General features: G+C 69.6%; 56 protein-coding genes, 1 tRNA gene and 1 pseudogene (2 of these 58 running past the window's edge). 13 read left to right on the top strand and 45 right to left on the bottom strand.

What is annotated here, in order from left to right:
* From rpmD to rpoB, 32 genes are all read right to left on the bottom strand, one after another.
* A protein-coding gene (rpmD, locus tag H629_RS0108155) for a 50S ribosomal protein L30 (protein WP_024356787.1) crosses the window boundary here: on the bottom strand, positions 1–18 show its 5' portion. Its footprint begins 171 nt before the window's first position; only the first 18 of its 189 coding nucleotides appear in the window; it begins with the start codon at positions 16–18; its stop codon lies beyond the left edge, outside the window.
* Positions 18–686 carry a 30S ribosomal protein S5 gene (gene rpsE, locus H629_RS0108150; protein ID WP_228407258.1) on the bottom strand — a complete coding sequence of 223 codons (669 nt, stop codon included), beginning with the start codon at positions 684–686 and terminating at the stop codon, positions 18–20. The genes rpmD and rpsE overlap by 1 nt, the downstream gene beginning before the upstream one ends.
* 23 nt (positions 687–709) lie before the next feature.
* Positions 710–1,084 (bottom strand): 50S ribosomal protein L18, encoded by a 375-nt coding sequence (gene rplR, locus H629_RS0108145; protein WP_024356786.1) that lies wholly within the window; start codon positions 1,082–1,084, stop codon positions 710–712.
* A gap of 3 nt (positions 1,085–1,087) precedes the next feature.
* Positions 1,088–1,624: a 50S ribosomal protein L6 gene (rplF, locus tag H629_RS0108140; protein ID WP_024356785.1), complete on the bottom strand. Its 537-nt coding sequence runs from the start codon at positions 1,622–1,624 to the stop codon at positions 1,088–1,090.
* Positions 1,625–1,630: 6 nt separating this feature from the next.
* Complete coding sequence (rpsH, locus tag H629_RS0108135) at positions 1,631–2,029, bottom strand: 30S ribosomal protein S8 (protein WP_024356784.1); 399 nt, start codon at positions 2,027–2,029, stop codon at positions 1,631–1,633.
* 117 nt (positions 2,030–2,146) lie between these two features.
* Entirely contained in the window at positions 2,147–2,707 is a 561-nt protein-coding gene (gene rplE, locus H629_RS0108130) for a 50S ribosomal protein L5 (RefSeq protein WP_024356783.1), read from the bottom strand.
* A complete protein-coding gene (gene rplX / locus H629_RS0108125; RefSeq protein WP_024356782.1) occupies positions 2,708–3,070 on the bottom strand; it encodes a 50S ribosomal protein L24 in 363 nt (120 codons plus the stop codon).
* A gap of 4 nt (positions 3,071–3,074) precedes the next feature.
* The gene (gene rplN, locus H629_RS0108120; protein WP_017885317.1) at positions 3,075–3,443 is read right to left on the bottom strand and encodes a 50S ribosomal protein L14; all 369 of its coding nucleotides are present in this window, start codon (positions 3,441–3,443) and stop codon (positions 3,075–3,077) included.
* 31 nt (positions 3,444–3,474) lie between these two features.
* A complete protein-coding gene (rpsQ, locus tag H629_RS0108115) occupies positions 3,475–3,750 on the bottom strand; it encodes a 30S ribosomal protein S17 (RefSeq protein WP_024356781.1) in 276 nt (91 codons plus the stop codon).
* A gap of 2 nt (positions 3,751–3,752) precedes the next feature.
* Positions 3,753–4,079: a 50S ribosomal protein L29 gene (gene rpmC, locus H629_RS0108110; RefSeq protein ID WP_024356780.1), complete on the bottom strand. Its 327-nt coding sequence runs from the start codon at positions 4,077–4,079 to the stop codon at positions 3,753–3,755.
* Positions 4,079–4,498 carry a 50S ribosomal protein L16 gene (rplP, locus tag H629_RS0108105; protein ID WP_017885320.1) on the bottom strand — a complete coding sequence of 140 codons (420 nt, stop codon included), beginning with the start codon at positions 4,496–4,498 and terminating at the stop codon, positions 4,079–4,081. The genes rpmC and rplP overlap by 1 nt, the downstream gene beginning before the upstream one ends.
* Positions 4,499–4,500: 2 nt before the next feature.
* Positions 4,501–5,259 (bottom strand): 30S ribosomal protein S3, encoded by a 759-nt coding sequence (gene rpsC / locus H629_RS0108100; protein ID WP_024356779.1) that lies wholly within the window; start codon positions 5,257–5,259, stop codon positions 4,501–4,503.
* Between the two features lie 4 nt (positions 5,260–5,263).
* Entirely contained in the window at positions 5,264–5,644 is a 381-nt protein-coding gene (rplV, locus tag H629_RS0108095; RefSeq protein WP_024356778.1) for a 50S ribosomal protein L22, read from the bottom strand.
* A 25-nt stretch (positions 5,645–5,669) separates the two neighbouring features.
* Positions 5,670–5,951: a 30S ribosomal protein S19 gene (rpsS, locus tag H629_RS0108090; RefSeq protein ID WP_017885323.1), complete on the bottom strand. Its 282-nt coding sequence runs from the start codon at positions 5,949–5,951 to the stop codon at positions 5,670–5,672.
* Between the two features lie 24 nt (positions 5,952–5,975).
* Complete coding sequence (gene rplB / locus H629_RS0108085; RefSeq protein ID WP_024356777.1) at positions 5,976–6,812, bottom strand: 50S ribosomal protein L2; 837 nt, start codon at positions 6,810–6,812, stop codon at positions 5,976–5,978.
* Between the two features lie 22 nt (positions 6,813–6,834).
* Positions 6,835–7,134, bottom strand: coding sequence for a 50S ribosomal protein L23 (gene rplW, locus H629_RS0108080; protein WP_024356776.1), 300 nt, complete (start codon positions 7,132–7,134; stop codon positions 6,835–6,837).
* Positions 7,131–7,784: a 50S ribosomal protein L4 gene (gene rplD, locus H629_RS0108075; RefSeq protein WP_024356775.1), complete on the bottom strand. Its 654-nt coding sequence runs from the start codon at positions 7,782–7,784 to the stop codon at positions 7,131–7,133. Before rplD ends, rplW begins: the two co-directional genes overlap by 4 nt.
* 3 nt (positions 7,785–7,787) lie before the next feature.
* Entirely contained in the window at positions 7,788–8,441 is a 654-nt protein-coding gene (gene rplC, locus H629_RS0108070) for a 50S ribosomal protein L3 (RefSeq protein ID WP_024356774.1), read from the bottom strand.
* Between the two features lie 14 nt (positions 8,442–8,455).
* The gene (gene rpsJ / locus H629_RS0108065; RefSeq protein ID WP_010156393.1) at positions 8,456–8,764 is read right to left on the bottom strand and encodes a 30S ribosomal protein S10; all 309 of its coding nucleotides are present in this window, start codon (positions 8,762–8,764) and stop codon (positions 8,456–8,458) included.
* Between the two features lie 442 nt (positions 8,765–9,206).
* Positions 9,207–10,307, bottom strand: coding sequence for an MraY family glycosyltransferase (locus tag H629_RS0108060; RefSeq protein ID WP_024356773.1), 1,101 nt, complete (start codon positions 10,305–10,307; stop codon positions 9,207–9,209).
* A complete protein-coding gene (locus H629_RS0108055) occupies positions 10,304–12,103 on the bottom strand; it encodes a polysaccharide biosynthesis protein (protein ID WP_024356772.1) in 1,800 nt (599 codons plus the stop codon). The genes H629_RS0108060 and H629_RS0108055 overlap by 4 nt, the downstream gene beginning before the upstream one ends.
* Positions 12,104–12,349: 246 nt before the next feature.
* Positions 12,350–15,424: a hypothetical protein gene (locus tag H629_RS0108050; RefSeq protein WP_024356771.1), complete on the bottom strand. Its 3,075-nt coding sequence runs from the start codon at positions 15,422–15,424 to the stop codon at positions 12,350–12,352.
* Positions 15,421–16,026: an LPXTG cell wall anchor domain-containing protein gene (locus H629_RS0108045; protein ID WP_161608006.1), complete on the bottom strand. Its 606-nt coding sequence runs from the start codon at positions 16,024–16,026 to the stop codon at positions 15,421–15,423. Before H629_RS0108045 ends, H629_RS0108050 begins: the two co-directional genes overlap by 4 nt.
* A 196-nt stretch (positions 16,027–16,222) precedes the next feature.
* Positions 16,223–17,416, bottom strand: a complete 1,194-nt coding sequence (tuf, locus tag H629_RS0108040; RefSeq protein ID WP_024356769.1) for an elongation factor Tu — start codon at positions 17,414–17,416, stop codon at positions 16,223–16,225.
* 220 nt (positions 17,417–17,636) lie between these two features.
* Complete coding sequence (gene fusA / locus H629_RS0108035; protein WP_024356768.1) at positions 17,637–19,757, bottom strand: elongation factor G; 2,121 nt, start codon at positions 19,755–19,757, stop codon at positions 17,637–17,639.
* Between the two features lie 116 nt (positions 19,758–19,873).
* On the bottom strand, positions 19,874–20,344 hold the full coding sequence (gene rpsG, locus H629_RS0108030) for a 30S ribosomal protein S7 (RefSeq protein ID WP_024356767.1): 471 nt from the start codon (positions 20,342–20,344) through the stop codon (positions 19,874–19,876).
* The gene (gene rpsL, locus H629_RS0108025) at positions 20,344–20,715 is read right to left on the bottom strand and encodes a 30S ribosomal protein S12 (RefSeq protein ID WP_017885335.1); all 372 of its coding nucleotides are present in this window, start codon (positions 20,713–20,715) and stop codon (positions 20,344–20,346) included. The genes rpsG and rpsL overlap by 1 nt, the downstream gene beginning before the upstream one ends.
* 277 nt (positions 20,716–20,992) lie before the next feature.
* Positions 20,993–21,628, bottom strand: coding sequence for a hypothetical protein (locus H629_RS0108020; RefSeq protein WP_024356766.1), 636 nt, complete (start codon positions 21,626–21,628; stop codon positions 20,993–20,995).
* A 2-nt stretch (positions 21,629–21,630) separates the two neighbouring features.
* Positions 21,631–22,113 (bottom strand): hypothetical protein, encoded by a 483-nt coding sequence (locus H629_RS0108015; protein WP_024356765.1) that lies wholly within the window; start codon positions 22,111–22,113, stop codon positions 21,631–21,633.
* The gene (locus H629_RS0108010; protein ID WP_024356764.1) at positions 22,110–23,177 is read right to left on the bottom strand and encodes a hypothetical protein; all 1,068 of its coding nucleotides are present in this window, start codon (positions 23,175–23,177) and stop codon (positions 22,110–22,112) included. Before H629_RS0108010 ends, H629_RS0108015 begins: the two co-directional genes overlap by 4 nt.
* Positions 23,178–23,366: 189 nt before the next feature.
* The gene (locus H629_RS0108005; protein WP_024356763.1) at positions 23,367–27,260 is read right to left on the bottom strand and encodes a DNA-directed RNA polymerase subunit beta'; all 3,894 of its coding nucleotides are present in this window, start codon (positions 27,258–27,260) and stop codon (positions 23,367–23,369) included.
* Positions 27,261–27,374: 114 nt separating this feature from the next.
* Positions 27,375–30,872, bottom strand: coding sequence for a DNA-directed RNA polymerase subunit beta (rpoB, locus tag H629_RS0108000; protein WP_024356762.1), 3,498 nt, complete (start codon positions 30,870–30,872; stop codon positions 27,375–27,377).
* A gap of 311 nt (positions 30,873–31,183) precedes the next feature.
* Here rpoB and H629_RS0107995 point away from each other — a divergent pair, with 311 nt between their 5' ends.
* Genes H629_RS0107995 through H629_RS0107980 form a run of 4 tightly spaced genes read left to right on the top strand, consistent with a single transcriptional unit; the run spans position 31,184 to position 33,532 of the window.
* Complete coding sequence (locus H629_RS0107995) at positions 31,184–31,861, top strand: phosphatase PAP2 family protein (RefSeq protein WP_024356761.1); 678 nt, start codon at positions 31,184–31,186, stop codon at positions 31,859–31,861.
* Positions 31,858–32,169: a glutaredoxin domain-containing protein gene (locus H629_RS0107990; RefSeq protein WP_024356760.1), complete on the top strand. Its 312-nt coding sequence runs from the start codon at positions 31,858–31,860 to the stop codon at positions 32,167–32,169. The genes H629_RS0107995 and H629_RS0107990 overlap by 4 nt, the downstream gene beginning before the upstream one ends.
* Positions 32,166–33,053, top strand: a complete 888-nt coding sequence (locus H629_RS0107985; protein ID WP_024356759.1) for a spermidine synthase — start codon at positions 32,166–32,168, stop codon at positions 33,051–33,053. The genes H629_RS0107990 and H629_RS0107985 overlap by 4 nt, the downstream gene beginning before the upstream one ends.
* 14 nt (positions 33,054–33,067) lie before the next feature.
* Positions 33,068–33,532 (top strand): SprT-like domain-containing protein, encoded by a 465-nt coding sequence (locus tag H629_RS0107980; protein WP_024356758.1) that lies wholly within the window; start codon positions 33,068–33,070, stop codon positions 33,530–33,532.
* Between the two features lie 22 nt (positions 33,533–33,554).
* Here the strand turns inward: H629_RS0107980 and H629_RS0107975 are convergent, their stop codons facing one another.
* The gene (locus H629_RS0107975; RefSeq protein WP_024356757.1) at positions 33,555–34,130 is read right to left on the bottom strand and encodes a DUF4916 domain-containing protein; all 576 of its coding nucleotides are present in this window, start codon (positions 34,128–34,130) and stop codon (positions 33,555–33,557) included.
* Between the two features lie 148 nt (positions 34,131–34,278).
* Here H629_RS0107975 and H629_RS0107970 point away from each other — a divergent pair, with 148 nt between their 5' ends.
* Together H629_RS0107970 and H629_RS0107965 are read left to right on the top strand one after the other, a co-directional pair.
* Positions 34,279–35,163, top strand: coding sequence for a nitrilase-related carbon-nitrogen hydrolase (locus H629_RS0107970; RefSeq protein ID WP_024356756.1), 885 nt, complete (start codon positions 34,279–34,281; stop codon positions 35,161–35,163).
* A gap of 42 nt (positions 35,164–35,205) precedes the next feature.
* Positions 35,206–35,625, top strand: coding sequence for an NUDIX hydrolase (locus H629_RS0107965; protein WP_024356755.1), 420 nt, complete (start codon positions 35,206–35,208; stop codon positions 35,623–35,625).
* Between the two features lie 9 nt (positions 35,626–35,634).
* Here the strand turns inward: H629_RS0107965 and H629_RS0107960 are convergent, their stop codons facing one another.
* From H629_RS0107960 to H629_RS0107940, 5 genes are read right to left on the bottom strand one after another with little or no spacing between them, the layout of a single operon-like run.
* Positions 35,635–37,116, bottom strand: a complete 1,482-nt coding sequence (locus H629_RS0107960; protein WP_024356754.1) for a mycothione reductase — start codon at positions 37,114–37,116, stop codon at positions 35,635–35,637.
* A 40-nt stretch (positions 37,117–37,156) separates the two neighbouring features.
* Positions 37,157–38,104, bottom strand: coding sequence for an ABC transporter substrate-binding protein (locus H629_RS0107955; RefSeq protein WP_024356753.1), 948 nt, complete (start codon positions 38,102–38,104; stop codon positions 37,157–37,159).
* Positions 38,101–38,913 (bottom strand): ABC transporter permease, encoded by an 813-nt coding sequence (locus H629_RS14125; RefSeq protein ID WP_024356752.1) that lies wholly within the window; start codon positions 38,911–38,913, stop codon positions 38,101–38,103. The genes H629_RS0107955 and H629_RS14125 overlap by 4 nt, the downstream gene beginning before the upstream one ends.
* On the bottom strand, positions 38,910–39,551 hold the full coding sequence (locus tag H629_RS0107945) for an ABC transporter permease (protein WP_024356751.1): 642 nt from the start codon (positions 39,549–39,551) through the stop codon (positions 38,910–38,912). The genes H629_RS14125 and H629_RS0107945 overlap by 4 nt, the downstream gene beginning before the upstream one ends.
* The gene (locus tag H629_RS0107940; RefSeq protein WP_024356750.1) at positions 39,548–40,360 is read right to left on the bottom strand and encodes an ABC transporter ATP-binding protein; all 813 of its coding nucleotides are present in this window, start codon (positions 40,358–40,360) and stop codon (positions 39,548–39,550) included. Before H629_RS0107940 ends, H629_RS0107945 begins: the two co-directional genes overlap by 4 nt.
* Before the next feature lie 164 nt (positions 40,361–40,524).
* Between H629_RS0107940 and H629_RS0107935 the strand changes: the two genes are divergently transcribed.
* On the top strand, positions 40,525–41,208 hold the full coding sequence (locus H629_RS0107935; RefSeq protein ID WP_024356749.1) for a lysophospholipid acyltransferase family protein: 684 nt from the start codon (positions 40,525–40,527) through the stop codon (positions 41,206–41,208).
* A gap of 60 nt (positions 41,209–41,268) precedes the next feature.
* A pseudogene (locus H629_RS14120) lies at positions 41,269–42,947 on the top strand (FAD-binding dehydrogenase).
* A gap of 25 nt (positions 42,948–42,972) precedes the next feature.
* Here the strand turns inward: H629_RS14120 and H629_RS0107925 are convergent.
* Entirely contained in the window at positions 42,973–43,935 is a 963-nt protein-coding gene (locus tag H629_RS0107925) for an Lrp/AsnC family transcriptional regulator (RefSeq protein WP_076623969.1), read from the bottom strand.
* Between the two features lie 196 nt (positions 43,936–44,131).
* Between H629_RS0107925 and H629_RS0107920 the strand changes: the two genes are divergently transcribed.
* The 4 genes from H629_RS0107920 to H629_RS0107900 all read left to right on the top strand — a co-directional run bounded on the left by H629_RS0107920 (position 44,132) and on the right by H629_RS0107900 (position 49,981).
* On the top strand, positions 44,132–45,802 hold the full coding sequence (locus H629_RS0107920; RefSeq protein ID WP_024356747.1) for an amidohydrolase: 1,671 nt from the start codon (positions 44,132–44,134) through the stop codon (positions 45,800–45,802).
* A 69-nt stretch (positions 45,803–45,871) separates the two neighbouring features.
* Positions 45,872–47,233 (top strand): MFS transporter, encoded by a 1,362-nt coding sequence (locus H629_RS0107915; protein WP_024356746.1) that lies wholly within the window; start codon positions 45,872–45,874, stop codon positions 47,231–47,233.
* Positions 47,234–47,348: 115 nt separating this feature from the next.
* Positions 47,349–48,992 carry a thiamine pyrophosphate-dependent enzyme gene (locus H629_RS0107905; protein ID WP_024356745.1) on the top strand — a complete coding sequence of 548 codons (1,644 nt, stop codon included), beginning with the start codon at positions 47,349–47,351 and terminating at the stop codon, positions 48,990–48,992.
* A complete protein-coding gene (locus H629_RS0107900; protein ID WP_024356744.1) occupies positions 48,989–49,981 on the top strand; it encodes a C-terminal binding protein in 993 nt (330 codons plus the stop codon). Before H629_RS0107905 ends, H629_RS0107900 begins: the two co-directional genes overlap by 4 nt.
* Positions 49,982–50,016: 35 nt before the next feature.
* Here H629_RS0107900 and H629_RS0107895 read toward each other — a convergent pair whose 3' ends face one another.
* Both H629_RS0107895 and H629_RS0107890 read right to left on the bottom strand, forming a co-directional pair.
* Positions 50,017–50,814, bottom strand: a complete 798-nt coding sequence (locus tag H629_RS0107895; RefSeq protein ID WP_024356743.1) for an HNH endonuclease family protein — start codon at positions 50,812–50,814, stop codon at positions 50,017–50,019.
* A 44-nt stretch (positions 50,815–50,858) separates the two neighbouring features.
* The gene (locus H629_RS0107890) at positions 50,859–52,394 is read right to left on the bottom strand and encodes a SulP family inorganic anion transporter (RefSeq protein ID WP_024356742.1); all 1,536 of its coding nucleotides are present in this window, start codon (positions 52,392–52,394) and stop codon (positions 50,859–50,861) included.
* Between the two features lie 191 nt (positions 52,395–52,585).
* On the opposite strand from H629_RS0107890, the gene H629_RS0107880 reads away from it, so the two are divergent.
* Positions 52,586–53,776: a MarP family serine protease gene (locus H629_RS0107880; RefSeq protein WP_024356741.1), complete on the top strand. Its 1,191-nt coding sequence runs from the start codon at positions 52,586–52,588 to the stop codon at positions 53,774–53,776.
* Positions 53,777–53,921: 145 nt separating this feature from the next.
* Here the strand turns inward: H629_RS0107880 and H629_RS0107875 are convergent.
* From H629_RS0107875 to galU, 4 genes are all read right to left on the bottom strand, one after another.
* A tRNA-Ala gene (locus H629_RS0107875) sits at positions 53,922–53,997 on the bottom strand.
* A gap of 324 nt (positions 53,998–54,321) precedes the next feature.
* Positions 54,322–55,449 (bottom strand): hypothetical protein, encoded by a 1,128-nt coding sequence (locus H629_RS14540; RefSeq protein ID WP_152485682.1) that lies wholly within the window; start codon positions 55,447–55,449, stop codon positions 54,322–54,324.
* 63 nt (positions 55,450–55,512) lie between these two features.
* Positions 55,513–56,115 (bottom strand): GNAT family N-acetyltransferase, encoded by a 603-nt coding sequence (locus tag H629_RS0107865; protein ID WP_029746732.1) that lies wholly within the window; start codon positions 56,113–56,115, stop codon positions 55,513–55,515.
* Between the two features lie 3 nt (positions 56,116–56,118).
* Positions 56,119–56,674, bottom strand: the 3' portion of a protein-coding gene (gene galU, locus H629_RS0107860; protein WP_024356740.1) for a UTP--glucose-1-phosphate uridylyltransferase GalU. Its footprint extends 371 nt past the window's final position; only the last 556 of its 927 coding nucleotides appear in the window; its start codon lies off the right edge, out of view; its stop codon occupies positions 56,119–56,121.

Genomic DNA, 56,674 nt, shown 5'->3' with positions numbered 1-56,674 from the left:
CTTCAGGCTCTTCGCCATTACGCACCTGCCTTTGCCTTCGCGGCAGCGTCGGCCGCGGCCTTCGCCTCGGCGCGCACGATGCGGGCCGGGGCGACGCGGTCGAAGTCGAGACCGCGGCGAGCTGCGACGGAGCGGGGCTCCTCGAGCTGCTGCAGCGCCTCGACGGTCGCGTGCACGATGTTCAGGGTGTTCGACGAACCGAGCGACTTGCTCAGCACGTCGTGGATGCCGGCGCACTCGAGCACGGCGCGGACCGGACCACCGGCGATAACACCGGTACCGGCAGCGGCCGGACGCAGCAGCACGACACCGGCAGCGGCCTCGCCCTGCACCGGGTGCGGGATGGTGCTGCCGACGCGGGGTACGCGGAAGAAGTTCTTCTTGGCCTCCTCGACACCCTTGGAGATGGCGAGAGGCACCTCCTTCGCCTTGCCGTAGCCGACACCGACGGTGCCGTTGCCATCGCCCACCACGACGAGCGCGGTGAAGCTGAAGCGACGGCCGCCCTTGACGACCTTCGAGACGCGGTTGATGGTGACGACGCGCTCGAGGAACTGGCTCTCGTTGCGGTCGCGTCCGCCGCGCTCGCCACGGGTCCCGCGGTCACGGCTGCCACGACGCTGCTCGCGCGGCTCGTTGCGGTGATCCTGAGCCGGGGCCTCGGCGGCCTGAGTCTCAGCAGACACTTCCTGCTCCTTCGTTTCGTTGCTCACAGCGCCAGCCCCCCTTCGCGAGCGCCATCGGCGATCGCGGCGACGCGGCCTGCGTACTTGCTGCCGCCGCGGTCGAAGACGACAGCCTCGACACCGGCGTTCTTGGCACGCTCGGCGACGAGCTCGCCGACCTTGCGGGCCTTGGCGGTCTTGTCACCCTCGAACGAGCGCAGATCGGCTTCCATCGTCGAAGCCGAAGCAACGGTGATGCCCTTCGAATCGTCGACGATCTGGACGAAGACGTGGCGCGCAGAGCGGTTGACGACGAGACGAGGACGAGCCTCGGTGCCGACGATCTTCTTGCGCAGGCGGGTGTGGCGGCGGATACGAGCAGCCGTACGACCCTTAGCCCGAGATACTGAAGCGGCCATGGGTTACTTACCAGCCTTTCCTGCCTTGCGGCGGACGTTCTCGCCCGCGTAGCGAATGCCCTTGCCCTTGTAGGGCTCCGGCTTCTTCAGCTTGCGGATGTTGGCGGCGGCTTCGCCGACCGCCTGCTTCGAGATGCCGCTCACGGTGATCTTCGTGTTGCCCTCGACGGCAAGCGTGATGCCCTCGGGAGCGTCGACGTTGACCGGGTGCGAGAAGCCGAGGGCGAGCTCGAGGCCGGCGCCCTTCTGCTGCACGCGGTAGCCCGTGCCCACGACCTCGAGCTGCTTGGAGTAGCCCTCGGTGACACCGATGATGTTGTTGTTGATGAGCGTGCGGGTGAGACCGTGCAGCGCTCGGGACTCGCGCTCGTCGTCGGGACGGGTGACCAGCACCTGACCGTCCTCGAGAGCAACGCGGATCGGCTCGGCGACGACGAGCGCGAGCTCGCCCTTCGAACCCTTGACCGTGACCTTCTGGCCATCGATCTTGACGTCTACACCACCGGGAACGGTGATGGGAAGCTTACCAATACGTGACATGACGGCTTACCACACGTAAGCGAGGACTTCCCCGCCAACGCCCTTCTGCTCAGCCTCGCGGTCGGTGAGGAGCCCCGAGGAGGTGGACAGGATCGCGATGCCAAGACCGCCGAGCACGCTCGGGATCTCGGTCGAGCCCGCGTACACCCGGAGGCCGGGCTTCGACACGCGCTTGATGCCTTCGATCGAGCGCTCGCGGTTGGGGCCGTACTTCAGCGACATGGTGAGGGTGGTGCCGACGCGAGCCGCCTCCACCTTCCAGTCCTTGATGTAGCCTTCGCGCTTGAGGATCTCAGCGATCCGCTCCTTCAGCTTCGAGCCGGGGAGCGAAACGTCGTCATGATGCGCAGAGTTGGCGTTGCGCAGCCGGGTCAGCATGTCTGCTACCGGATCAGTCATCGTCATGAGTGACTCTTCTTTCTCGCCTGGTATCACACACCGTTACACGGAGTGCGACCTGGGTGACACACGGATCGGGTGCCCGGGAAACTCCCGGACACCCTCTCCGCTTGGACTATTCAGTTATTCCGACTTGAAGGGGAAGCCGAGCGCCTTGAGCAGCGCGCGACCCTCGTCGTCGGACTTCGCGGTGGTGACGACAGTGATGTCGAAACCACGCACCCGATCAATCTTATCCTGATCGATCTCGTGGAACACACTCTGCTCGGTCAATCCGAAGGTGTAGTTGCCGTTTCCGTCGAACTGCTTGGCCGAAAGGCCGCGGAAATCGCGGATTCGGGGCAGCGCGAGGCTGATCAGGCGATCGAGGAACTCCCACGCGCGGTCACCGCGGAGGGTGACGTGCGCGCCGATGGCCTGGCCTTCGCGCAGCTTGAACTGCGCGATCGACTTGCGGGCCTTGGTCACCATCGGCTTCTGGCCGGTGATCTTGGTGAGGTCCGCGATAGCGCCCTCGATCACCTTGCTGTCGCGAGCCGCCTCGCCGACACCCGTGTTCACGACCACCTTGACGATGCCCGGAACCTGCATGATGTTGGCGTAGTCGAACTCCTCGCGCAGCTGCGGAACGATGTCGCTCCGGTACTTCTGCTTGAGACGGGGCTGAACCTTGGTCTCAGTCATTTAGAGGTCCTTCCCAGACGACTTGGCGTAGCGCACGCGAACGGTCTTCTTCTTGCCGTCCTTCTCGACCTCCTCGACGCGGAACCCGACGCGAGTCGGCTTCTTCGTCTCGGGATCGACGATGGCGACGTTGGAGACGTGAATCGGGGCCTCGACGGTCTCGATGCCACCCTCGCGGGTGCCACGGTCCGACTGGCCGACGCGCACGTGCTTCTTGACGTAGTTCACGCCCTCGACGACCACACGGTCGCTCTCAGCGAGCACGTCGATGACGCGTCCCTGCTTGCCCTTGTAGCCGCCGCGCTCCTGCGACGGGCCCGAGATGACCTCGACGAGGTCACCCTTCTTGATCTTTGCGCCCATAGGACTAGATCACCTCCGGTGCGAGCGAGACGATCTTCATGAACCGCTTGTCGCGCAGCTCACGGCCGACCGGCCCGAAGATACGGGTGCCGCGGGGCTCCCCGTCGGCCTTGAGGATGACGGCTGCGTTCTCGTCGAAGCTGATGTACGAGCCATCGGCACGACGGGTCGACTTGCGCGCACGGACGACGACGGCCTTGACCACGTCGCCCTTCTTCACGTTGCCGCCGGGGATCGCGTCCTTGACGGTCGCGACGATCGTGTCGCCGAGACCGGCGTAACGACGCTTCGAGCCCCCGAGCACACGGATGGTGAGCAACTCCTTGGCACCGGTGTTATCGGCGACCTTGAGTCGGGATTCCTGCTGAATCACTTGTTACTCCTTCACTCAGTAAGCGCGAGGCTTACTTCGCCTTCTCGAGGATCTCGACCAGACGCCAGCGCTTGGTGGCGCTCAGCGGGCGGGTCTCATGGATGAGCACGAGATCGCCGATACCGGCGGTGTTCTGCTCGTCGTGGGCCTTGACCTTCGACGAACGGCGCATGACCTTGCCGTATAGCGGGTGCTTCACACGGTCCTCGACCTCGACGACGATGGTCTTGTCCATCTTGTCGCTGACGACGTAACCGCGGCGGGCCTTGCGGTAGCCGCGCTGTTCGTTCTCGACCTCAGCAGCCATTCTTACGCCTCCTTCGTTTCGGTGCTAGCCGAATCACCGGCGGCGTCCGCCTGCTCGGTCTTCTTGCTGCTCTTCTTCGCCTTCGCGGGAGCAGGGGCGGCCGCGGGGGTGACCCGCAGACCGAGCTCGCGCTCGCGCAGCACGGTGTAGATGCGAGCGATGTCGCGCTTCACCTGGCGCACGCGGCCGTGGCTCTCCAGCTGGCCGGTGGCCGACTGGAAACGAAGGTTGAAGAGCTCGGCCTTGGCCTTCTTGAGCTCCTCGGCCAGACGCTCGTCCTCGAAGCTATCGAGTTCGGTGATGGCCAGTTCTTTGGTACCGATCGCCATTACGCGTCGCCCTCCTCGCGCTTGATAATACGGGCCTTGAGCGGCAGCTTGTGGATCGCGCGGGTCAGCGCTTCACGAGCGAGCTGCTCGTCGACGCCGGCGACCTCGAAGAGGACGCGGCCCGGCTTGACGTTGGCCACCCACCACTCGGGCGAGCCCTTACCCGAGCCCATGCGGGTTTCCGCGGGCTTCTTGGTGAGGGGACGGTCGGGGTAGATGTTGATCCACACCTTGCCGCCGCGCTTGATGTGACGGGTCATCGCGATACGAGCGGACTCGATCTGACGGTTCGTCACGTACGCGGGCGTGAGGGCCTGGATACCGAACTCGCCGAAAGCGACGGTGTTGCCGCCCTTCGACTGACCGCTGCGGCTGGGGTGGTGCTGCTTGCGGTACTTGACTCGACGGGGAATCAGCATGCTTACTTCTCCGCTCCTGCTGCAGCGGGTGCAGCCTCAGCCTGAGCGCCACGGGGCGCACGGCGACGATCGCCGCGGTCGCGCGACGGCTTCTGGGCCGCCTGCTCGCGAGCGAGTTCCTTGTTGGTGAGGTCGCCCTTGTAGATCCAGACCTTCACGCCGATGCGGCCGAAGGTGGTCTTCGCCTCGTAGAAGCCGTAGTCGATGTTCGCGCGCAGCGTGTGCAGCGGCACACGACCCTCGCGGTAGAACTCCGAACGGCTCATCTCGGCGCCGCCGAGACGGCCGGAGACCTGGATACGGATGCCCTTGGCACCCGCGCGCTGGGCGCCCTGCAGACCCTTGCGCATCGCGCGGCGGAAGGCCACACGAGCAGCGAGCTGCTCGGCGATGCCCTGCGCGACGAGCTGAGCGTCGGCCTCGGGGTTCTTCACCTCGAGGATGTTGAGCTGGATCTGCTTGCCGGTGAGCTTCTCGAGGTCGGCGCGGATGCGCTCGGCCTCGGCGCCGCGGCGGCCGATGACGATACCGGGACGCGCCGAGTGGATGTCCACGCGGACGCGATCGCGGGTGCGCTCGATCTCGACGCGCGAGACGCCGGCGCGATCGAGCTGCTTCGTCAGGTGCTGGCGGATCTTGATGTCCTCGGCCAGGTAGTCAGCGTAACGCTGACCCTTCTTGGTCGAGTCCGAGAACCAGCGCGACACGTGGTCGGTGGTGATCCCGAGGCGGAAGCCGTAGGGATGAATCTTCTGGCCCATACCGTTAGGCTCCCTTCTTCGCAGCGGCGAGCTCGTCAGCGGTCTGCAGAACGACCGTGATGTGGCTCGTGCGCTTGTTGATACGGAATGCGCGACCCTGAGCGCGAGGGCGGAAACGCTTGAGCGTCGCGCCCTCGTCGACGAAGGCACGAGCCACGACGAGCTCGTCCTCGTTGAAACGCAGGTTCTCGTTATCGGCCTTGACGCGCGCGTTCGCGATCGCCGAGGCGACGAGCTTGAACACCGGCTCTGCAGCGGCCTGCGGGGCGAACTTCAGGATGGCCAGGGCCTCCTGAGCGTTCTTGCCACGGACCAGGTCAACAACGCGACGGGCCTTCTGGGGGGTGATGCGGATATGACGCACGCGTGCGATCGACTCCACCATTTCTCTTCCTCCTTCACGTCACCGCTTAGCGGCGACGGCCCTTCTTGTCGTCCTTCACGTGACCACGGAAGGTGCGCGTGGGCGCGAACTCGCCCAGCTTGTGGCCCACCATGGTTTCGGTGACGAACACCGGGATGTGCTTGCGACCGTCGTGCACCGCGATGGTGTGACCCAGCATGGCCGGGATGATCATCGAACGGCGCGACCAGGTCTTGATCACGTTCTTGGTGCCGGCTTCGTTCTGGGCAACCACCTTGTGCAGCAGGTGGTTGTCGACGAAGGGGCCCTTCTTGAGACTACGAGGCATCTTCTACTCTCTCCTACCTGCCGCTTAGCGCTTCTTGCCGGTCGGGCGGCGACGCACGATGAGCTTGTCGCTTTCCTTGTTCGGGTGGCGCGTACGGCCTTCCTTCTGACCCCAGGGGCTGACCGGGTGACGACCGCCCGAGGTGCGGCCTTCGCCACCGCCGTGGGGGTGATCCACCGGGTTCATGACGACACCGCGCACGGTCGGGCGGACGCCCTTCCAGCGCATACGGCCGGCCTTGCCCCAGTTGATGTTCGACTGCTCGGCGTTGCCCACCTCGCCGACCGTTGCGCGGCAGCGCACGTCGACGTTGCGGATCTCGCCCGAGGGCAGACGCAGCTGGGCGTAGGGGCCGTCCTTCGCCACGAGGCGAACCGAGGCACCGGCCGAACGAGCCATCTTCGCACCGCCGCCGGGCTTCAGCTCGATGGCGTGAATCACGGTACCGGTGGGGATGTTCTTCAGCGGCAGGTTGTTACCGGGCTTGATATCAGCACCGGCACCCGACTCGACGATGTCGCCCTGCTTCAGCTTGTTCGGGGCGATGATGTAGCGCTTCGTGCCGTCCTCGAAGTGCAGCAGCGCGATGCGCGCGGTGCGGTTCGGATCGTACTCGATGTGCGCGACCTTGGCGTTCACGCCGTCCTTGTCATTGCGACGGAAGTCGATGACGCGGTACTGGCGCTTGTGGCCACCGCCGATGTGGCGGGTGGTGATGCGACCCTGGTTGTTGCGGCCGCCCGTCTTGGGGAGCGGGCGGAGCAGCGACTTCTCAGGGGTCGAACGCGTGATCTCTGCGAAATCAGCGACGCTCGAGCCGCGACGACCCGGGGTCGTCGGCTTGTACTTGCGAATAGCCATGTTGTGTTCCTCTTCGCCCCTTCTACAGCGCAGCCGTGAAGATGTCGATGGAGCCCGACTTCAGCGTGACAATGGCGCGCTTGGTGTCCTTGCGCTTGCCCATGCCGAACTTCGTGCGGCGGGTCTTGCCCTTGCGGTTGAGGGTGCGGACCTTCTCGACCTTCACGCCGAAGACGTTCTCGATGGCGAGCTTGATCTCAGTCTTGTTCGCGGTCGGCTGCACCTCGAAGGTGTACTGGCCGTTCGCGTCGATGAGGTTGTAGCTCTTCTCCGAGACGATGGGGCGGATGATGACGTCGTGTGCGGACTTGTTCAGGCTCACTTCGTGTCCTCCTTGGCGGCGCGGCCGGCGACGAATGCGTCGAAGGCAGCCTTGGTGAAGACGAGATCGTCGCTGACGACCACGTCGTAGGCGTTGAGCTGATCCTGGTACAGCACGTGCACGTGCTGCAGGTTGCGGACGCTGAGCACGGTCACCTCATCCTCGCGGGTGACGACGACGAGCACGCGCTTGCCCGGCGCGACCGACACGAGGAACTCGCGGGCCGACTTGGTGCTGGGCTTCTCACCGATGCCGAACGACTCGACGACGTGCAGACGGTTCGCGCGAGCGCGATCCGAGAGCAGGCCGGTGAGCGCCGCGGCGATCATCTTCTTGGGGGTGCGCTGCGAGTAGTCGCGCGGCACGGGGCCGTGCACGATACCGCCGCCGCGGTGCTGCGGCATGCGGACCGAACCCTGACGGGCGCGGCCGGTGCCCTTCTGCTTGAACGGCTTGACACCCGAACCGGAGCGCTCGCCACGGTTCTTGGTCTTGTGCGTACCCTGGCGCGCAGCGGCGAGCTGAGCGGTGACCACCTGGTGGATCAGCGGGACGTTGGTCTCGGTGCCGAAGATGGCCTCGGGAAGATCGACCGAACCGGCCTTCTTACCCTTGGCGTCGAGCACCTCGAGCTTGGTAGCGGTAGCCATGAACTACGCCCCCTTCACTGCGTTGCGAACGAAAACGAGACGACCGCGAGCGCCGGGAACCGCACCCTTGACCAGGATGAGACCCTTCTCGGCGTCGATCGCCTGCACGGTGAGGTTCTGCACGGTGACACGATCGCCGCCCATGCGGCCTGCCATGCGCTGACCCTTGAAGACGCGACCCGGGGTGGCGGCGCCACCGATCGAGCCTGGCTTGCGGTGGTTGCGGTGCGCACCGTGCGAAGCCGAAACGCCCTTGAAGTTGTGGCGCTTCATGGTGCCGGCGAAGCCCTTGCCCTTCGAGGTACCCACGACGTCGATCTTCTGACCGGCCTCGAAGGTGGCGTCGACGGTGAGCTCCTGACCGAGCGAGTACTCGGCGGCGTCGGACGTGCGCACCTCGGTGAGGTGACGACGCGGGGTGACGCCCGCCTTCTCGAAGTGACCGGCCGAAGGCTGGTTCACCTTGCGGGGATCGATCTGACCCGCCGCGATCTGCACGGCGCTGTAGCCGTCGACCTCGGGGGTGCGGATCTGGGTGACCACGTTGGGGGCCACCTCGATCACGGTCACGGGAACGACGTTGCCGTTCTCATCCCAGACCTGCGTCATACCGAGCTTGGTGCCCAGAAGACCCTTCACGTTACGTGCTACTGACATGTTCGGATCCCCCCTTAGAGCTTGATCTCGATGTTGACGTCGGCAGGCAGATCGAGACGCATGAGCGAATCGACGGCCTTCGGGGTGGGATCGACGATGTCGATCAGGCGCTTGTGCGTGCGCTTCTCGAAGTGCTCGCGGCTGTCCTTGTACTTGTGGGGCGAACGGATCACAGCGATCACGTTCTTCTCCGTGGGGAGCGGCACGGGGCCGATCACGGTCGCACCCGCGCGGGTCACCGTGTCGACGATCTTGCGTGCGGAGCTGTCGATGACCTCGTGGTCATACGACTTCAGTCGGATGCGGATCTTCTGTCCCGCCATGTGACTCTCTACTTTCTACTTGCGTCGTACCGCATGCCCTCGGAACGTGTCGAAGGGCCGGCGGCATTGGACGTCTTGCGTACCAGCGCCCTGGCACATGCACTCTGACGAGCGCGCCGTGCTGGGTCTCTGTTCACCTGTCAAAAACCGCGCCTGCGACGTACGCAGGGGCGGCCCCGCACACATGAAGCGACCGGGCTTTCGCCGAGCCGCTTCGATGCACGGGTGGTGTTCGCTACCCGCGGCCTCACCCGAACCGCTGCGCAACCCGGGCTGGCCGAGACGCGAAGCGGTGGTAATGCACTGCCTGGCAGTGATCCGCACCAAGGCGCGGAGTACTGAACCTGTCTATTCTCGCACGGAGAAGTTGAATGATGCAACCCGGGCGTGTCGCGGTTCGCGATCGCGCGCTCGCTAGGCGGGGACCCCGGCCGATGAACCGTTAGGGACGCGTGCGTGCGGGAAGGAGGGTCGGGAGGAGGGAGTAGAAGACGACCACGGCGAGACCGGCGACGAGCAGGGCGAGCGTGCCCCAGAGACCGGTGAAGATAGAGGCGATCCCGAGCAGCGACGCGAGCGCCGTGCAGCCGGCCGTAATCGCCGAGGCCTGCACGTGGGTGTAGCCGAGCTGCTGGATGCGCTGGTAGGCGTGCTCCTTGTGCGGCTCATCCCAGCGCTTCCCGGCGCGCACCCGCTTCACGAGGGTGACCCCGACGTCGCCGAAGTAGATCACCATCGGTCCGATCGTCGCGAGGAACGGCACCCCCGCGACGAGCGCGGCGAAGCTCGTCACCGCCACCGCTCCCCCGAGCAGGTAGCTGCCGACGTCGCCGAGGAAGGCACCCGGCTTCGTGAGGTTCCAGGGGAGGAACCCGGCGAAGCCCGCGGCGAGCACCAGACCGACCAGCAGCAGCCAGCCGTGCCCCGTGAGGGAGCCGGCCGCGGCGAACGCGAGCCCCGCGATGACGCCGTGGAAACCGCTGATGCCGTTGAGGCCGTCCATGAAGTTCGCCACGTTGATGTAGCTGGAGATGAAGAGCACCGCGTAGACCGCGAGCAGCAGCAGCGCCCATACCGGTGGCTCCACCAGGATCCACCCGCTCACCCACTGCAGGATGACCGGGCTGACGAGCCCCGACGATCCGCCGAAGAGTTGGGCCTGCCACAGCAGCGAGACCGCGACACCCGAGGCGATGAGCAGCAGGCAGAGGCTGCGCACCTTGACGCTCAGCCCGCGCAGATCCTCGGAGAGCCCCAGCAGGCCCGCCGCGATCGACCCGGCGACCACCGTGATCGTGTTGGTCGAGACGTACGGGTATCCGAGCAGCGGGGGCAGCAGAACCGCGAGCACCCCGCCGGCCGCCATCGCGATGAGCACCGCGAGCCCCAGCCCGCGCAGCACCGGGCGCTCGTGCGAGGAGCGCTCGTTGGGCACGTCCATGATCCCGAGCTTCATGAGCAGCGGTTTCACCGCGAACGGCAGCAGCAGGCTGAGCAGGAACGTGACCGCGCCGATCGCGAGCACGCCGAAGAGTTCTGTCACTGCACCCGCTCCTCAGCCGCCTCGGTGAGGTCGAGGCGCGCGACCCAGCCCTCGTGGTCGAGCACATCGGGCGAGATCGTGTCGACGTGGGCGTGCGAGATCTTGGGGTGGAAGGGCCGCTCGCGGCCTTCGCCGTCGCCCACCAGTTCCTCGTGCAGCTTCTCGCCGTGGCGCAGTCCGGTGAACACGATCTCGATGTCCTTGCCCGACTGGGCGATCATGCGGCGCGCCACGTCGATGATGCGCACCGGCTCCCCCATGTCGAGGATCAGCACCTCGCCGGGGCGCCCGATGCCGCCCGCCTGCACCACCAGCTGGCACGCCTCGGGGATCGTCATGAAGAAGCGGGTGACCTCGGGGTGCGTGACCGTGAGGGGGCCGCCGGCCTCGATGAGCTTGCGGAACGTCGGCAGCATCGATCCGCGGCTGCCGATCACATTCCCGAAGCGCACGGAGAGGTAGCGCTGCCCGGTCTGCTCGGCCATCCAAGCGGTGAGCTTCTCGGCCACGCGCTTCGAGTGGCCCAGCACGCTGGTCGGGTTCGCGGCCTTGTCGGTGGAGATGTTGACGAACGCCCCCACCCCGGCGCTGCGAGCGGCGCGCAGCACGTTGAGCGTGCCGACCACGTTCGTCTTCCAGGCTTCGTCCGGGTACTGCTCGAGCATCGGCAGGTGCTTGAGGGCGGCCGCGTGGAACACCACCTCGGGGCGTCGCTCCAGGAAGATGCGCTGCAGTGTGGCCTCATCACGGATGTCGGCAAGCACCACGTCGTTCGTGTCGAGCAGGCCGTGCCCGCTGATCGAGAGCTGCGTCTCCTGCAGCGCCGTCTCGTCGCGGTCGAGCATGATGAGCTCGCTCGGCGCGAAGCGCGCCAGCTGACGGCACAGCTCGGAGCCGATCGATCCGCCCGCGCCCGTCACCAGCACCCGCCGGTCCTGCAGGTACTCGGCGATCGACTCGGTCTCGAGGCGCACCGGGTGACGGCCGATGAGATCCTCGATCGAGAGCTCCCGCACATCGGAGATCACCGAGGCGTTCTGCAGGATCTGCTCGAGCGGCGGCAGCACCATCGCGGTCACACCCGCACGATCCGCCGCCTGATCGACGCGGCGCATCATCGCGGCGTCGGCGTCGCCGATGCACACGATGAGGCGCGTGGCACGGGTCTGGCGCACGGCGTCGGTGAGATCGTCGAAGCCGCCGAGCACGCGGACGCCGCGCACCTCCTGGTTCCGCTTCGACGGATCGTCGTCGATGAAGCCGACCGGCAGCACGGCGCCCTTGGCGTCGGTGAGCAGCCGCTTCGCAGTCTGGACGCCCAGGTAGCCCGCTCCGTAGAGCAGCGTGCGCTCCGCCTCTGCGCCGGGCTTGAGCTGCCGCTCGTTGTAGAGCCGCAGCACGTACCGCGAGACTCCCATGAGGCTGAAGGTGATGGGCGCGGCGATGATCATCGCACTGCGCGGGATGCCGTTGCCATAGCCCACGAGGAACGCGAAGATCCAGCCCACGACCATGACCGCGGTGATGTCGAGCACGACCGCCCGCACCTCGTCGAAGCTGCCGATCTCGTAGCGGTTGCGGTACAGCCAGAACACCCAGCCGCCGATCAGTTGCAGCAGCACCGTGACGCCGATCACGGCGAGCGTCCAGCCCCAGTGGATGCGGTTCAGGTTGAAGTCGAAGCGCAGCACCAGTGCCGCGAGGATCCCCACCGCCCAGGAGACGGCGTCGAGCAGGAACAGCAGCCCGTACTGCCTGGTGAAGTGGGCGACGCGCTCACCGGGGGTCTGCGGCACTCGAACTCCATTCGCTCTGCTGAAACGGCCCGAGACCGAGTCTCAGGAACACCTTCGAGGATACCGCCCGCGCCGCCGCTCCCCTCCGAGCGAGCCTGGTGCGCCGCAGAACCTGCGACAGCCGGACGCGTCAGAGCCCGGGCTCCGCGCCCCAGTGGGGTGCGAAGCCCGGGCTCTGCTCGGGGGCCGGGCTCGGGGTGGGTGCCCGGCCCCCGGCCCGAGGGGCACCCCGGGGTTCTGAACCGGTCAGACCGGGAGCAAGGGCGGCGGGGCCGCGATCCTGCCGCCCGGTGGTCCGAGCGAGGCGACCGTGCTCGATCCGCCGTACGTCCACTCGTCCGACCAGAAGGTGTACCTGAACTTCTGCTCGGCGAGGGTGCGGTCCCACTCCTTGGTGAAGAGCTTGAACTTCACCTTCACCTCGTAGCCCAGCTCGGCGAAGACGGAGGCGGCGAGCACCCATTTGCCCTTCGCCACGCTGTACTTGATCTCGCCGTCGAGGCCGGCGCGGATCGAGATGTCGAGCTGCGGGCCCGCGAGGCCGTAGAGCGCCGTGTTCGGAGCGAAGACGGGGCCGACCGCCACCTCGCCTTCGAAGACGGCGTTGAGATCCGCGATGGGGTCGAAGCCGAGCGGCAGGCTCGACGACTTCGTGGGCTGGTTGAGCGACTCCCATCCGTTCTTGTCGGTGTACTGCGTGCCGACCACATCGGTACGGGTGAATCCGATCTTCGCCGTGGCCGTGGCCTTCAACGAGAGAGTGGCCTTGATCTCGAGGTTGATCGTGTTCTGCAGCACGATCGGCACGGGCCCCGCCATGATCGTGGTGACCGGCATGTTGATCGACATCACCCGCTGCGACAGCGTCACGGCACCCTCGAACTTCACGAAGAGCGACACCGCGGCCTGCGCCTTCAGCGTGTTCGACATCTCGATCGAGAACTTGGTGACGGTGATGCCCGTGGGGATCACACGCCACTTCCAAGTGATGTCGGTGTCGAGCGTGAACTTGAGCGACGGCAGCGCCTGCGCGGCGAGCGAGATGCCGACTCCGCCCTTGACGGATCCCTCCTTCGCCCAGCGCTTGACCTCGTTCGCCACTTCGGCCTCGGGATCGGCGGACGACGACCCGACGTCGGTGACGCCCCAGCTCTTCTCCTTCTTGACCAGCTTCGTGTTGACCTTGAAGCCGAAGGCGGCCGAGATCTCGGCTCCGGCTGCGGGTCGGATGCCGCCCGGCGCCGACTGCTTCATCAGCGCCGAGCTGATGCCGCCCTGTGCGGCGGTCGTGCCGACCGTATCGACCATCGGCACCGGCGGGCACTGCCCGTCGCCCTGATCGGCCGCATCGGGATCGCATTCGTAGGGGAGGGGATCGAGGTCGACCTCGTCGCCGGTCACGATCTCGGCGGTCTCGTAGCCGGTGTCACCGGGCACGCGCTCCGCCTCGACGGCCTCGGGCACGCCGTCGACCTCGACGGTGGCGCCGAAGCCCGATTCGTCGAGTCCGCTCTCCTCGAGGTTCTCGTACTGCTCGTGCTCGTCGATGTCGACCTGCAGGAAGACGTCTTCGATCTTCGCCGACTTGGTGCGCACGCGCCACTGCTCGCCCACGAGATCGCGCGACTCGACCTCGGCGAAGAGACCGTTCGGCGTCGTCTCGGTGACGCCCGAGACGAGCGCGTCGCCCGGCTTCACGTTCCACTTGGCGGCGACGTAGACCACGTCGGGCTCCTCGGGCACCACCGTGGCATCGACGATGCCGGCGGTCTCGTTGAGCACGTGGATCTCGGGAGCGATGACCGTGTCGTCCTCGGTGAAGCGCTGCACGTTCAGGCCGATCTCGGCGCGCTTCGAGTTGTCGCCGCGGTCGAAGGCCTCGACCGCGTAGCCGAATGTGCCGCTCTGCGGCGCCGAGAGATCCGCCTCCCAGCGCAGCACGCCCTGCTCTTCCCACACATCGGCGTAGCCGAGGATCCCATCGACGCCGCCGACCGAGATCTCGATCCGGTCGAGGCTCGGGGTGCCCGTTTCGCTCGTGACCGTGCCGCCCAGGGTGAAGTAGCCGTCCTCGGAGAGGTCGACCTGCTCGCCCTGCTGGTGCGTGTCGATCGTGATCTCGAAGTTCTTCGTGGCCTGCTTCCGCTCTTCGCCGAGGATGTCGCCCACGGGCAACCACGACAGCTGGGCTTCACCGCGGCGCAGCGTGTAGCCGTCGCCGTCGCCGTCGGTCGAGGCCGGCACGATGACCAGCTGCGGCGCAGCGCCGCGTGCAGGATCGACCACGGCGCCCCGTGCGCGCCCGTCGTAGGCGGGGCCGAACTCGAAGAAGCTGCGCTCGGTCTTGGCGGTCGGCGCGAGCGTCACGAGCCCGATCGAGTAGGCCGCGTCGGAGTTGCGGGTGAGGGTCGCGAAGTCGTCGCGCCGTTCAGTGGCCTTGTCGGTGTAGCTCTCGTCGAGGCTGGCGGTGGCGACGAAGCTGCCGGGCAGGCTCAGCTGCGTGCCTTGGTCAGGGGCGTCCGGCATCCAGCCGACGATGTGCAGGGCGAGCTGGCCGGTCGCGCCGGCGACCCGCACCGGCACGCCCCCGTTCTCGTCCGGCGACAGCACTGTGGTGAAGGTGCTCACGCCGGCCGGCAGCGGCATGCGCTGCGTGCCGAGGTCGAGGGTGCCGGCTCGGTCGAGCTCGACGGTGGCCGTGACATAGGCGGCGCGCACCCGCTCGCTGGGCACCCCGCCCTGGCCGGTCAGCCCCACGTACACCGGGTCGTTTCCGAGGCCCGTGCCGGCGAGGCCGTTGCGCGTGTCGGCGCGCAGCACCGGCTCGGCGAGCACGAGCGTCGAGCCGGGCTGCGCCTGCGAGCCGTTGAACGCGGCGAGCACTTCGACGCGCACCTGCACGGGCGCGCTGGCCCAGAGCTGCGCCCGGCCCTCGGGGTCGACGGGCACCAGCATGGTGGTCGACGCCGACACGCCCGCCGTGGTCTGCAGCGACGGCACGCCCCCGGCGCGATACACCGCGGTGTCCTGCGCGGGTGAGAAGACCGTCACCCGCACCAGGGCGGAGCTGTAGTTGACGGCGCCCGCTCCGAGCGCGACGAGCGTTCCCGGGTCGGTGCCGAGCACGGCGCCGATGCCGACCTCGGAGTCGACCTCGGGCAGTCGCTCGCGATCGTTCACGCGGTAGCCGATCTCGCCGGTGACGGGGACCGGATCGTAGTCGTCGGGGTTCACGGGATCGGCATGCGCCGATGCCGTCGAGCCGAGCACGAGCATGAACGCCGTCACGGAGGCGATGGCGAAACGGGTCAGATGCTTCATCGTGCGACCTCCTCGCGCGACGCGCGCACGCGGCGCACGCCCCAGACCGTGCCGCCCGCGATCACGAGCAGCGCACCGGCCAGCGCGAGCCAGACCGGCTCCTCGCCGCCGGTGCGGGCCATCTTGCCCTTCGCACCGCGCCCCTGCGAGTCATCGTCGGTGTCGGGGACTGCGGGCTCCGGCTCCTCACCGGGCTTCGCGGGACCGGCCGGGATCGCGAGGCGCAGATTCGCACTCTGCAGCACCTGCCCCTGGGCGTCGAGCACGGTGACCGCGAGATCGGGGCGCGTCGCCGGTGCTCCCGGCTTCGGCAGGATCGTCAGCTTCAGCGAGCCGGGCACCGCCGCGAACTCACCGTGCAGGCCGAAGGTGGTCGGCGTCATCACGACATCGACCGTCGAACCCGCGTTCTCGGCTCCCACCGAGACCGCGTCGCCGGTCAGCCCGCTCTGCTCGAGCTCGACCCACACGCGCGCCGCGCCGGCCGGCAGCGTGAGCTGGTTGAGCGGATCGGGCCCAGCGGCGTGAGCCGCCGAACCCGCCCCGAACAGCACCGACAGGAGCACGCTCCCGATCACGCCGAGGCGAAGCCTGTTTCGCATCCCCATCTGCTACTCCCCATGTTCCGGGGCCCACGAGCACGGGCACCGCATGGATACACCCTATGGAGGAGCGGGTTCTGAACGAAACGGAGTGGGCGAAAACGCCCAACGCCGGGGCCGATTCCCCGCGCAGCCCGGAAACGAGAAGAACCCCCGGGATCGCTCCCGGGGGTTCTTCTCAGCTCGCTAGCGAGACTTACTCGACAACCTTGGTCACCGTGCCGGCGCCGACGGTGCGGCCACCCTCACGGATCGCGAAGCCGAGGCCCTCCTCCATGGCGATCGGCTGGATCAGCTCGACCGACATGTCGGTGGTGTCGCCGGGCATAACCATCGGCTTGTCCTCGGGCAGGGTGATGACACCGGTCACGTCAGTCGTACGGAAGTAGAACTGCGGACGGTAGTTCGTCTCGAACGGGTTGTGGCGGCCGCCCTCTTCCTTCTTCAGGATGTAGGCGGTGCCCTCGAACTTGGTGTGCGGGGTGATCGAACCGGGCTGAACGACGACCTGGCCGCGCTCCACGTCCTCGCGCTTGGTGCCGCGGAGGAGGAGGCCACAGTTCTCGCCGGCCCACGCCTCGTCGAGCTGCTTGTGGAACATCTCGATGCCGGTGACGGTGGTCTTCTGCGTCGGGCGCAGGCCCACGATCTCGACCTCGGAGTTGATCTTCAGCGTACCGCGCTCGGCGCGGCCGGTGACGACGGTGCCGCGGCCGGTGATGGTGAAGACGTCCTCGACGGGCATGAGGAACGGCTTGTCCTTGTCACGCACGGGATCGGGGATGCTGTTGTCGACAGCCTCCATGAGCTCGAGGATCGAGTTGACCCACTTCTCTTCGCCCTGCAGCGCCTGGTAGCCCGAGACGCGCACGACGGGAGCGTTGTCGCCGTCGAAGCCGTTCTTGGTGAGCTCCTCGCGGACCTCCATCTCGACGAGCTCGAGGATCTCCTCGTCGTCGACCTGGTCGCACTTGTTCAGGGCGACGAGGAGGTAGGGAACGCCGACCTGCTTGGCGAGAAGGATGTGCTCCTTCGACTGAGCCATGAGGCCATCGGTCGCGGCGACCACGAGGATCGCGCCGTCCATCTGGGCGGCACCGGTGATCATGTTCTTGATGTAGTCGGCGTGACCCGGAGCATCGACGTGAGCGTAGTGGCGCTTGTCGGTCTCGTACTCGACGTGCGAGATGTTGATGGTGATGCCGCGCTGGCGCTCCTCGGGAGCCGAGTCGATCGTGTCGAAGTCGCGCTGCACGTTGACGTCAGACGGGAACTTGTCGGCGAGGGTCTTCGAGATCGCCGCGGTAAGGGTGGTCTTACCGTGGTCGACGTGACCGATCGTTCCGATGTTTACGTGCGGCTTGGTCCGCTCGAACTTGGCCTTCGCCACTATGGTCCTCCTCAGGACATCGTTGCGCCCGCTTCTCCTCGACGGTTTCGAGGGCGCGCGAGCACGGGGTGTGTGTACCTATGTTACAAGCTCTGGCCTGCAATCGCGACCTGAGCAATGATTTGGGCTGCTGCCCGCCGGAGCGGAATCGCGGCCGGATCCGGGGCCGAGTGGGCCCCGATCCCGGATCCGACCGCGATCCGCCCGGTCAGTCGAGCAGTTACTCGCCCTTAGCCTTCTGAACGATCTCATCGGCCACGGCCTTCGGCACCTCGGAGTAGGAGTCGAAGGTCATCGAGAACACCGCGCGACCGCTGGTCTTCGACCGCAGATCGCCGATGTACCCGAACATCTCGGAAAGCGGCACGAGTGCGCGCACGACCTTCACGCCGCTCGCGTCCTCCATGGCCTGGATCTGGCCACGACGCGAGTTGAGGTCGCCGATGACGTCGCCCATGTACTCCTCGGGAGTACGCACCTCGACCGCCATGAGCGGCTCGAGGATGACGGGCTGCGCGAGGCGCGCGGCCTCCTTGAAGGCCATCGAACCGGCGATCTTGAACGCCATCTCCGAGGAGTCGACGTCGTGGTACTGGCCGTCGAGCAGGGTCGCCTTGACGTTGACCACGGGGAAGCCGGCGAGGATGCCGTACTGCATCGCGTCGCGGATGCCCGCGTCGACCGACGGGATGTACTCGCGCGGCACGCGGCCACCGGTCACCTTGTCCTCGAACTCGTAGGTCTTGTCGCTGCCCTCTTCGACCTCGAGCGGCGCGAGCGCGATCTGCACCTTCGCGAACTGACCGGAACCACCGGTCTGCTTCTTGTGGGTGTAGTCGTACTTGTCGACCGCGCGGCGGATCGTCTCGCGGTAGGCCACCTGGGGCTTGCCCACGTTCGCCTCGACCTTGAACTCGCGCTTCATGCGGTCCACGAGAATGTCGAGGTGCAGCTCGCCCATGCCGGCGATGACGGTCTGACCGGTCTCGGCGTTGAGGCTCACGCGGAACGTGGGATCCTCTTCGGCGAGCTTCTGGATCGCGACGCCGAGCTTCTCCTGGTCGCCCTTGGTCTTGGGCTCGATGGCCACCTCGATCACGGGCTCGGGGAAGGTCATCGACTCGAGCACGACCTGGTTCGCCGGATCGCTCAGGGTGTCACCGGTGGTGGTGTCCTTGAGGCCGATCACGGCGTAGATGTTGCCCGCGGTGAGCTCGTCGACCGGGTTCTCCTTGTTGGCGTGCATCTGGAAGATCTTGCCGATGCGCTCCTTCTTGCCCTTGGTCGAGTTCACGACCTGAGCGCCGGAGTCGGCCTTGCCCGAGTAGACGCGCACGTAGGTGAGACGACCGAAGAACGGGTGCACGGCGATCTTGAACGCGAGAGCCGAGAACGGCTGGTCGGCCGCGGGCTTGCGCTCGATGACGATCGACTCGTCGCGGGGATCGTGCGCCTCGATGGCGCCCACGTCGAGCGGGTTCGGCAGGAAGTCGACCACCGCGTCGAGCATCGGCTGGATGCCGCGGTTCTTGAACGCCGAGCCGCAGTAGACGGGGTAGATCTCGTTGTTGACGACGAGCTTGCGGATACCCGCCTTGAGCTCGTCGATGCTGATCTCCTCGCCGCCGAAGAACTTCTCGAGCAGCTCGTCGTCGGTCTCGGCGACGGTCTCGACGAGCTTCGCGCGGTACTCCTCGGCCTTGGCCTGGAGGTCCGCGGGGATCTCGCGGGTCTCGTAGTTCGCGCCCATGGTGACGTCGCCCTTGGCGTCGCCCTCCCACACGAACGCCTGCATCGAGAGCAGGTCGACGACGCCGGTGAAGTCCGACTCCGAGCCGATGGGGAGCTGCATCACGAGCGGCTTCGCACCGAGGCGGTTGACGATGGTGTCGACCGTGAAGTAGAAGTCGGCGCCCATCTTGTCCATCTTGTTGACGAAGCAGATGCGGGGCACGCCGTACTTGTCGGCCTGACGCCACACGGTCTCCGACTGGGGCTCGACGCCCTCCTTGCCGTCGAAGACGGCAACGGCGCCGTCGAGCACGCGGAGCGAGCGCTCCACCTCGACGGTGAAGTCGACGTGACCCGGGGTGTCGATGATGTTGATCTGGTTCTTGTTCCAGAAGCAGGTCACCGCGGCACTGGTGATGGTGATGCCGCGCTCCTTCTCCTGCTCCATCCAGTCAGTCGTCGCGCCGCCGTCGTGGGTCTCGCCCAGCTTGTGGTTGACACCCGTGTAGAACAGGATGCGCTCGGTCGTGGTGGTCTTGCCGGCATCGATGTGGGCCATGATGCCGATGTTGCGGACCTTGCTCAGGTCGGTGAGCACGTCTTGTGCCACAGGGGTCTCCTCCGAATAGGGGGTGAAAAATGTGTGCGGACCGGGGGTGCCGATCGATCATCGAGCTTGTCGAGATGACGGGATCCGCCATCTCGACAAGCTCGATGCGCGGATGACTACCAGCGGTAGTGAGCGAACGCGCGGTTCGACTCGGCCATCTTGTGCGTGTCCTCACGGCGCTTCACCGCGGCGCCGAGGCCGTTGGAAGCGTCGAGGATCTCGTTGGTGAGGCGATCCGTCATCGTGTTCTCACGACGGGCCTTCGCGTAGCTGGTGAGCCAGCGCAGCGCGAGCGTGTTCGCGCGGTGCGGCTTCACCTCGACGGGCACCTGGTAGGTGCTGCCGCCGACGCGACGCGAGCGGACCTCGAGGGTGGGGCGCACGTTGTCGAGCGCCTTCTTGAGCACGGTGACGGCGTCCTGACCGGACTTCTCAGCAACGTTCTCGAGAGCACCGTAAACGATGCGCTCGGCAAGACCCTTCTTGCCATCAAGCAGGATCTTGTTGACGAGCTGGCTGACCACGGGCGAGCCGTAGACGGGATCGGCGACGACGGGGCGCTTGGGAGCGGGACCTTTACGGGGCATTACTTCACCTTCTTTGCACCGTAGCGGCTGCGAGCCTGCTGACGGTCCTTGACCGCCTGCGTGTCGAGCGCGCCGCGCACGATCTTGTAGCGGACACCGGGGAGGTCCTTGACACGACCACCGCGCACGAGCACCAGCGAGTGCTCCTGGAGGTTGTGGCCCTCGCCCGGAATGTAGGCGGTGACCTCGGTGCCGTTGCGGAGCTTCACACGAGCGACCTTGCGCATCGCCGAGTTCGGCTTCTTGGGCGTGGTGGTGTAGACACGGGTGCAGACCCCGGCCTGCTGCGGGTTCGCCTTCAGGGCGGGCGCCTTGGTCTTGGAGACCTTCGGCGTACGGCCCTTGCGAACCAGCTGCTGAATAGTAGGCACTGATTCTCCTCATTCGTCCTGCACGGTGACAGGAATGCTTATACGGTCAAGCATGTGCGGCTGCTTGCGCGGCCGCTGAGCTGCTGTCGCCGTCGACGCGCGAACGCGCCTCCGATGACCGAGTGCAGCTATGCCGTGGGGGTGTCGACTCTGCTGAGCGATGCACCCTGCTGGTGGCACTCCCCCGCTCGCCCCGCCGTTTGCACAGCGAAACCACCGGTGGAGGGCACCAACAGGCAACTCTACGCGCTGCTATACCAGAGCGCAAGACCCCGCGCTACTGCGGAGGTTCGAGGTGCTGCGAGAGCTCATCGAGCATGGCCTGGATCTGGGGCTCGACGAAACGCTGGATCGCGGCTTCGATCCGCTGCCGGTGCGTCATCAGCGCGAAGCAGACCTCCCGCCCCGTCTCCTCCGCGTGCGCATCGGCGAGCTCGATCTCCCGGCGCAGGCGCTGCTTCTCCTCCGCGCTCAGCGGGGGCCTGGGCAGCGGCGGCTCCGGCCGGCTCTCCTCGGCGAGGCCCGCGAGGGTGAAGAGGAAGGGCTGCTCCCCCTCATCGGGCTCGGGGTCGGGATCCAGCCCCTCGTACTCCGGCGCGAGACCCTCCGCCGGGTCGTAGCCGCCGCTGCGCCACAGCTCCTCGCCGGCGAGCTCATCGTGCAGCGCCGGCAACTGCGCCGCGGTGAACTCGTCGACGCGCTTGTCGATGATGCGCTGCATCCGAGACACCAGCGCGTGGGTCACCTGGTGGGGCACGTCGCTCGTGAGCCCCGCGGCCGCGAGCAGCGGCGATCCCGTGCACCTGCGGCACAGCCGCGATCGACCGCGGTGCGTCCCCGGCTTCCAGCTCGGCACCCAGCGCAGCCAGGCGTCCACCGCCGCGTTCACCCGTTCGTCGATGGCCCCCGCCACGATCACTCGTCCTCCTCGGCGCGCTCCCACGGCCACTTCGGCGCCGGGCGCCCCGTGTAGACGCGTCGCGCGAGCACCGCCCAGAAGAGCAGCGACGCCACCGCCCAGATCAGCGGGAGCGCAGCAGCGAAGGGGCTCACCCAGGTCTCATCGACGGAGAGCCCCGCGAGCACCCCGCCGAGGCACCACAGCAGATAGACGCCTCCCGCGGCGACCACGATCACGCCCCACGCGGGGCCGCGCCGGCCGCGCAGCAGCACCAGCGCCTGCTGCCACAGCGCCGCGGCGAGCAGCGCGAGGCCGAGCACCAGCAGCAGCGGCGCCGCCCAGCGCGGCACGCCGTCGCTCGACACCGGCTCCCGCTGCATCGCGAGCGAGAGCAGCCCCCAACCGGCGATGAGCAGCGCGGCGGCCACGATCACGGCGGCCAGAACCAGGCCCGCGACGTAGCCGCGCGTCACCCCGCGGCGGGAGCCGCCGGTCACGACTGCTTCGCCCGCTTCCGCGGCTTCTCCACCTTCGACACCGCGATCGGCTGCTCCGGCTTCGCGTGCTTCTCCTGCACCTCGGCGAGCGCGGCCTCGTACTCCGCGAGCGCGAGCGCGTTGCGCTGCTTCATGCGACGGCCGCGGCCGCCGATCCACGCACCGAACCAGATCGAGGCCTCACGCGCGGCGAGACCCGCCACGATGGCCGGCACGGTCAGCCCGAAACGCTCCGCGATGACGACCGGCGCGATGTTCAGCAGCGCCCGGAAGCCGGCCTCGTCGACGAGCAGACCCGCGGTCGCCGCCATCCAGACCACGACCCCCACGAGGAAGCTGCCGAGCACGTATGCCCACCATCCGGCACGGCCGACCACGAGCACCAGCACCGCCAGTCCCGCGAAGAACGCGCCCGCGACGGCCGCGGTGCTCCACGACAGGAGCTGCTCGGAGAGGCCGTCGACGAACTGCGACGGGGCGAGCGTGGGCGCGAGCCAGAGCGCGATCACCCCGGCGTACAGCAGCACGAAGCCGGCGGTCGCGAGCAGGGCGATCAGCACGCCCGCGCCGCGGTTGCCGCGGATCTCGGGGGGCATCGGCGTCTGCATGTAGAGCGCGGCCATCGGGTGATCCGCGCTGATGCGGATCTCGCCGTCGCGCTCCGGCGGCAGTTGCGCTTCGGCCGCCGCGGAGGGGAGGTCGTCGAGCGCGGGCAGCACGGCCAGCTCGGGCGCCTCGGCCGGGGTGCGGGACGCCGCGGGCATCTCCAGATCGAGCTGCGTGTCGACCTCGGAGGCCGCCTGCCGGCGCGCCTGCTCGGCGAGCGCGGCATCGTCGGCGACGACGGCCTCGGTCGACTCGACCACCACGGTCTCCTCGACCACCACGAGCTCGTCCTTCGCGTCGATCGGCTCCGCCTCGGCGGACGCGCCCTTCGAGCGCTCCACCGCGGCCAGCACCTCGGTCTGGCTCGCCTCGGCCTCCTCCACGGGCGCTCCGGGATTCGCCGACGTCTCGGGAGCCTCTGCGGCTCTCGATGCGGGGGTCTCGCGCTCGTCGCTCATCGCTGCACCTCTCGTCGTGGGCGCTCGTTCCCGAGCACATACTCTGGCCGCCACAATACAAGCCGCCACGGTCAATGGAGGCACCACGCGCGCAGAACGCACGAAAAAGGGCGCCCGCACCGCAGTGCGAACGCCCTTCGCGAGCCCGGGGGATCCCGCGCATCCCGCGCGGGATCCCCGGCCCGGACCCTAGCTGTAGTTGCCGGGGTTGAACTCGTCAGCGGTGAAGCTGTCGAAATCCACGAACGAGAGATCGTTCTCGTCGAAGGTGCCCTCGGTTGCGAACAGACGGTTCGGGTAGCGCTCCGCCTTCGCCTCCTCGGTCGCCTCGACCTCGACGTCGCGGTAGGTGCTCAGGCCGGTGCCGGCCGGGATGAGCTTACCGATGATGACGTTCTCCTTGAGGCCGATGAGCGGATCCTTCGAGCCCTCCATCGCCGCCTGCGTGAGCACGCGGGTGGTCTCCTGGAAGGAGGCCGCCGACAGCCACGACTCGGTCGCGAGCGAGGCCTTGGTGATACCCATGACCTCGGGACGCGCGGTCGCGGCGCGCTTGCCCTCGAGCAGCGCCTCGCGGTTGATGCTCTGGTAGCGCGAACGGTCCACGAGCTCGCCGGGCAGCAGCTCGGTCTCGCCGTGATCCACCACGGTCACCTTGCGCAGCATCTGGCGCACGATCACCTCGATGTGCTTGTCGTGGATCGGCACGCCCTGCGAGCGGTACACGCCCTGCACGCCCTCGACGAGGTACTTCTGCACCGCGCGCTCACCCGGGATGTGCTTGCCGCCCTCGGTCGAACCGACCTGGAGGATGTCCTTCGGGTCGAGCGTCCCCGCCAGGAACGGCTGGCCGAGCTCGACGCGGTCGCCGTCCTCGACGAGCAGCGTGGCGCGCTTCAGCACGGGGTACTGCTTCTCCTCGGTGCCGTCGTCCGGCGTGAGCAGGATCGTACGGCCCTTGGGCGTGTCCTCGATCGTGATGCGGCCGGCGGCCTCCGCGATCGGCGACGCGCCCTTCGGGGTACGGGCTTCGAAGAGCTCCTGCACGCGGGGCAGACCCTGCGTGATGTCCGCAGCCGATGCCGAACCACCCGTGTGGAAGGTACGCATCGTCAGCTGGGTGCCGGGCTCGCCGATCGACTGGGCGGCGATGATGCCGACCGCCTCGCCGATGTCGACGCGCTGACCGGTCGCGAGCGAGCGGCCGTAGCAGGTGGCGCAGACGCCCACGGCCGAGGTGCAGGTGAGCACGGAGCGCACCTTGATCTCGGTCACGCCGGCCTCGATGAGCCCGTCGATGAGCACATCGCCCACATCCTCGCCGGCGGCCGCGACGACGGTGCCGTCGGGCGACACGGCGTCGGTCGCGAGCGTGCGGGCGTAGACCGAGTTCTCGACGGTCTCGTCGCGCACGAGCACGCCGTTCGCGTCGGCCGCGGCGATCGGCAGGTCCAGACCGCGACGGGTGCCGCAGTCCTCCTCGCGGATGATGACGTCCTGCGACACGTCGACCAGACGACGGGTCAGGTAGCCCGAGTCGGCGGTACGCAGAGCGGTATCGGCGAGACCCTTACGGGCGCCGTGGGTCGCGATGAAGTACTCCGCCACCGACAGGCCCTCGCGGTACGAGTTGATGATCGGACGGGCGATGATCTCGCCCTTCGGGTTCGACACCAGGCCTCGGATGCCGGCGATGTTCCGGATCTGCAGCCAGTTACCACGAGCGCCCGACGACACCATGCGGTAGATGGTGTTGTCCTCGGGGAAGTTCTCGCGCATCGCCGTGGCGACCTCTTCGGTCGCCTCGGTCCAGATGTCGGTGAGCGCCTTGCGACGATCGACATCGCTGATCATGCCGCGATCGTAGTCGCGCTGCACCTTGGCGGCGAGCTTCTCGTGCGCCGCGATGATCTCGCCCTTGTTGGGCGGGGTCACGATGTCCGAGAGTGCGACGGTGATGCCCGAGCGCGAGGCCCAGTAGAAACCGGCGTCCTTGATGCGGTCGAGGGTCGCGGCGACCTCCACCTTCGGGTAGCGCTCGGCCAGGTCGTTGACCAGGCCCGACAGGCTGCCCTTGTCGGCAACGCGCTCGAAGTAGGGGTAGTCGGACGGCAGCGCCTCGTTGAAGATCGCGCGGCCGAGAGAAGTCTCGACCAGCACGGGCTTCTCGGAGGTGACGCCGTTCGCATCGGTGTAGCCGGTGAGGCGGATCTTCGCCTGCGCGCCGAGGTCGAGGGTGCCCTCGTCCATCGCCAGGATCGCCTCGGCGATCGAGCCGAACGCGCGGCCGGTGCCGATGGCGTCCTTCTTCACCGTCGTGAGGTGATGCAGGCCGATGATCATGTCCTGCGAGGGCAGGGTCACCGGACGGCCGTCGGACGGCTTCAGGATGTTGTTCGACGCGAGCATCAGCACGCGGGCCTCGGCCTGGGCCTCGACCGACAGCGGCAGGTGCACTGCCATCTGGTCGCCGTCGAAGTCGGCGTTGAAGGCCGCGCAGACGAGCGGGTGCAGCTGGATCGCCTTGCCCTCGACGAGCTGCGGCTCGAACGCCTGGATGCCGAGGCGGTGCAGGGTCGGAGCGCGGTTCAGCAGCACCGGGCGCTCGCGGATGATCTCCTCGAGCACGTCCCACACCTCGGAGCGCGCGCGCTCCACCATGCGCTTCGCGGCCTTCACATTCTGCGCGTGCGACAGATCCATGAGGCGCTTGATGACGAACGGCTTGAACAGCTCGAGCGCCATCTGCTTGGGCAGACCGCACTGGTGCAGCTTGAGCTGCGGGCCGACCACGATGACCGAACGGCCCGAGTAGTCGACGCGCTTGCCGAGCAGGTTCTGACGGAAGCGGCCCTGCTTGCCCTTGAGCATGTCGCTGAGCGACTTCAGGGCGCGGTTGCCGGTGCCGGTGACGGGGCGGCCGCGGCGGCCGTTGTCGAACAGCGCGTCGACAGCCTCCTGCAGCATGCGCTTCTCGTTGTTCACGATGATCTCGGGGGCGCCGAGATCGAGCAGGCGGCGGAGACGGTTGTTGCGGTTGATCACACGACGGTAGAGGTCGTTGAGGTCGGAGGTCGCGAAGCGGCCGCCGTCCAGCTGCACCATCGGACGCAGCTCCGGCGGGATCACCGGCACCACGTCGAGCACCATCGCGGCCGGGCTCGCACCCGTCTGCAGGAAGGCGCTGACGACCTTCAGGCGCTTGATGGCGCGGATCTTCTTCTGACCCTTGCCCTCGGCGATCTGCAGGTGCAGCGTCTCGGCCTCGGCCTCGAGATCGAAGCCCTCGAGGCGCTTCTTGATCGCCTCGGCGCCCATGTACGCCTCGAAGTAGTCGCCGTAGCGGTCCATCAGGTCGGCGAACACCGCGTCCTCGGGCTTCAGATCGCCCACCTTGAGGTTGCGGAAGTCCTCCCACACGCGCTGCAGACGAGCGATGTCGTCGTCGAAGCCCTTGCGGATGGCCGCCATCTCCTTCTCGGCCGAGGCCTCGGCGCGGCGGCGCTGATCCGCCTTCGCACCCTCGGCCTCGAGCGCGGCGAGATCCGACTCGGCCTGCTGCTGGCGCTGCGCGATCGCGATGTCGCGCTGATCCTCGAGCGCCTTCAGCTCGAGGCGCAGCTCGGCCTCCAGCTCGGCGAGATCCTCGTGACGGCCCTCCTCATCGATGTCGATGATCATGTAGGCCGCGAAGTAGATGACCTTCTCGAGATCCTTCGGCGCCATGTCGAGCAGGTAGCCCAGGCGCGACGGAACACCCTTGAAGTACCAGATGTGCGTGACGGGCGCGGCCAGCTCGATGTGGCCCATGCGCTCGCGTCGCACGCTCGACTTCGTCACCTCGACGCCGCAGCGCTCGCAGACGATGCCCTTGTAGCGCACGCGCTTGTACTTGCCGCACGCGCACTCCCAGTCACGGCTGGGGCCGAAGATCTGCTCGCCGAACAGACCGTCCTTCTCGGGCTTCAGCGTGCGGTAGTTGATGGTCTCCGGCTTCTTGACCTCGCCGAACGACCAGCTGCGGATGTCGTCGGCGGTCGCCAGACGGATCTGCAGCTCATTAAAACTCGTACCCTCGAGCAAAATGTTCTCCTTGGTATGGAATCTGTATGTCTATGACCCGGTCATCTGCGGGGAGTCGCAGGATCTCGAGATCCTGCGACTCGCTCGCGCAGAACGACAGGGTGGATACGGCTCTTAGATCTCGTCGACCGACGAGGTCTCGAAGCGGCTGGACAGGTTGATGCCGAGCTCCTCCGCGGTGCGGTGGGCCTCATCGTCGTTGTCGCGCAGGTTGACGGCCTGGCCGTCTGCCCCGAGCACCTCGACGTTCAGGCAGAGCGACTGCATCTCCTTCATGAGCACGCGGAACGACTCGGGCACGCCGGGCTCCGGGATGTTCTCACCGCGGACGATCGCCTCGTACACCTTGACGCGGCCGAGGATGTCGTCGGACTTCACCGTCAGCAGCTCCTGCAGCGCGTATGCGGCGCCGTAGGCCTCGAGCGCCCACACCTCCATCTCACCGAAGCGCTGGCCGCCGAACTGGGCCTTACCGCCGAGCGGCTGCTGGGTGATCATCGAGTAGGGGCCCGTCGAACGCGCGTGGATCTTGTCGTCGACGAGGTGGTGCAGCTTGAGGATGTACATGTAGCCGACCGAGATCGGGTACGGGTAGGGCTCGCCCGAGCGGCCGTCGAAGAGACGGGTCTTGCCGGTGGAGTCGATGAGGCGGTCGCCGTCGCGCGTGACGAGCGTCGAGTCGAGCAGACCCGCGATCTCCTCCTCGGTCGCGCCGTCGAACACGGGGGTTGCGACCTTCGTGTTCGGCGCGGCCTCGAGCGCCTCCTGCGAGAGCTTCTTGGCCCACTCGGGGTTGCCGTCGACCTTCCAGCCCTGCTTCGCGATCCACCCGAGGTGGATCTCGAGCACCTGGCCGAAGTTCATGCGGCCGGGGATGCCGAGCGGGTTGAGGATCACGTCGACCGGCGTGCCGTCCGCGAGGAACGGCATGTCCTCGACGGGCAGGATCTTCGAGATGACGCCCTTGTTGCCGTGACGACCGGCGAGCTTGTCGCCCTCGGTGATCTTGCGCTTCTGGGCGATGTAGACGACCACGCGCTGGTTGACGCCCGAGCCCAGCTCGTCGTCGTTGTCGTTCTCGGCGTCGAACACCTTGACCGCGGTGACCGTGCCCGAGACGCCGTGCGGCACCTTGAGCGAGGTGTCGCGCACTTCGCGGCTCTTCTCGTTGAAGATGGCGCGCAGCAGGCGCTCCTCGGCCGAGAGCTCCGTCTCGCCCTTCGGGGTGACCTTGCCGACGAGGATGTCGCCCTGCTTGACCTCGGCGCCGATGCGGATGATGCCGCGCTCGTCGAGATCCTTCAGCGCCTCCATGCTGGCGTTGGGGAGATCGCGGGTGATCTCCTCCTTGCCGAGCTTGGTGTCGCGGGCGTCGATGTCGTACTCCTCGATGTGGATCGAGGAGAGGGTGTCGTCCTTCACCAGGTTCTGGCTGAGGATGATCGCGTCCTCGAAGTTGTGGCCCTCCCACGACATGAAGGCGACGAGCAGGTTGCGGCCGAGCGCGAGCTCGCCGTTCTCGGTCGCGGGGCCGTCGGCGATGACCTCGCCGGCCTCGATGCGCTCGCCCGCCTTGACGATGACGCGGTGGTTGTAGTTCGTGCCCTGGTTGGAGCGGTCGAACTTGCGCATGAAGTAGCTCTTGCGGCCGCCCTCGTCCTCCTGGATGGTGACGACGTCGGCCGAGACGTCCTCGACCACGCCCGACTTCTGCGCGGTGACCACGTCACCGGCGTCGATCGCGGCGTAGCCCTCCATGCCGGTGCCGACCACGGGCGACTCGCTGCGCACGAGCGGCACGGCCTGGCGCTGCATGTTGGCGCCCATGAGCGCGCGGTTCGCATCGTCGTGCTCGAGGAACGGGATGAGCGACGTCGCCACCGACACCATCTGGCGCGGGGAGACGTCCATGTACTGCACGCGGTCGGAGTCGACCAGCACGACCTCGGAGCCGCGGGGGCGCGCGAGCACCTGCTTCTCGGCGAACTTGCCGTCCTTGGTGAGCGGGGCGCCGGCCTGAGCGATGAGGTACTCGTCCTCCTCGTGGGCGGTGAGGTAGTCGACCTGATCGGTGACCTTGCCGTCGAGGATGCGACGGTAGGGGGTCTCGATGAAGCCGAAGGCGTTGATGCGCGCGAAGGTCGCGAGGGCGCCGATCAGGCCGATGTTCGGGCCTTCCGGGGTCTCGATCGGGCACATGCGGCCGTAGTGCGAGGGGTGCACGTCTCGCACCTCGACGCCGGCGCGGTCGCGCGACAGGCCGCCGGGGCCGAGGGCCGAGAGGCGGCGCTTGTTGGTCAGGCCCGCGAGCGGGTTGTTCTGATCCATGAACTGCGACAGCTGCGAGGTGCCGAAGAACTCCTTGATCGCCGCGAGCACGGGGCGCGTGTTGATCAGGGTGTTCGGGGTGATCGCCTCGATGTCCTGGGTGGTCATGCGCTCGCGCACGACGCGCTCCATGCGGCTGAGGCCGGTGCGCACCTGGTTCTGGATCAGCTCGCCCACCGCGCGGATGCGACGGTTGCCGAAGTGATCGATGTCGTCGGTGTCGAGGCGCAGCTCGACCGGCTGGCCGTCGCGCACGCCCGGAAGCGTCTCGGTGCCCGCGTGCAGGCCGACGAGGTACTTGATGGTCGCGACGATGTCCTCGAGCGACAGCACCGAGTCGGTGATGGGGGCGTCGACGCCGAGCTTGCGGTTGATCTTGTAGCGACCGACCTTCGCGAGGTCGTAGCGCTTCGGGTTGAAGTAGCTGTTGTCGAGGAGGGCCTTGGCCGCCTCGATCGCCACCTGCTCGCCCGGACGCTGCTTGCGGTAGATGTCCTTGAGGGCCTCCTCCTGGGTGAGGATGCCGTCCTTCTCGAGGGTGAGCGCGATCGACTCGTAGCCGGCGAACTCCTCGAGGATCTCCTCGCTGGTCATGCCGAGCGCCTTGAGGAACACGGTGACCGACTGCTTGCGCTTGCGGTCGATGCGCACGCCGACCTGGTCGCGCTTGTCGACCTCGAACTCGAGCCACGCGCCGCGGCTCGGGATGACGCGGGCGGTGAAGACGTCCTTGTCGCTGGTCTTCTCCTGGACGCGCTCGAAGTACACGCCGGGGCTGCGCACGAGCTGCGAGACGATGACGCGCTCGGTGCCGTTGATGATGAAGGTGCCCTTGTCGGTCATGATGGGGAAATCGCCCATGTAGACCGTCTGGCTCTTCAGCACCTGAGTCTCGGTGTTGTAGAAGGCCGCCTCGACGTAGAGCGGGGCGGCGTAGGTCTTGCCGCGCTCCTTGCACTCCTCGATGGTGAACTTCTGCTCGTCGAGGATCGGGTTCTCGAACGACAGCTGCATGGTGCCGGCGTTGTCCTCGATCGGAGAGATCTCGTCGAAGATCTCCTCGAGGCCGCTCTTCAGCGCGATGTCATCGCGCCCCTCGGCCTGTGCCTCGACGACGCGCTCTTTCCACGCGTCGTTGCCGACGAGCCAGTCGAAGCTCTCGAGCTGCAGTGCCAGCAGATTGGGCACCGACAGCGTGTCGGAAATCTTGGCGAAGGAGAGTCGCGAGTGGTTGCGACCGTTCTTCGGTTGGGTGGTTGACGATGCGTTGCGCGCAGCAGCCAAGGAAACTACCTCCGTGGGCCCCGTCGGGCCGGTTGACCTGGTCTTGCGAGAGATGCATCGGATCACGAGGGCGAGGCTCATCTGCGCTTTCGCGCCAGCTCCCGGGGCCTCCCGCTATATGAAGGCATACTGGTGTCCGTAGTGCAACTATCGACTGTAACACCATTGTTATCGACTGTCCACTGCGCAGGACACGGTTCTCGCGGATCGCAGGTCGCTCCCAGCATATTCCCCGGGGGCCCGATCCGCCCAATCGGCGCGAACGGAAGCGGGCGGAACGGTTCGCAGGCTGCCCGGCTAGCGTAGAGCCCATGGCCGCTCCCCCGCAGACCCGCTCCCTCGCGCGCATCGCGACCCCCTGGGCGGTCGTGGGCCTCGTGCTGATCGCGGCGTTCGGCGCCTATCTGCGCTTCGTGCACGCCGGCCCGTTCACCCTCGACGAGTGGTGGCACGGAGTGGCCGCCGTGAGCCGTGGGTCGGCACCCCACGCGATCGCCGTCTTCATGGCGGAGGCGGGCAGCGGAATCGGCGCCGCCGCCTGCACGGCCATCGCCGCCGCGCTGCTGCTCGCGCTGCGGCGCCCCCGCGATGCCGCATCGGTGGCGACCGCCATGCTGCTCGGCATCGCCGCGTCGGAGACTATCAAGGCCCTCGTGCTGCGGCCCCGGCCGTGGGAGCAGCTCTACCACGCGGCCGGCAGCTCCTACCCCTCGGGGCACTCGATGGGCGCCGCGGCGCTCGCGGTGTCGCTCGCCCTCGTCGCCGCCGAGTCGCGCCGGCTCTCGCGCACCGCGACCCGCTGGGCGTGGGCCGTCGCGGCGGCCTGGATCGTCACGATGATGTGGAGCCGCACCGCGCTCCACGTGCACTGGCTCAGCGACACCGTCGCCGGCGCCCTGCTCGGGATCTGCGCCGCGGTGCTCGCGCGGCGCCTGTGGGAGCGCTCGGCCAGGCCGCTGTCCGCGGCGCCGCCTAGGCTGGACGCATGAGCGAGACCATCATCTTCGGAGCGGACTGGTGCGGCGACTGCCGCCGCGCCAAGCTGATCTTCGACCGCGCCGGTGCCCCCTACCGCTACGTCGACCTGCTGCAGGATCCCGCCTCCGTCGAGGTGGCCCGCGACATCAGCGGCCGCACCAACATCCCCGTCATCGTCTACCCCGACCGCAGCCACCAGGTCGAGCCGTCGAACGCCGACATGCTGCGCAAGATCTCCGAGCTGGGGCTGGGCACCGCCGCGGGCGAGGGCGCGAAGCGGATCGGCGACGACGACCTCCCCGCCGGGACCGCCCCGTGATCCTGCCCGAACCGGTCGTGCTGAGCTCGGGCCTCACGGCCGAGTTCGAGGAGGACCGGTGGGTGCCGGGCGCGATCCAGCTGCTCGTCGACGGCACCCCGCAGTCGCACGTCGATCTGCGCGACCCGTCGGAGCTGTTCTTCGAGTACGTGCGCCGCATCGGCCACGTCATCGACCTGTTCCGCCCGGCCGGCGCCCCGATCTCCGCGCTCCACCTCGGCGGCGGCGCCTTCACGCTGCCCCGCTACGTGGAGGCGACACGGCCGGGCAGCCGCCAGCAGATCGTCGAGCTCGAGGGCGCGCTCGTCGACCTCGTGCGCGAGGCCGCTCCCCTGCCGCGCCGCGCCAGCATCCGGGTGCGCCGCGGCGACGCTCGCGAGGTGCTCGGCAAGCTCCCCGACGGCATGCGCGGCGCCATGGACCTCGTGGTCGTCGACATCTTCGCGGGCGACCGCACGCCCGCCCATGTGTCGAGCGTCGAGTTCTACGATCTCATCCGGCCGCTGCTCGCCCCGGGAGGAGTCGTCGTGGTCAACGCGACCGACGGAGCGGGGCAGGCGTTCACGCGCGGTCAGGCGGCCACGCTCGCCTCTCTCTTCGGCACGGTCGCGGCGATCGCCGAGCCCCAGGTGCTGAAGGGCCGGCGCTTCGGCAACGTCGTACTGCTCGCCACGGGCGGCACCGATGCCGCTGGCGGTGCGGCCGATGCCGGCTTCCACGACGACCTCGACTGGCTGCCCCGCCTTCTCGCGAGCGGGCCGCACCCGGCGCGCATGCTCGTCGGACGCGAGCTCGCCGAGTGGCTGCGCGGCGCGCGGGCGGTGTCCGACGCCGACGCCGCCCCCAGCCCCGCTCCGCCGCCCGAGGTATTCGGGCGTGGCTGAGACCCGGGGCCGCCGTGGCTGAGCTGGCGCGCGTGCGCGTGTGGGCCGACGCGCTGATCCGCATGCACCTCGAACCGCGCTTCGGGGCGTCGACGTGGACCTTCGACTTCGACCGGGCGAAGCGCCGCGCCGGGCTCTGCAACTACACGGAGCGCCGCATCACCGTGTCGCGCTACCTCGCCGAGAAGTTCGACGACGACGAGATCCACCAGGTGCTGCTGCACGAGGTGGCGCACGCGATGGCGGGCTCCGATGCCGGTCACGGGCCGGCTTGGAAGCGGATCGCCGCCGAGATCGGCTACGTCGGCGGGCGCACGCACGACGGCGAGATCGCCCACGAGCGCGCGCCGTGGGTCGGCGCCTGCCCGGCCGGGCACGAGCACTACCGCTTCCGCAGGCCGACCCGCGTCACCTCCTGCGGCCGCTGCGCTCGCGGCTTCTCCCGGGCCCACGTGATCGTGTGGCAGCCGCGGGGCTGATCCGGAACCGCGCGACAGGCGGTCAGCAGCCTCCGGCGGCGAGCGCGTCGCGCAGCAGCCGGCCGCGCCCGTCGGGCAGCTCGTCGAGGGTCTGCGGGGAGACCGCCTCGTCGGGCGACATCCAGGTCACCTCGAGCGCGTCCTGGCGCGGGTTGCAGGTGCCCGTCACCGGCACCACGTAGACCAGAGACACCGCGTGCTGGCGCTCATCCACATACGGGGAGATGCCCGGCATCGGGAAGTACTCGGCGACCTGCACGGGTACGAGGGTGGTGGGCATCTGCGGGAACGCCATCGGGCCGAGGTCGTTCTCGAGGTGGCGGAAGAGCGCCTCGCGCAGCGTCTCGCCGAAGCGCACCCTGCCGGACACGAGCGATCGCGTGAGGACGCCCTCGGGGGTGCTGCGCAGCAGCAGGCCGACCTCGGTGATCTTGCCGAGTCCGTCGACCCGCACCGGCACGGCCTCGACGTACACTACCGGCAGCCGGCCCCGCACGAAGCGCAGCTCGTCATCGCTCAGCCAGCCGGGGTTGCCGGCCGGAGCGGGGCGATCCTCCGGTCCCTCGGGCTCGGGCAGCTCGGCCGTGTCGATGCTCATGCTGCCATTCTTGCACCCGTCGGTCGCCCGCGATCCGCATCTTCTTCCGCGATCGGGGTCACTTTTTGCCGTGTCGCTCGATGCGACACGGCAAAAAGTGACCCCGATTCCAGAATGACGGGTCTGTGGCGGTCGTTAGGCTGAGGGCATGAACGCGACGACGCCGCACGACCGCCCGGAGAGCTCTGCCGGGATCCGCCGCATCGCCATCGTGCAGGTGGCGAGCCCCGACTCGGAGACGCCCGCCGAGCGCATCGAGCGCGTCGAGCAGCTGCTGCGCCAGCACGAGGGCGTCGACCTGTTCGTGCTGCCCGAGCTGTGGAGCGCGGGCTACTTCGCGTTCGACCGCTACGAGGAGCGCGCCGAGACCCTCGACGGGCCGACCGTCGAGATGGCGCGGCGCGTGGCCCGCGATCTCGGATCCGCGGTGCACCTGGGCAGCATCGTCGAGCGCGGCGCCGACGGCGCGCTCAGCAACACGGCGGTGCTCGTCGGCGCCGACGGGCGGATCGCCCAGGTCTACCGCAAGATCCACGTCTTCGGCTATCAGTCGCTCGAGTCGCAGCTGCTGCGCCCCGGCGACTCGCTGAGCGTGGTGCCCGGCCCGCTCGGCGAGACCGCGAGCACCACCTGCTACGACCTGCGCTTCCCTGGGCTGTGGCAGGAGCTGAGCGCTCGGGGCGCCGAGACGGTCGTGGTGCCGGCCGCCTGGCCCGCCGCGCGTCGCGAGCACTGGCGCCTGCTGACCCAGGCCCGCGCGGTGGAGCACCAGGTGTGGGTGCTGGCCTGCAACGCCTGCGGCACGCAGGGCGCGGGCGAGGGTGCCGTGACGCTCGGCGGCTTCAGCCGCGTCGTCGACCCCTCGGGGCGCGTGGTGGCCGAGTGCGGCGACGGCGAGGAGGTGCTCGTGGTCGAGGTCGATGCGGGGCGGGTCGCCGAGGTGCGCGGCGAGTTCCCCGTCATCGCCGACCGTTTGAGCGCGGAGGCGTACGCGGCGCTCTCCCCCGATCCCTCGGCAGAGCCGCGCGGCTGACGCCCGGCTGCGCAGCGGCGCACGCGGCGTTAGGCTCGTCGGGTGACCGTTGCAGCAGACCCCCTCCTCATCCGCGTGAGCGCCGTCGTGATGCGCGACGAGTCGGGGCGGGTGCTCAACGTGCGCAAGCGCGGCACCGCTGCGCTCATGCTGCCGGGCGGCAAGCACGAGGCCGGCGAGGATCCGCGCGACACCGCGGTGCGGGAATTCGAGGAGGAGCTCGGGATCGCGCTCGACCGCGAGCGGCTGCGCGCCCTGGGCGTGTTCCGAGCCGTCGCGGCCAACGAACCGGGTCACACCGTCGAGGCGTCGGTGTTCGAGCACCCCTTCGTGGCGGCGGCGGCCGGCGCGGAGCCGCGGGCCGAGATCGAGCACCTGGAGTGGGTGGATCCGACGGCCGAGCGCGCCGACATGGCGCCGCTCAACACCGACTTCGTCTTCCCCGCGCTCCTCGCGCACTGAGCGGGGCCGTCAGAGCGCGTCGCCCTGCGGCGTCTCGAGGCCGAGCAGCGCATTCTCGACGACCTCCATGAGGGCCGGGTGGATCCAGTACTGGCCTCGCGCCGCCGTGCGGGCGTCGACGTCGAAGCTCATCGCCATCACGACGAGCTGGATCAGGTTGGAGGCCTGATACCCCATCGCGTGCGCCCCGAGGATGCGCCCGTCGCGGCGATCGGCGACCACTTTGAACACGCCGGTGCCGTCCTCCATCGCCCAGCCGTAGGCCGTGTCGCCGTAGCGCTGCACCTTCGCCGTGACGTGCTCGGCCCCGATGGCCTCCGCCGCCTCCTTCTCGGTGAGGCCGACCTGGGCGAGCTCGGGATCGCTGAACACGGCCGCGGGCACCGCCTCGTGCCGGGATCGCCGCAGCTCGTGCGGGTGCTCCAGATTGTGCGCCACCACCCGCGCCTCGTGGTTCGCAACGTGCTTGAGCTGGAACGGCGAGCACACGTCGCCGAGCGCGTAGACGCCGGGCACCGGCGATCCGCCCGAGAGCACCCGCTGGTACTCGTCGACCGCGATCCGCCCGTCCGCGTGCAGGTCGAGGCCGGCTTCGGCCGCCCCCACCAGGTCTGAGTTGGGCCGCCGCCCGATCGCCACGAGCACGATGTCGGCCCGCAGCGGCTCGGCCCGCCCCGGCACGGCCGCCGCGGACCCCGCCAGCTCCACGCGCAGCCCGCCCGCGCGATCCTCGGAGATCGAACTCGCAGTGCTCCCGAGCCGCACCTCCCAGCGCTTCTCCGCCTCCGCGGCGAAGCACCCCGCGATCTCGTCGTCGAGGCGGCGCAGCAGCCGGTCGCCGCGCACGAGCTGCACGACCTCGGATCCGAGCCCCGAGAAGATGGCGGCGAACTCGCACGCGATGTAGCCGCCACCGATCACGATCACGCGCGCGGGCAGCGCGTCGATGCGCATCACCGTGTCGGAGGTGTGCACACCCGGCAGGTCGATGCCGGGGATGTCGGGCATCACGGGCCGCGAGCCCGCGGCGATCACGAGCTGCTGCGCCTCGACCCGGCTGACGGCATCGCGGACAGCCGCATCGCCGCCTGCGGCGGAGATCGCGTCGCTGCCGTCGACGACGAAGGCGCGCGGCCCGTCGAGGCGCACCCGCCTGGAGACCAGTTCGACGTTGTCGAGCTCGTCGGCGCGGTAGCGCTCGCCCGCGGCGGAGATCGCGTCGATGCGCGAGAAGATGCGGTCGCGGATCGCGGGCCAGTCGGCGCCTTCGAACCGCAGATCGACGCCCAGCCTGGCCGCCTCCTCCGGCGTGCGGGCGAGAGCGGCCGGCCGCACGTACATCTTGGTGGGGATGCAGCCCACGTTGAGGCAGGTGCCGCCGAAGACGCCCTGCTCGGCGATCGCCACCCGCTTGTCGTCCCAGAACGGGGTGACGAGCGAGTTGCCCGACCCGGAACCGATGATCGCGAGATCCACGCTGACGGTGCTCATAGCTCGTATCCTCTCAGACCCCCGGGTCGGGCGGCTCCCCTCAGACGAGACCCTTCTCGGCCAGCCAGTCGCCCGCGATGCGGTCGGCGGCCAGCTCGTCGTTCACGCTGCGACCGTTCATCGCGATCAGGTCGTCGGCGGTGAGCGCGGCGCTGACCTCGTTGATGATCTGCTCCGCGCCCTCGTCGACGCGGTCGCTCGCGAGCGGCACGACGTGCGAGGCGAGGAAGAGGCCCTTGGTGTCTTCGAGCGCGACGAGGTCGTTCTCGGCGACGGTGGGATCCGCCGTGTAGATGATGGCGAGCTGGATCGACCCGTCGCGCAGGGCCTTCACGGTGAGCGGGCCGCCGCCGTCCTCGATGGGGGTGAAGCCGACGCCGTCGACGCCGTACACGTCGGCGAGGCCCTGCGGGCCGTAGGGTCGGGTCTCGGCCTCGGAGTTGGCGCCGATCGTGAGCGGTGCGTCCACTCCGGCGAGGTCTTCGACGTTCTTCAGCTTCCACTGCTCGGCGAACTCGCGGGTCACCGTGTACGAGTCCTGATCGGTCGCCGGGGCCTGATCGAGCACGCGCAGACCGTCCGGGGCGGCCTCCGTGAGCGCGGTGTAGACGTCATCGCTCAGGCGCGCCTCGGTGTCGGGCTCCCAGTACTGCAGCAGATTGCCGGTGTACTCGGGGAACAGGTCGATCGAGCCCGCTTCGAGCTCGGGCAGGTAGACCTCGCGCTGCCCGATGCGGAACTGCCGATCGACGTCGTAGCCTCCCGCTTCGAGCGCCTGCGCGTAGACCTCGGCGATGATCTCGTTGGAGTAGTAGTCCTGCGAGCCGATCACGATGGCATCGCCGGTCGCAGGGGTCGCGGGGTCCGACTCCGCGAGCGGATCGCCGCCTCCGCAGGCGGTGAGCAGCGTCGCCGAGAGCGCGACGGCGCCCGCGGCGAGCGCGGCGCGACGCCACGGGGCGCGGCGGGAGTGGGGGCGTCGGTTCATGATCTGGCTTCCTCTCGTTCAGCGGGTGAGGCAGGGTGGGTCGGGCCCGGGGGCGCGACCGGGGTCGTCGAGCCGGGCGGTGCCGATTCGGTCGCGGCGCCGGAGCGCGACGCGCGACGGCGGATCCGCGATCCGGGCCGCCCGAAGCGCGCCGTCGCGGCGCGCTGGCAGGCGGCCAGCAGCAGTTCGAGCAGCAGGGTGAGCACGACGACGAGCAGCGCGCCGGCGAGCATCTGGGCGTAGTCACGCGATTTCAGGCCGGAGAACAGATAGCGGCCGAGCCCGATATCGGCGGTGTACGCGGCAAGGGTGGCGGTCGACACGACCTGCAGCGTCGCGGCCCGGATCCCGCCGACCATGACGGGCAGCGAGAGCGGCAGCTCGACGCGCAGGATCACCTGCGCCGGGCTGAAGCCCACCGCCTGCGCGGCGGCGGGCACGGCGGGGTCGATCGCCTGCACGCCGGCATAGGCGCCCGCGAGCAGCGAGGGGATCGCGAGCACGACGAGCGCGAGCAGCGGCGCGGTCAGCCCGATGCCGAACGCCAGCCCGAAGAGCGTGAGCAGGCCGAGCGTGGGGAGCGCGCGCGCCGCGCCCGTGAGACCGCCGACGAGGCCGGACCCGCGCCGCGTGTGCCCGATGAGCACGCCCGCGGGCAGCGCGACGACGCCGGCGATCACGAGTGCGAGCGCCGTCACCCCCAGGTGCTGCAGTGCGCGGTTCGGGATCCCGCCGGCACCTGCCCAGTGGGCGGGATCGGCGAGCCAGGCGAGGGCGTCGCCGAACAGTCCGAGCGCCGCGGGCGTCACGCGCGCGCCGCTCTCGTCCAGGGGGCGACCGCGCGGCCGATCCCGAGCACGACGGCGTCGAGCAGCAGCGCGAGCAGCGCGGTCGCGATCACGCCGGTCCACACCTCGGCCGCGATCCCGCGCTGGAAGCCGTCGGTGAGCAGCGAGCCGAGGCCCGGCACGCCGATGAGCGCACCGAGCGTGACCAGGCTGATCGTCGACACGGTGACCACCCGCGCACCCGAGATCAGCACCGGCACTGCGAGCGGCAGATCGACCCGCCAGAACAGGCCCCGCGGCGAGTAGCCGGTGGCGACGGCCGCGTCGCGCAACTGCGGGTCGACGGCCGAGAAGGCGTCGCAGGCGGTGCGCACCAGCAGCGCCACCCCGTAGACGGAGAGCGCGATGACCATCGTCTGCCAAGACCGCAGCGGCGTGCCCGCGATCGCGGGGACGATGATGAGCAGCGGCAGCGCCGGGATCGCGTAGGCGAGCGTCGCGACCGTGAGCAGCGGGCCGCCGATGCGGGGCCGCCGGAACGCGAGACGGCCGATCGGCACGGCCACCAGCACGCTGATCAGGATCGCGGGCAGACTCAGCAGCAGATGATCGAGCGCGAGCCCGGCCACCGTCCCCCAGTTCGCGAGCAGCCAGCTCACCCGTCGAGCACCCCCACCGGCCGGCCCGTGCCGTCGACCGCGACGCTGCGACCGCCCACCTCGACCGGGCGCAGACGGCGCTCGGCGCGGTCGGCGCCCACGAAGTCGCGCACGAAATCACTCGCCGGATCCGCCAAGATCTCGGACGGGGATCCCTGCTGCGCGATCCGCCCCTCCCCCTCGAGCACGATCACCTCGTCGCCCAGCAGGAAGGCCTCATCGACGTCGTGCGTCACGAACACGATCGTCTTGCCGAGCTCGGCCTGCAACTGCGCCAGCTCGCGCTGCAGTTCGCGGCGCACGATCGGGTCGACCGCGCCGAACGGTTCGTCCATGAGCAGGATGTTGGGGTCGGCGGCGAGCGCCCGCGCCACGCCGACGCGCTGCTGCTGGCCGCCCGACAGCTGAGCCGGGTAGCGGTCGCCGAGTGCGGGATCCAGCCCGACGCGCTCCAGCAGCGCACCCGCAGCGGCGCGGGCCTCGCGGCGGGACGCGCCCGTCAGGATCGGCACCGTGGCGACGTTGTCGCGCACGGTGCGGTGCGGCAGCAGGCCGCCGTGCTGCATGACGTAGCCGATCGCGCGGCGCAGCTCGACGGGGTTGCGCTCGCGCACGTCCTCGCCGTCGATGAGCACGCGGCCCTCGCTCGGGTCGACCATGCGGTTGACCATGCGCAGCAGCGTCGTCTTGCCCGAGCCGGAAGAGCCGACGAGCACCGCGCAGCGGCGTGACGGGATGACGCACGAGAAATCTCGCACCGCGACGGCGCCGCCCGGGTAGGCCTTGGACACGCGCTCGAACTCGATCACGGCGGCACCTCCTGTGAGGTCGGGCGCACGGTGCGTGCGCTCACCCCACCCTAACGGCCGCCCCGGCACGGCGCACGGGGCCTTGCCAGCCGAGCCCGCCGGGGTGTATGCGGGCGCGGGGCTTCGCAGATCAGGGCTTCTCGGATCGGGAGTAGGCTCGGAGGGTGACTGCAAGGAGCGGATCCGTCGCGCGCCCCGGCCCTGTGTTCTTCATCGGCCGCGCGGTGCTGCGCCCGCTGCTGCGCCTGCGCTTCCGGCCCCGCGTGTCCGGGCGGGAGCACGTACCGGCGCAGGGGGCAGTGCTGCTCGCGAGCAACCACCTCTCGGGCCTCGACACGATCCTCATCCCCTCGTTCTCGCCCCGCAAGGTGCAGTTCCTCGCGAAGGCGTCGCTCTTCGAGTCGCGCATCGGCGGCTGGTTCTTCCGGCAGATCGGCGCGATCCCCGTGCATCGCGAGGCATCGGCGGCCGCGCAGGACGCGCTCGACGCCGGGCGCGAAGTGCTCGCTGCGGGCAGCGTGTTCGCGGTGTTCCCCGAGGGCAGCCGCTCCCGCGACGGCCGGCTCTACCGCGGCCGGGCCGGCGCCGCCTGGCTCGCGCTCGAGACGGGCGCGACAGTGGTTCCGGTGGGGCTCATCGGCACGAACCGCGCGCTGCGCAACCCGGCGACGGGTCGCCCCGATCGCGTCGAGCTGCGCTTCGGCGCACCGGTCGCGCTCGACGATCTCGCCGAGCTGCCGCGCGGCCGAGCCCGCCGCGAGGCGACGGAGCGCATCATGGCGGCGATCCACGCCCTCACCGGGCAGCACCTCGCCGACGATCACGCGACGGGCGGCCGAGGCGCCTGACGCGAGCGGCCTCCGCGGGCGCCCCTGTGCCGGCATCGCCGAAGCAGGCACAATGAGGGCATGGACACTGACGTCATCATCGTGGGGGCCGGGCTCTCCGGCCTCGTCGCCGCACGCGAGATCCACCGCGCCGGGCTGCGCGCCGTGGTCATCGACCAGGAGGGTCCGCAGGATCTGGGCGGTCAGGCGTGGTGGTCGTTCGGCGGCCTCTTCCTGGTCGACTCGCCGGAGCAGCGCCGGCTCGGCGTACGGGACTCCTTCGATCTCGCCTGGCAGGACTGGCGCGGCAGCGCCGCTTGGGATCGTCTCGACGGCGACCACCCCGAAGACGAGTGGGCCGAGCGCTGGGGCCGGGCCTACGTCGAGTTCGCGGCCGGCGAGAAGCGGGAGTGGATCAGGGAGGCCGGGATCGAGCTCACCCCCGTGGTCGGCTGGGCCGAACGCGGCGACCTGACCGCGAGCGGCCACGGCAACTCGGTGCCCCGCTTCCACGTGCCGTGGGGCACCGGCACCGGAGTGATCGGGCCGTTCACCTCCGCCGCACAGGCCGCCGAGGCCGAGGGGCGCACCCGGCTGCTGCACCGGCACCGCTGCGACGGGATCCTCGTCGAGGACGGCAAGGCGGTCGGGGTGCGCGGCAGCGTGCTCGCGCCCGACTCGAATGCGCGGGGCGCGGTCTCCTCGCGCGAGGTCGTCGGCGACTTCGAGCTGCGGGCCGGGGCGGTGATCGTCGCGAGCGGAGGCATCGGCGGCGACCACGAGCTGGTGCGGAAGTTCTGGCCGGAACGGCTCGGCACCCCGCCGCGCGCGATGGTGACGGGCGTCCCCGCCTACGTCGACGGCCGCATGATCGGGATCGCGCAGCAGGCCGGGGCCCGCCTCGTCAATCGCGACCGCATGTGGCACTACACGGAGGGGGTGCGCAACTGGAACCCGGTGTGGCCGGGGCACGCGATCCGGATCCTGCCCGGCCGTCGCCGCTCTGGCTCGACGCACTGGGGCGGCGCCTGCCGCCTCCCGGCCTTCCGGGCCACGACACGCTCGCGACCCTGCGCCTGCTGCGCACCCGGCCGGACCTCGCCGAGCACGACCATTCGTGGTTCATCGTGACGAGTCGCATCGCGGCCAAGGAGTTCGCGCTATCGGGATCCGAGCAGAACCCCGACATCACGGGCCGCGACCGCAGACTGCTGCTGCAGACCCGTCTCGGGCGCGGGGCGCCAGGCCCGGTGCAGGCGTTCATCGACCGGGGCGCCGACTTCGTCACGGCGGGCACGGTGCCCGAGCTCGTGGCGAAGATGAACGCGCTCACCGCCGAACCGCTGCTCTCGGCCGAGGCGGTCGAGCGAGTGGTGCGCGAGCGCGACGCCGAGATGCGCAACCCCTTCTCGAAAGACGCGCAGGCGATGAGCATCCGCAACTCGCGCCGCTACCTCGGCGATCGGCTCACCCGCACCACCCCACCGCACCGCCTGCTCGACCCCGCCGCCGGGCCGCTCGTCGCCGTGCAGCTCCACGTGCTCACCCGCAAGACCCTCGGCGGCATCCAGACCGATCTCGACTCGCGGGTGCTCGGCGCCGACGGGCAGCCGGTACCGGGCCTGTTCGCCGCCGGGGAGGCGGCCGGCTTCGGCGGCGGCGGGGTGCACGGCTACAACGCGTTGGAGGGCACCTTCCTCGGCGGCTGCCTGTTCTCGGGCAGAGCCGCGGGCCGCGCGGCGGCCGAGTCGGTGCGCTGAGCGCGGGCCGGGTGCGAGCCGCGGCTCACTCGGCGCCGGCCGCTGCGAGCCCCGAGGAGGCCGGGCGCGCCTGGCGATTGCGCTCCAGACGGTCGAGGCTCCACTCGTAGCGCTCCAGCCAGACGAAGGCGTGCACCCAGGTCTCGACCACGTGCACCCCCGGGTGCGCGCGGATCGCCCGCACGATGTCGGTGTGATCGGCGAGCGAGCGAGCCGCGATCGTCGCGATGAGACCGTAGCGGCCGAGGGTGCGGGCGGCGAACTCGATGGTGGGGATGCCGAGCAGCAGCTCCTCCGCCGCGGCCGTGTCCGCCGGGTCGCCGCGGAGCACGATCCCCACTCCCGAGAGCACCGAGCTCGTCGCGCTGCGACGGCTGCGCACCGCGCCGATCCGCATCACCCCCGAGTCGAGCAGCCGCAGCACGCGCGCCCGGCACGCCGACGCCGACCGGCCGGTGCGCCGGGCGAGCTCGCCGAAGGTGAGCCGTCCCTCGAGCTGCAGCTCGGCGATGAGCGCGATGTCGAAGTCGTCGAAGACGAGATCGGTCACCTCGGGGTCTTCGCCGAGCCGTAGCCGACGCAGCACGCGATCGTAGAGCGAGAACTGCATCTCGAGCACGCCGTCGATCGCCTGGATCGCGCGGATGGAACGCGCGACGTCTTCGCGGTCGGCGGCCCAGACCTCGACCACGGCCTGCGACCGGCCGGTGATCTCGGAGAGGAACACAACGTTCGTGAGCTCTCGGATCCGCTCGAAGACGGGGGAGGTCGGGCCGCTGATGCGCAGCTGCAGGTTCGCCTGGATGGGCAGCCCGACCGCTCGCGGGTGCACCGCCGCGAGAATGCGGATCTCGCCCGAGGCGAGCAGATCGTGCACGCGCTGCGCGACCACGGCGCGGTGCACGCCGAGCTGCGCGGCGAGCGCTGAGAACTGCGCGCGGCCGTCGAGCTGGAGCGCGCGGATCAGGTCCTCATCGAAATCGTCCATGCTCCCGATCATGCCAGACCGGCCGCGCCATTCATCTCATATCAGCACTCAAACCCTAATCTGACACGCATTCTCACGCGAAAATGCCGCGACTCATCGACATATCATTCACCACACGGATCTTCACACTTTTTCTGCTTTCCCCGCCTGAAAAATGCGCGTACTCTCGGAGCGATTCGAGACGAAGGAGTTCACCGTGCGCAAGCTCGCGTTCACCCAGGCACCGACCCCCACCGCACCGAAGATCATCACGGCCGCACGCATCGACGCGCTCGACGCGGCCGGCAGCACACCCGAGGCATTCCTCGTGATCGGCGACCGCTTCGCGCACGTCGGCACCATCGACGCATGCCGCGCCGCCGCGGCCGCCGTGAGCGCGCTCGCCCCCGAGTTCGTCGACCTCGGCGACGCCGTCGTGGTGCCCGGCTTCATCGACGCGCACGCCCACCCCCTCATGCTCGGCCAGATGATGAGCTGGGTCGACTGCGGCCCCGACCGCGCCGGCTCGATCCCCGAGATCATCGCACTGCTGCAGGAGGCCGCGAAGACGCTGCCCGCCGGCCGCCCCATCCGCGGTTACGGCTACGAGCAGCGCAACCTCGCCGAGCGCCGCCACCCCACCCGCTTCGAACTCGACGAGGTCGCCACCGACCGCGAGGTCTACCTCATGAACGCCTCGGGTCACGGCGGTGTCGTCAACTCGTACACCTTCGAGCTGCACGGCGTGAACCGCGACACCCCGAACCCGAAGGGCGGCGAGTTCTTCCGCGACGCCGACGGCGAGCTCACCGGCGAACTCTCCGACGCCGCCTGCAACGTGCTCACCGGTCTCGAAGGCGTGAAGATCGGGCACCACGGCCCCAACTTCCACCTCGCCGACGAGCCCGAGGAGCACAAGCGCCAGCTCGCCGCGGCACAGCAGAACTTCCTCGAGGGCGGCGTCACGACCATCGGCGACGCGCAGGTCAGCCGACGCGAGTTCGACATGTACCTGCGGCTCGCCGAATCGGGAGACCTCAAGGTGCGCGTGAGCATGTACCTGCTCTCCCACCTGCTCGACGAGGCCATCGAGATGGGCCTCCACGGCCAGTTCGGCAACGAGCACCTGAGCTTCGCAGGCATCAAGTTCTACTCGGACGGCACCCTCGGCGGCTGGACCGCGTACTTCCCCGACGGCTACGTGGGAGACCCGTGCCGCACCGGTCAGCTCTACCACGAGCCCGGCGACTACGCCGAGCTGATCCGCAAGGCGCACCGAGTCGGTCTGCAGACCGCCACGCACTCGCAGTCGCCCACCGCGCTCGAGATGGTGATCGGTGCGATCGAGGCCGCCCTCGAGGACCGCCCCGACCCCGACGCCCGCCACCGCATCGAGCACTGCGGCCTGCCCACCCCCGAGCAGATCGCGCGCATGGCGAAGGCCGGCATCTACCCGGTCAACCAGCCCCAGCATCACTACAACTGGGGCGAGGGCGTCGAGCAGGCCGTCGGCACCCCCGGCGAGCGCTTCAACCCCCTCGGCGAGTTCGAACGGGCCGGGGTGCCGGTCACGATCTCCTCGGACGCCCCCGTGGCCGATCCGCGTCCGATGGAGGCCGTCCAGGCCGCCGTCTCCCGCGTCACCCGCCGCGGCACGCAGCTCGGGCCCGACGACCTCGCCGTCTCGCTCGACACGGCCCTGCGCGCCCACACCATCTCGGCGGCCCGAGCGCTCGGCCGCGAAGACGAGCTCGGCAGCATCGAGACCGGCAAGCGCGCCGACTTCGCCGTGCTCGACCGCGACCCGCACACCACCCCCGTCCCCGAGCTCGCGCAGCTCGCCGTGACCGAGACCTGGGTCGGCGGCGAGCGCGTCTTCGCCCGCTGACCCTTCCCGGCCGGGGCGGACGCGTCCGCCCCGGCCCACCACCCCCCGGCATCCAGCAAAGGAGCTCACATGTCCACGTCCACGGCCGCCGCGCCGAACTCCCACAAACGCGCGCTGAGAGGCGGCATGGCCGCCCTCGTCGGCACCTCGATCGAGTGGTACGACTTCTACGTCTACGCGACCGCGGCAGCGATCATCTTCCCGCACGTCTTCTTCCCCGAGGCCGAACCGGCGCTCGCGACGCTCGCCTCCTTCGGCACCTACGCCGTGGCCTTCTTCATGCGGCCCATCGGCGGTATCGTCTTCGGGCACATCGGCGACAAACTCGGCCGCAAGCCCGCGCTCACGATCACCCTGATCCTGATGGGCGTCGCCACCACCCTCGTGGGCGTGCTGCCCGGCTACGCGACCATCGGCATCTGGGGCCCGATCCTGCTCATCCTGTGCCGCATGGCCCAGGGGCTCGCGGTCGGCGGCGAGTGGGGCGGCGCCAGCCTCATGGCCGTCGAGAGCGCGCCGGCGAAGTGGAAGACGTTCTACGGCGGCTTCACCCAGGTCGGCAACCCGCTCGGCGCGATGATGGCGACCGGCGCGTTCTGGGCGCTCTCGGCGCTCGGCGAGGACGCGCTGCTCAGCTGGGGCTGGCGCGTGCCGTTCCTGTTCAGCATCGTCCTCATCGCCGTCGGCTTCTGGGTGCGCTACCGCGTCGAGGAGACGCCCGTGTTCGAGGCGAAGATCGAGGGGCAGGAGCAGTCGACGCCGCTGCTGTTCGCGCTCAAGAACAACTGGCTGCCGATCCTGCTCGGCTTCTGCATCATCGCGATGTCGTCGGGCGGCTACGTGATCGCCACGACCTTCGTGCAGAACTACGCCGACACCCCCGAGATCGGACTCGACCCCTCGATCATCCTGGGCGCCATGACGATCGCCTCGTTCGTCGAATTTCTCGTCACCCTGCCGATCGCCGCCCTCGGCGACAAGATCGGCGCGAAGACGGTGATGTACCTCGGCATCATCCCGTCGTTCATCGTCATCATCCCGCTGGTGCTCTCGATCCAGGCGAAGAACGTGGGGCTGATCTGGCTCTTCGTGATCCTGATCCGCGTCACGCTGAGCGGCGCCTGGGCTCCGCTCTCGACCCTCATGGCGCAGATGTTCCGCCCGCAGTCGCGCTACACCTCGATGTCGCTCTCCTACGGCATCGGCGCCGCGGTCTGGGGCGGCCTCTCGCCCGCGATCGCGTCGACGCTGCTCATCGTCACCGACGGCAACTTCTGGTCGGTCGTCGCGTTCTTCGGCGTGCTCACCGTGTCGGCGTTCATCGGCGTGCGCTTCGCGCCGCAGCACTCCGACGCGGCCCCGGTCACGGGATCCTTCCGGCCCCGCCTCGACACCACCACGATCGACACGCGGGATCCCCAGACCCCCTAATTTCCCGCTCCACCCCCGCTCCACCCCCGCCGAGAGGCGGATTTCGCCGCAGCATCGCGCGCTCCCGCTGCGAAATCCGCCTCTCGGCGCACAACCCACGAACTCGAGGAACAGCATGGACACCATCCCCAAGCGCACGACCGGCTGGGTCGTCATGGAAACCCTCCGCGGCTACGGCGTCGACACCGTCTTCGGCATCCCCGGCACCCACAACCTCGAGCTCTACCGACCCCTCGGCGCGCTCGGGATCCGCCCCGTCACGACCCGGCACGAGCAGGGCGCGGGCTACGGCGCCGACGGCTGGTCCCTGCAGACCGGCCTGCCCGGCGTCGTCATCACCACGAGCGGCCCGGGTCTGCTCAACGCGCTCTCCGCGGCGGGCACCGCCTACTGCGAGTCGCGCCCGATGATCGTCATCTCGCCCGGCCCCGCGCTCGGAGCCGAGTTCGCGGACGTCGGCACCCTGCACGAGACCAAGGACCAGCTCGGCGCGGCCTCGGCGATCGTCGAGTGGGGGCGCCGCGCGACCTCCGCCGAGGAGGCCGTCGCCGCGATCCACGACGCCTTCGAGCTGTTCGCCACCACCCGCCCCCGCTCCGTCTACCTCGAGATCCCACTCGACGTGCTCGAACAGGAGACCGCGCTGCCCGCCACGGCGACAGCCCCGCGCGAGCCCGCCGCAGCAGCCGAACCCGCGGCCGAGGCCGTCGCGGCGGCCGCCGCGCTGCTCGCCCGCGCCGAACGCCCGGCGATCCTCGCCGGCGGCGGATCGCGCCAGGCAGCTGCGCAGTTGCGCGCGCTCGCGGAGCGGATCGCCGCACCCGTCGTCACCACCCTCAACGCGAAGGGCGTCCTCGACGAGCACCACCCGCTCGCGGTCGGCTCGAACCTGCGGCTCGCCGCGGGGCGTCGGATCGCGCAGGAGGCCGACGTGCTGCTCGTCGTCGGCTCGAAGCTCGGCGAAGCCGAGCTGTGGGTGCCGCGGCTCGACGCCGAGGGCGCCGTGATCCGCGTCGACCTGCTCGCCTCGCAGATCGACAAGAACCAGGCCGCCGAGGTGGGGATCGTGGGCGACGCGGCCACCGCACTCGCCGCGATCCTCCGGGCGCTGCCCGAGGGCGAAGCCGGGGCCGACCGCGCCGAGCTCGCGGCCGCCCGAGTGCGCGAGAGCATCGCCGCCGCGCGCGCCGAGTCCGCCGAGCTGTCGGCCGAGAACACCGCCCTCGCCGAGCGCATCGCGGCCGCGCTGCCGCAGCACGCGATCGTCGCGACCGACTCATCGCAGATCGCCTACTGGGGGCTGCTCAACGCCCTGCGCGTGTCCGAGCCGAACTCCACCCCCTACATGGCCACCTACGCGACGCTCGGCTACGGCCTGCCGGCGGCCCTCGGCAGTCGCATCGCGGCCCCGCACCGCCCCGCCTTCGTGGTGACCGGCGACGGCGCGCTCATGTTCTCGATGAACGAGTTCATCACCGTCATCGAGCAGGGCGAGGACGTCACCGTGATCGTCGTCGACAACGGCGGCTACGCCGAGATCAAGCAGAACGAGGCCGACGCGGGTATCGCGCCGGTCGGCGTCGACCTCGCCCAACCCGACTGGGTCGCGGTCGCCGCGGCGTTCGGCGGCCGCGGCCGCAGCGCCGCCACCCCCCGAGAACTCGCGAACGCCATCGACGCGGCCGTGCACGAGGGCGGCCTGCAGCTGATCCACATCGAGCAGGCCTCCTTCGACCTCGGCGAGGAGGCCGCCGCATGAGCGCCGAAGCCGGGCGACCCCTCGCCGTCTACACCGACATCGACGACACCGACCCCTCGGCCGGCATCCGGCTGCTGGAGGAGCACGGCTTCGAGGTGCGCGTGCTCGGCACCCGCGACCCCGCCGAGATCATCGCGGGCGCGCAGGGCGCCGTCGCGCTTCTGCCCGGCTACGCCGCCGTCACCCGCGAGGTCATCGAGGCGCTGCCGTCGCTCAGGATCGTGTCGCTCATGTCGATGGGCTTCGACTACGTCGACGTCGAGGCCGCGAGCGAGCGCGGCGTCTGGGTGACGAACGTGCCCGGCGCCGCCACCGAAGAGGTCGCCGCGCACGCGCTCGCGATCCTGCTCAGCAGCGTGCGTCAGCTCCCCTTCTACACCGCCTCCGCCACCCCGGCCGACTGGAACGACCGATCCCCCGCTGCGCCTCCCCGCCTCAGCGAAACCACGCTCGGGGTCATCGGGCTCGGCAAGATCGGCCGCGAGCTCGTGCGGCTCGCGGCCCCGCTCTTCGGCGCGATCGTCGGCTACGACCCGATGCTGCCGGACACCCCCGAGGTGCGCGCAGAGCTCGACGCGCTCGGCGTGCGGCGCGCCGGCCTCGACGAGGTGCGCGCGACGGCCGATGTGCTCTCCCTGCACCTGCCGCTCACCCCGGAGACGGAGCGCATGGTCGACGCCGAGTTCCTGGCGGCGATGCCGCGCGGATCCGTGCTCGTGAATGTGTCCCGCGGCGGGCTGATCGACTCGCACGCGCTCGCCGCCGCGCTCGACTCGGGGCAGCTGTCGGGGGCGGCGCTCGACGTGCTCGATCAGGAGCCTCCCGAGCCCGGTCACCCGCTGCTCGGCCGCGACGACGTGGTGCTCACCCCGCACATCGCCTACTTCTCGGCGCGCACCGAGATCGAGTACGTGCGGATCCAGGCGCAGAACGCCGTCTCTCTGCTCGAGACCGGCACGCCGGACTCGCCGGTCAACCACCCGGCGTGATCCATGCCCGCCCGGCCGCCCTGGACTGATCCGGTTCAGCCCAGGGCGGATCCGGCGAGCGCCGAAGCGTAGGCCGGCTGATCCGGGCAGGCCTCGAGCACCCGGCGCATCGCGTCGCCCTCGGCGTCCGTCACCCACAGACCGTACGCGGCCTTCACCGAGATCTGACGGGCCACGTACTCGCAGCGGAAGCCCCGCTCGGGCGGCAGCCACGTCGCGGCGTCGCCGTCACCCTTGCGGGAGTTCGCGGCGCCGTCCACGGCCAGCAGGTTCAGCGGATCGTTGGCGAACGCGATCCGCTGCGCGCCGGTCAGCGCCTGCGCACCCTTCTGCCAGGCGTCCGAGAGTGCGACGACGTGGTCGATCTGCACGGCCTGCGAGCTGAGCTCGCCGCGCACGAAATCGATGCGGGCCCCGGTGTACGGGTCGAGCAGCACCCCCGACAGCACCCGGCAGCGCCCGTCGATGCTGACATCGACGAGGTCTCGGCGCAGCGCGTCGTTGCGGGCGTCGCAGCCGTTGCGATCGGGATCCTTCCAGCCGTCCCCGAAGCCGGCCCGGCGGTCGTAGCCGGTCTTCGGAGCGCGGCCCTTGACGGGGATCGCGTCGAGCACCTCGGCGGCGGTGCGCTCCGCGACGGGTGCGGGCGGCGCTCCGCGGTCCGCACCGGCCGGCCCCTGCGTCTGCGTCTGCGTCTGCGTCTGCCGCAGAGTGCCCGTGCCCGCGTTGGGAGACGCAGAGGATCCGCTGCCCTCCCCCGAGCCCTGCGCGACGAACGCACCGGCCAGGGCGAGCGCGCACACCGCCAGCGCCGCGAGCACCAGCGCGCGCACGCCGCCCCGCGGACCTCTCGCGCCGCCGCGCCGCCGCGCGCCGATCAGCCCTCTCCCCCGAGCGTGCCCGTGAGACGCGAGTGCAGATCGCTCGTGCGCGTATTCATGCCGACCAGCTCGACCCGCTTGCCCAGACGCTCGTACTTCGTCACGACCGCGTCGAGCGCGGCAACCGTCGACGCGTCCCACACGTGCGCCCCCGACATGTCGATCACCACCTGATCAGGGTCGCGCCGATACTCGAACTGGGTGGTGAGATCGTTGCTCGACGCGAAGAACAGCTCGCCCGACACCCGGTAGCGGGCGACCTCGGCCGGGCCCTCGGCGAGCGCGGCGGGCTGCACCTCGCGATCCACCCGCACGAAGTGCGCGACCCGTCGCACGAACAGCACCGACGCCACGAGCACACCGCCGATCACCCCGACAGCGAGATTGTGCGTCGCCACCACCAGCGCCACCGTCGCCAGCATCACGAAGGTCTCGCTCTTCGGCAGGCGCCGCAGAGTCGACGGCGCGATGCTGTGCCAGTCGAACGCCTCGATCGACACCATGATCATCACCGCGACGAGCGCCGCCATGGGAATCATCGCGACGAGATCTCCGAGCAGCACCACGAGCACCAGCAGGAAGACGCCCGCGAGGAAAGTCGAGATGCGGGTGCGCGCGCCCGACGCCTTCACGTTGATCATCGTCTGGCCGATGACCGCGCAGCCCCCCATGCCGCCGAAGCAGCCGGAGAGCAGATTGGCAACGCCCTGCGCCCAGCCCTCGCGCGTCTTGTTCGAGTGGGTGTCGGTGATCTCGTCGACGAGCTTCGCCGTCATCAGCGACTCCATGAGGCCGACGAGCGCCATGGCGAAGGCGTACGGCGCGATCGCCGTGAGCGTGCCCCACTCCAACGGCACCGCCGGGAACACGAGCTCGGGCAGGCTGCGGGGCAGCTCGCCCTGATCTCCCACCGTGGGCACATTGATCGCGCAGACCACCACGACGACGGTCACCACGATCACCGACACGAGCGGTGCGGGCACGGCCCGGGTGATCCGCGGCATGATGAGCAGGATCAAGATCCCGCCCGCCACGAGCGGATACACCGACCACGGCACGCCGATCAGCTGCGGCAGCTGCGCGATGAACACGAGAATCGCGAGCGAGTTCACGAAGCCGACCATCACACTGCGCGGGATGAACCGCATCAGCTTCGCCACGCCCAGCGCGGCGAGCAGGATCTGGATCACCCCCGCCAGCAGCACCGTCGCGATGAGGTACTCCGGCCCGTGCTCGCGCACCACGGGCGCCACGACGAGCGCGACCGCGCCCGTCGCGGCCGTGATCATGGCGGGCCGCCCGCCGAGGAACGCGATGCTCGTCGCCATGATGAACGACGAGAGCAGCCCCATGCGAGGATCCACGCCCGCGATCACCGAGAACGCGATGGCCTCCGGGATCAGCGCGAGCGCGACGACGACCCCGGCCAGCACCTCCCTCGTGAGCAGGCGCGGGCTGCGCAGCGCGGTCAGCACGGAGGGGTCGGGTCGATATCGGGCGCGCTCATCGGCGGCCGCCTGGGGTGCGGTCACTGCGGTTCGGTTCCTTCGGGGCTCACGCCCGGGCTACGCCGAGCGTCGGCGCGCCCGGTTCAGGAGCAGCATAGCGGCGCCGATCGCGAGCAGCACAGCGGCGAGCGCGACACGGGTCATTCACTCATGCGGATGGGATAGGCTCGGCCCACAATCCACCCCCGAACCGTCGGGGCTTCTGGGAGGTGGCGATGCCCGGAGTCGCAGACATCATCATCGTGCTGCTGCTGATCATCGGGCTCACGGCCGGGTTCCGCGCCGGGCTGTTCTCCTCGCTCGGCATGACGCTCGGGCTGATCGCCGGGGCTGCGGCGTCGCCGTGGGTGCTGCCGATGATCGCGCGCGAACTCCCCGAGACCGGCTGGCGCAGCACGGCGGTGATCGTATCGGCCGGGCTGCTGCTCGCCGTCGGAGGCGGCATCGGGGCGAGCATCGGATCGCTCGTCAAGCGAGGAGCCGACCGGAGCCGCCTGCGCCCCCTCGACCGTCTGCTCGGAGGAGCCGTCGGCCTGCTCGCCGCCGTCACCTCGGTCGCGCTGATCGGCTCCGCGGTCGCGGCCTCCGGGATGCCCGGGGTGTCCTCCACTGTCGCGTCGTCGTCGATGCTGTCCTTCATCGAGCGCGTCACCCCCGATCCGCTCGTCACCGCCATGTCGCGCCTGCACGCCGCAGTGCTGGGAGACACGGTGCTGCCCACGATCGACGGGCTCATCGACGAGTCACTCGTGCTCGCCGCCCCCGACCCCTCCCGTATCGACACCGACGATCCCGCGCTCGCCGCCGCGGCGGCCTCCGTCGCCCGCGTCTCGGGCGTCGCCTATGGCTGCGGCACGATGCCCACGGGCAGCGGATTCGTGGTGGCGGAGGATCGCATCGTCACCAACGCGCACGTCGTCGCCGGCATCGGCACGCCCCTCATCGAGCTGCCCGGCGAGCCCGCCCGCGACGGCCGCATCGTCTACTTCGACCCGGTCGCCGATCTCGCCGTCGTCGCAGCCGACGTCGACGCCGCGCCGCTGCCGCTCGACGACTCGCTCGCGCCCGGCGACGTCGGGGCGGTGCAGGGTTACCCGCGCGGCGGCCCGTTCCGCACCGTGGCGGCCGGCCTGCTCGCGACCGGCTCGACGACGGTTCCCGACATCTCCGGCGCCGGAGGCGCCCCCCGCCAGGTGCACACCCTCTCCGCCGACGTGCAACCGGGCAACTCCGGCGGGCCGCTGCTCACCGAGGCCGGGGCCGTCGCCGGAGTCGTGTTCGCCCGCGACGCAGTGCGCCCCGGTATCGGCTACGCGATGACCCTCGCCGAACTGCTGCCCGTGCTCGCGACGCTCGACGCCTCCGCCGATCCCGCTGCGGTGTCGTCGGGGCAGTGCGTGGGGTAGGGGTGTGTCTGCCCCACGTCTGCCCCACCTCTGCCCCAGGTGACCCTCTCATCAGCGAAGTCAGGTCGGCCGAACGCGCCCACCCCGGAAACGTAAAAGGCGGGGCCGATCGCTGATTTCTCACCGATCGGCCCCGCCTTTGTCGTGGTGGATCTGAGGGGAATCGAACCCCTGACCTTCTCATTGCGAACGAGACGCGCTACCAACTGCGCCACAGACCCTGACAGCGATCAACTGTAGCAGCCGCTGGGCTGGGAAGTGAAATCGACACCCCTGCTCCCCACGAGGGATCCCCACGAGCACGCGCGAGAGGCGGGGAAGCACTCGTGAAGCGCCCGAGCAGAGCTGGAGCTCTTTGCGAGGGGGTCGAAAGGCGGATATGGCATGCGATGGCGGCGCGCGCCATGCGAAATCCGCCTTTCGATGGGCGCCACAGGGGCAGGGCAGCAAGGCAGCAGGGCACGAGGCGCCAGGGGCGGGCAGCTCGCGGTCGGGGACAGAGCAGCTCGCGGTCGCGCGACGAAGCAGCCGCCCCCGCGAAAAACCTAGCTCGCGTTGCGGCGACGGCGCAGTGCGGCGTCGAGGTCGGGCATGCCCTGGCTGGTGTCCCCGATCACGCCCATCTGCTGCAGTCGCTCTCGGGCGGCCTGCTCCTGGGCGCTCTTCGAGGCACCGGGCGTGCGGCGTGCGGCCCGGCGGGCTTCGCCGGCCTCCCGCGCGGTGAGCGGCGCGGAGGGCCTTGCGGGGATGGCGCTGCTCGCGGCCGCCTCGGCACCCGCGCCCGAGGCTCCAGCAGTACCCGAGGCGCCAGCGGCACCAGCAGCGCCAGCACCATCCGCAGCGCCCGCCCCGGTCTGGCCCGCACCCCGCGCCGCGCTCACCTGCGCGCGCGCCTCGCGCAGCAGGATCGAGTCGGTCTGGTTCTCGCGGGTTGCGGGACGCTCGGCGCGGGCGCGGGCCAGTGCGCGAGCCCGGTCGATGCGCTCGGCTGCGGCGCGCTGCGCGGCGGCGTGGGCCGCTGCCGAGCGCTCGGTCTCGCCGGTCGCGGCGGGTGCCTCGGCGATGGTCGATGCGGGCTCGGGTGCGGTCTGCACTGCGACCCGTTCGGCCTCGATCGAGCGCACGCGAGCCCGGCCGGGGGCGAGCAGCACGAGCGCGCCCAGCGAGGCGGCGAAGACGAGGCCGCTCCAGATCAGGATCGCGACGCCGCTGCCGGCGGTCGCGAGCCCCGCTCCGACGAGGGCGCCGAGCAGTCCGATGAGGGCTCCGAGCGCGGAGAGGGCGCGCACGCGGCGCACCAGGGGCTTGCGCAGTTTGGCGGCCCGCTGCGCGGCGGCCTGCTTGCGCTGCATCTGCTGGGCGCGGATCTCGGCGCGCACCTGTTCGGCGCGGGCTTCGGCGAGCTTCGCCTCGCGTTCGGCTTCCTGCCGTTTCTGGGCGGTGCGCAGCAGTTTCTCGTGGGCGAGAGCCTCACGGGCGGTGGCCTCCAGGTGCAGCTCCTGCGGCACCTCCGAGGTTTCGGCCAGGACGCGGAGGGTGCGCTGCAGGCGCACGGCGTTGCGCTCCGCGCTGCGGAACTCGCGGCGCCGGATCCAGGCGGGGACCAGCACGGCGGCCCAGAGCAGTGCGGCCACCACGAAGATCACGCCGCCACCCAGTACCCCGCCAGTCATGGGCCTCACTGTACGGCGTTCGCGGAGCGCACGGCACCCGGCGCGCCGTGATCCCGCAATCGCCTAGCGCAGGCGGTGGAGCAGCCCGTCGGGGGCTTCCTCGCGGGTGACGGCGTAGCATTCGTGATCGCGCCAGGCACCGTCGATGTGGATGTACGAGGCGCGCCGGCCCTCGTATCGCAGCCCGAGCTTCTCGACCACGCGCAGGGAGGCGGAGTTCTCGGGACGGATGCAGATCTCGACCCGGTGCAGCCCCAGTTCGGAGAAGAGGTACTCGACGGTCATCGCGACGGCGGCCGGCGCCGCCCCCTGCCCCGCGACATGCTGCGAGACCCAATAGCCGATCTGGGCCGACTGCAGTGCGCCGCCGCTGATCTCGGACACGCTCAGCTGCCCCACGACTTTTCCGTCGAGCAGCACTACGAACGGCAGGCCGCTGCCGGCGCGCAACTGCCGGCGCAGCAGACGCACCGTCGGTCGCATCGATACGGTGCCCGGGGTGACCCCCCTTCCCGCGGGGTGGGTCGCCTCCCACCGCTGCAGCCAGCCGCGGTTCTCGGCGAGCAGCGCGCGCAGCGGCTCCGCGTCGCGGCTGCGGATCACCCTCAGCTCGACGCGGCCGGCGCGCAGCGGCGGCGGCTCCTCGATCGGGCGACCGAGCGGCATGTCTCAGCCGTTGGAGTTGCGAGCGCGGAGGCGGTCGGCGAAGTCGATGATCCAGCTGGAGATCTCTTCGCCGAGCTCTTCGTGATCGACGCCGAGCAGCACGTTCGCCTTGATCCAGTCGGCGCGGTCTCCGGTGTCGTAGCGGCGGCCGCGGAACACGACGCCGTAGACGGGGCCGTCGCCTTTGCCCTCGGCGAGGTGGTTGAGCGCGTCGGTGAGCTGGATCTCGCCGCCTCGGCCGGGCTCGAGGCCGTCGAGCACGTCGAATATCTCGGGGCGCAGCACGTAGCGGCCGATGATGGCGAGGTTGGAGGGCGCTTCCTCTGCCGACGGCTTCTCGACGAGGCGGGTGATGCGCACCACGTCGGGGTCGTCGGTCGCTTCGACGGCGGCGCAGCCGTAGAGGTGGATCGACTCCTGCGGCACCTCCATGAGCGCGATCACGGTGGCATTGCGCTTGTCGTGCTCTTCGATCATGCGGTCGAGCAGCGGATCGCGGGCGTCGATGAGGTCGTCGCCGAGCAGCACCGCGAACGATTCTTCGCCGACGTGGCGGCGG

Source organism: Leucobacter chironomi DSM 19883, from assembly GCF_000421845.1.
GTDB classification, from domain to species: domain Bacteria; phylum Actinomycetota; class Actinomycetes; order Actinomycetales; family Microbacteriaceae; genus Leucobacter; species Leucobacter chironomi.
Note: the sequence above shows the minus strand (reverse complement) of the source record. Positions and strands in the feature narration are given on the sequence as shown.

What these genes read in the sequence shown, in the direction of transcription:
- rplR (WP_024356786.1), bottom strand. Translation starts at nt 1,084, where the DNA reads ATGGCCGCTTCAGTATCTCGGGCTAAGGGTCGTACGGCTGCTCGTATC.
- rplF (WP_024356785.1), bottom strand. Translation starts at nt 1,624, where the DNA reads ATGTCACGTATTGGTAAGCTTCCCATCACCGTTCCCGGTGGTGTAGAC.
- rpsH (WP_024356784.1), bottom strand. Translation starts at nt 2,029, where the DNA reads ATGACGATGACTGATCCGGTAGCAGACATGCTGACCCGGCTGCGCAAC.
- rplE (WP_024356783.1), bottom strand. Translation starts at nt 2,707, where the DNA reads ATGACTGAGACCAAGGTTCAGCCCCGTCTCAAGCAGAAGTACCGGAGC.
- rplX (WP_024356782.1), bottom strand. Translation starts at nt 3,070, where the DNA reads ATGGGCGCAAAGATCAAGAAGGGTGACCTCGTCGAGGTCATCTCGGGC.
- rpsQ (WP_024356781.1), bottom strand. Translation starts at nt 3,750, where the DNA reads ATGGCTGCTGAGGTCGAGAACGAACAGCGCGGCTACCGCAAGGCCCGC.
- rpmC (WP_024356780.1), bottom strand. Translation starts at nt 4,079, where the DNA reads ATGGCGATCGGTACCAAAGAACTGGCCATCACCGAACTCGATAGCTTC.
- rplP (WP_017885320.1), bottom strand. Translation starts at nt 4,498, where the DNA reads ATGCTGATTCCCCGTCGAGTCAAGTACCGCAAGCAGCACCACCCCAGC.
- rpsC (WP_024356779.1), bottom strand. Translation starts at nt 5,259, where the DNA reads ATGGGCCAGAAGATTCATCCCTACGGCTTCCGCCTCGGGATCACCACC.
- rplV (WP_024356778.1), bottom strand. Translation starts at nt 5,644, where the DNA reads ATGGTGGAGTCGATCGCACGCGTGCGTCATATCCGCATCACCCCCCAG.
- rpsS (WP_017885323.1), bottom strand. Translation starts at nt 5,951, where the DNA reads ATGCCTCGTAGTCTCAAGAAGGGCCCCTTCGTCGACAACCACCTGCTG.
- rplB (WP_024356777.1), bottom strand. Translation starts at nt 6,812, where the DNA reads ATGGCTATTCGCAAGTACAAGCCGACGACCCCGGGTCGTCGCGGCTCG.
- rplD (WP_024356775.1), bottom strand. Translation starts at nt 7,784, where the DNA reads ATGGCTACCGCTACCAAGCTCGAGGTGCTCGACGCCAAGGGTAAGAAG.
- rplC (WP_024356774.1), bottom strand. Translation starts at nt 8,441, where the DNA reads ATGTCAGTAGCACGTAACGTGAAGGGTCTTCTGGGCACCAAGCTCGGT.
- rpsJ (WP_010156393.1), bottom strand. Translation starts at nt 8,764, where the DNA reads ATGGCGGGACAGAAGATCCGCATCCGACTGAAGTCGTATGACCACGAG.
- H629_RS0108050 (WP_024356771.1), bottom strand. Translation starts at nt 15,424, where the DNA reads ATGAAGCATCTGACCCGTTTCGCCATCGCCTCCGTGACGGCGTTCATG.
- H629_RS0108045 (WP_161608006.1), bottom strand. Translation starts at nt 16,026, where the DNA reads ATGCGAAACAGGCTTCGCCTCGGCGTGATCGGGAGCGTGCTCCTGTCG.
- rpsG (WP_024356767.1), bottom strand. Translation starts at nt 20,344, where the DNA reads ATGCCCCGTAAAGGTCCCGCTCCCAAGCGCCCCGTCGTCGCCGATCCC.
- H629_RS0108010 (WP_024356764.1), bottom strand. Translation starts at nt 23,177, where the DNA reads ATGAGCGACGAGCGCGAGACCCCCGCATCGAGAGCCGCAGAGGCTCCC.
- H629_RS0107995 (WP_024356761.1), top strand. Translation starts at nt 31,184, where the DNA reads ATGGCCGCTCCCCCGCAGACCCGCTCCCTCGCGCGCATCGCGACCCCC.
- H629_RS0107990 (WP_024356760.1), top strand. Translation starts at nt 31,858, where the DNA reads ATGAGCGAGACCATCATCTTCGGAGCGGACTGGTGCGGCGACTGCCGC.
- H629_RS0107975 (WP_024356757.1), bottom strand. Translation starts at nt 34,130, where the DNA reads ATGAGCATCGACACGGCCGAGCTGCCCGAGCCCGAGGGACCGGAGGAT.
- H629_RS0107970 (WP_024356756.1), top strand. Translation starts at nt 34,279, where the DNA reads ATGAACGCGACGACGCCGCACGACCGCCCGGAGAGCTCTGCCGGGATC.
- H629_RS0107960 (WP_024356754.1), bottom strand. Translation starts at nt 37,116, where the DNA reads ATGAGCACCGTCAGCGTGGATCTCGCGATCATCGGTTCCGGGTCGGGC.
- H629_RS0107955 (WP_024356753.1), bottom strand. Translation starts at nt 38,104, where the DNA reads ATGAACCGACGCCCCCACTCCCGCCGCGCCCCGTGGCGTCGCGCCGCG.
- H629_RS0107925 (WP_076623969.1), bottom strand. Translation starts at nt 43,935, where the DNA reads ATGGACGATTTCGATGAGGACCTGATCCGCGCGCTCCAGCTCGACGGC.
- H629_RS0107915 (WP_024356746.1), top strand. Translation starts at nt 45,872, where the DNA reads ATGTCCACGTCCACGGCCGCCGCGCCGAACTCCCACAAACGCGCGCTG.
- H629_RS0107905 (WP_024356745.1), top strand. Translation starts at nt 47,349, where the DNA reads ATGGACACCATCCCCAAGCGCACGACCGGCTGGGTCGTCATGGAAACC.
- H629_RS0107900 (WP_024356744.1), top strand. Translation starts at nt 48,989, where the DNA reads ATGAGCGCCGAAGCCGGGCGACCCCTCGCCGTCTACACCGACATCGAC.
- H629_RS0107880 (WP_024356741.1), top strand. Translation starts at nt 52,586, where the DNA reads ATGCCCGGAGTCGCAGACATCATCATCGTGCTGCTGCTGATCATCGGG.
- H629_RS14540 (WP_152485682.1), bottom strand. Translation starts at nt 55,449, where the DNA reads ATGACTGGCGGGGTACTGGGTGGCGGCGTGATCTTCGTGGTGGCCGCA.
- H629_RS0107865 (WP_029746732.1), bottom strand. Translation starts at nt 56,115, where the DNA reads ATGCCGCTCGGTCGCCCGATCGAGGAGCCGCCGCCGCTGCGCGCCGGC.